This window comes from Microbacterium sp. (assembly GCF_048259935.1).
In the GTDB taxonomy this organism is placed as follows: domain Bacteria; phylum Actinomycetota; class Actinomycetes; order Actinomycetales; family Microbacteriaceae; genus Microbacterium.
In genome coordinates this window covers 339,578-394,889 of sequence record NZ_JBLXHF010000002.1, presented here as the reverse complement: position 1 = coordinate 394,889, position 55,312 = coordinate 339,578, and the positions used below count along the sequence as shown (strand labels likewise).

Sequence of the window (55,312 nt, the reverse complement as noted above, 5' to 3'; positions counted from 1 at the left end):
GCGCATCTGAGCTCTGATGCCCTCAGCGCGCTGAGCGGTCTGCGACGTGTGCTCGCCTCCGATATCGTTCCTGCGATGGCCGAAGCCTGGGAGACGGCGAGCATGCCGGATGTCGTTCTCGAGAAGCTCACCGCGCTGGAGGGCATGCGTCCGCCCGGTATGGATGCCGCAGAGGCCGACTCCACGCTGTTCAGCGGGTTCCGCAACTACGTCCTCGCCCAGGCCGACGTGTCGGTGGCAACCCTGTACAACGCGCAGTCCGGCCTGTTTCGGTCGAGCATCCTGCACGGTGGCTCTGCGGAGCAGGCCGCCGCGCTCGATCCTGACGTGCGCTCGTTCGCACTCTCCGGGGCGTTCGCACTCACGGAGCCGGACCACGGCTCCGACATCGCTGGAGGTCTGGCCACGACGGCCCGCCGTGATGGTGACGAATGGATCATCGACGGCGCGAAGCGCTGGATCGGCGGCGCGGCGGCCGCGGATGTGCTCGTCGTGTTCGCGAGAGATACCGCCGATGGTGAGGTCAAAGCCTTTCTGGTTTCCACTGACGCCCCTGGGGTGAGGTGTGACCCGATGAACGGGAAGATCGCGCTCCGACCGATGCAGAATGCGCACGTGACTTTGCAGGCCGTGCGTGTGCCGGAGAGTTTGCGACTGCAGCGGGTCGAATCGTGGCGAGACGTCGCGCGAATCCTGCGAGTCATGCGATCCGATGTCGCGTGGATCGCGACCGGGCTGCAGGCCGGTGCTCTGGACGCGGCCCTGCGCTACGTCACGCAGCGAGAGCAGTTCGGACGCCCGATCGGAGGCTTCCAACTCGTCCAGGAGAAACTGGCCCGGATGCTCGGCAATCTCACCGCCTCGCTCGGACTCGTCGTGCAGCTTTCCGCGCAGCAGGACGCCGGGCACTGGGCCGATGAGAATTCCGCTCTGGCGAAGATGCAGACGGCGCGGCTCGCACGTGAGACTGTGGCGCTCGCGCGCGAAGTGGCCGGAGGCAACGGCATCCTGCTCGAGCACGACATCGCGCGCTTCTTCGCTGACGCGGAAGCCGTGTATTCATACGAGGGCACCCACGAGATCACATCTCTCATCGTCGGCCGAGCGCTGACCGGCGAATCCGCATTCATTTAGACGCTGCGTCCCCTGCAGCACCCGAAAGGAAACACCATGACCACCACCGTCGCCTACTCCGACCTGGCAAGCGCCGCCGGCACCGATCTCGGCTATTCCGAATGGCTCGAGGTGACCCAGGACCGCATCAACCTGTTCGCTGATGCCGCTGACGACCACCAGTGGATCCACGTGGACCCTGAGCGTGCAGCGGAAGGCCCCTTCGGCGCGCCGATCGCCCATGGCTTCCTCACCCTGTCGCTCGCGACGAAGTTCTGGAGCGAGCTCTTCGAGCCCGAGGGCGTCACCACCCGGGTCAACTACGGTCTCGACAAGGTGCGCTTCGTCTCACCCGTCGCCGTCGGTTCGCGCGTGCGGATGAATGCGGTGATCGCCGAAGTGACTGAGGTGAAGGGCGGCTACCAGCTGGCCGTCGACCAGACCATCGAGATCGAGGGTGGCACGAAGCCCGCTGTCGTCGCTCGCGGAATCTATCGCTTCTACGCCTGATCCGAATCCGGACCGGCATCCAATCGCAAAGAGGCAGCGGATGAAGAATCAAGGACTGGGCACCTGGATCGCCCGACGTCGCGTGAAGTCCGAGGGCGACATCGCCGTGATCCAGGGCGAGCGCTCGTATCGTTACGAAGAACTCGCCGAGCGCATCGACAGGTTCGCCAGTGCTCTCGCGGAACGCGGCGTCGCCAAGGGCGACCGGGTGGCGTATCTGGGCAACAACCACCCCGACTTCCTGACCTCGTTCTTCGCGTGCGGACTGATCGGGGCGATCTTCGTGCCGCTGAACACGCGCCTCGCGCCGCGCGAGCTCGAGTACATGATCGAGGACTGCGGTGCGCGGCTGCTGATCACGCATCAGGAGCTCCGCGACGTCGCACGGGCTGCCGCATGGTCGAGCGCGATCGAACGGCGCATCATCGTCGACGGTCCTGCAGAGGTGCCGGCGGTGGAGAGCTTCGACGAGGTCGTCGCCGCGGCATCCGATCACCCGCCGATCGCTGCCGTCACGCTCGATGACCCGGCCATGATCCTTTACACCTCGGGGACGACAGGGCGTCCGAAGGGGGCCGTGCTCACGCACGGCAACTTCACCTGGAACTCGATGAACGTGCTCGTCGATTACGATCTCACGTCCGAGGAGCGCGCACTCCTCATCGCACCGATGTTCCATGTCGCATCGCTCGGTATGGGCGCGCTGCCGACCCTGCTCAAGGGCGGCACCCTGGTGCTGCAGGAGAAGGTCGATCCCGGCGCCGTGCTCGCGGCTGTGCAGCAGCACCGCATCACGAGCCTGTCGGGTGTGCCGACGACGTTCCAGATGCTCGCGGAGCATCCGGACTGGGACACCACTGATCTCTCGACGCTGCGCAAGCTCACCTGCGGTGGATCCAGCGTCCCCCTGCGGGTCATCGACGCCTACGAGAAGCGGGGTCTGAGCTTCTCGTCCGGGTACGGGATGACCGAGACATCCCCCGGAACGACATCCCTTCCGTACCGCAAGGCGCGCGAGCACGTCGGATCGGCCGGCATCGCGCACTTCTTCACCGACGTGCGCATCGTGTCATCCGACGGTGAGACGCTGTCTGCGGGCGAGGTCGGTGAGATCGAGATCAGCGGCCCGAATGTCATGAAGGAGTACTGGCTGCGCCCGGATGCCACCCGCGATGCGCACCGCGGCGAATGGCTGCGCTCGGGCGACATCGGTTTCCTCGATGAGCAGGGTTATCTCACCATCAGCGACCGGGTCAAGGACATGATCATCTCGGGCGGAGAGAACATCTACCCGGCTGAGATCGAACAGCTCATCATGGAGCGTCCGGAGATCGAATCCGTCGCGGTGATCGGGGTGCCGGACGAGCGCTGGGGCGAGGTGCCGTTCGCGGTCGCCGTCGCGCGCTCCGAGATCACCGCCGACGATGTGCTCGCGCATCTCTCGGGGCGCATCGCGAAGTACAAGATCCCGCGCGGGGTGCAGTTCGTCGACGAGCTGCCGCGCACCGCGAGCGGCAAGGTGCGAAAGACCGACCTGCGGGGGAAGTTCACGCTCTGAGTCGCCTCGAAGGCGCGCGGCGTGCGCTCGTCAGTGCGCGATGAGCTTGTCTCCGGCGACCAGCGCCGCGAACTCCGCCTCGGACTGAGCCTCGAGCTCGACGCGCGTCTGGCGGTAGAGCTCGAACGACCGCGGGGCCGGCCAGTGCGGACCCATGAACTCGGGCGGAAGCCGCGGGTCCGCCTGCAGCAACTCCAGCCAGTCCGCGACCAGCATCGTCCGCGTGACGATCGCGGGCGCGGCATCCGATCGGGCCCGCTGCGAACTCCACGTCTCGATGAACGACTGATGGGCCGCGCGGATCCCCTCGATGTCCCACGCCGCCTGCACGCTCGACGCGATCGGAAAACTGCCCAGCTCCTGCGCGTGGAAGGCCAGCACTGCGCCCTCGGGAAGGCTGGCGCGCAGCGGATCGATCTCGGCGGCCAGCGCAGGGCGCCCGGGAGCGAGCCACAGGCCGTCGCGCAACGGCGCGAAGCCGTTCCAGACGAGCGTCGATCGCAGTCGAGTCCGCAGCGTCCGCAGCTCCTCCGGGAGCGAGAACGTCACGAGCGTCCACCCGTCGCCGTTCGGATGGAACGGCGCCGGACCGCGCACTCGATCGGATGCCTCGGCGAGCACCGCGCGACCGACAGCTGTCAGTGAGAATTCGAGATGCCGACCGTGCCGTTCGCGGGTGAGCACCTCGTTACTAACCAGGCGGTCCAGCGTCGCGCGGGCGGCGGGAGCTGCGACATCCGCACCGCGCAGAACCTCGAGGAACACGCCGGTGCGCACCGGATGATCCGATCTGGGGGCGACGAACTCGCCGAGGAAGGACATCACCAGGCGCTTGGGGCGTCGGCTGCGTGCTCCGTCGCTCGGGCGAGGGTCCTCGCCGTTCGACTCGATCATGCCTTCGGGCGCACGGCTTCGCCGCGCTTGGCCCGCTGGATCTGCTCGTAGACGTGCGTGCGCAATTCAGTGAACCGGGGCAGGGCCCTGGTGGTGATCTGGTCGCGTTCGGCCGCGAGGTCGATGGCAAGGTCCTCCTGCACCCAGGTGGGGGATTTCGACAGCACGATGACGCGCTCGCCCAGGTACACGGACTCATCGATGTCGTGCGTGACGAACAGGATGGACATGCCGCGCTCGGCGTGGAGCGTGCGCACGAGGTCTTCGAGATCCGCTCTTGTCTGGGCATCGACGGCCGCGAAGGGCTCGTCCATGATCAGCACCTCCGGTTGGTAGGCGACGGCTCTGGCGATCGCGACTCGCTGCTGCATGCCGCCGGACAGCTGCCAGGGGTAGCTGCCGGCCGCATGGTCGAGTCCCACCGCGACCAGCGCGTCGTCGACGAGCCGTGCGCGCTCGGACTTCGTGAGCTTCTTGTGCTTGAGGGGCAGCTCGATGTTGCCCCGCACGGTCTTCCACGGGTAGAGGCTGCGCCCGTACTCCTGAAAGACCAGCGCCATGTTGTCCGGAGGCCCGGTGACCTTCTTGCCGTCGAGCACCACCTCGCCTGCGGATGGCCGCAGCAGCCCGGCGATGCACTTGAGCAGCGTCGTCTTGCCGCAGCCGGAGGGCCCGACGATGCAGACCAGCTCGCCGCGGTTCATGGTGAAGCTGATGTCGCCGATCGCCTCGACCCGGCCGGTGGCGGACTCGTACACCTTGTTGAGGCTGTCTACCTGCAGAAGCGTTTCAGGCACGCTCGACCTCCTTGATTCCGTGATACCAGCGCAGCACGCGACGTTCGACGAAGCCGAAGATCACTGCGAGCAGCACGCCGATAAGTCCTAGCAGTACGATGCCGCTCCACATGTCGGCGATGAGGTAGTTCTGTTGGAAGTACTTGATCTGGTAGCCGAGCCCGGATGATGAGTAGAACAGCTCCGAGATGACCATCATGATCAGGGCGACCGACAGGGTCTGCCGCACGCCGGTCATGATTCGAGGGCTCGCCGCCGGCAGCACGAGCTGGAACAGCCGCTGCCAGGGGGTGAGTGAATAGGAACGCGCCGTCTCGACCATCACCGAGTCAGTGGCGCGGACGCCATCGACCGTGTTCAGCAGCACCGGCCAGATCGCGCCGAACGCGATCACGATGATCTGCATGCTGTCGGTCACGCCGAGGAACGCGACGAAGACCGGGATCAGCACGGGTGGCGGGATCGCGCGGAAGAACTCCAGAAGAGGTTCGAGGAGCTCGCGGAGCCAGCGGGTGAGGCCGATGAGCGTGCCCATCACGATTCCGATGACGACGGCCACGACGATCGCCGCGGTCAGCCGGGCAAGGCTCGGCAGGACGTCCTGCAGGAAGGCGGGGCCGATCCAGGTGTCGACGAACGCGACTGCGATGGTCTGCGGCCCGGGGAAGAACTTCGCCGGCGCGATCGTCGCTGCCACGCCCCAGATGACCAGCAGCACCAGCGGCAGGCCGACGGCGTAGAGAGTGTTCTCGCCGACCTTCGACCAGATCTTCTTCTTGGGTGCGGGTGTGCGGAGGGTGCCCGTGTACAAAGTCATGATGCGTCGTCTCCTCGCACCGACTGATGCCACGACAGCGCGCGACGCTCGATCGCGCGGAAGCCGATGTTGATGATGAGGCCGAGCAGGCCTGTGACGATCACGATCGCGTAGACGGTCGTGATGTTCCCGATGCCGGATGCGACGGTCAGCTGCCGTCCGAGCCCGGGGTTACCGATCGTCATCTCTGCGGTGACCGCGAGGATCAGCGCGACGGCTGCGGCGAGCCGCAGACCGGTGATGAGGTACGGCAGGGCTGTGGGCAGGACGAGCTCGCGCAGCTGCGTGGACTTCGGCAGGCCGAAGCTCCTGGCGGTGTCGCGCGCGACAGTGTCGACGTCGGCCACCCCGTAGAGCACCTGCACGAACACCTGCCAGAAGCTGGCGTACACGATGATGATCAGCGCAGCGGGCATCTGGAGGCCGTAGATCAGGATGGCCAGAGGGATGAGTGCGACGGAGGGGATGGGGCGGAGGAACTCGACCATCGTGTGCGTCGCCCGCCGCAGGAACGGGGTCATCCCGATGAGGGCGCCGAGGGCCGTGCCGACGAGGGTGGCGAGGAGGAGGCCGAGGGCCCAGGCGGTCATGGTGCGGCCGATGTTGCGCCAGAACTCCATGTCGACCAGCAGCGTCTGAAGCTCGGCGAAAGTGTCGGCCGCGGAGGGCAGCTGCTCCGGGTTGAGGATTCTCAACACCGAGAGCAGCTGCCAGACTGCGAGGAAACCGACGATTCCAAGCGTGCCCAGCACGATGCGGCGCAGTGTGCCGATAGCCTGGCGGCGCTTGTAACGGGCAAGCGCCACCGCGGAAGTCGCAGTCGTCATACCGGCCTTAGTGCTGCTGGATCAGGCGATCGAAGTCGGGCAGCTGCTCGATGTACTCGTACTTCAGCGCCAGATCTGCGAGCGTCTTGATGCTGTCGACGTCCATCTCGAAGGTGAACTTCGGCAGCGTGATTCCCTTCGCAGCCTCGACGGGAATGTCGAGCCCGGTGGCGATGGCCGCGTACACGGCTTCGCTGTCTGAATCGGCGAACGCCAGCGCCTCGGTCATCGCCTCGGAGTAGGCGGCGACCAGGTCGGGGTCGTTGTCGATGAGGTCCTGCGTGGTGATGTTGGTCAGCACCGACAGCCCGGGAATGGTCGCCTGATACGGCGCCACGATGGAGACGCCGCCGCCACCGAGCACCATGGCGCGGAACGGGTCGGGTGCCCACGCGGCGTCGATCGTGCCGGCTTCGAGCTGCGCTTTGACGTCGGGGAAGGGGACCTCGACGAACTCGATCGTGGAGGAGTCGCCGCCGTCGGCGTCGACCGCGGCGCGGATGGTGAGGTCACCGGCAGCGCCGAGGCTGTTGACCGAGACCTTCTTGCCGGAGAGGTCCTTCGGTGTTGCGAGACCGGAGGTTCCCAGGGCCACGACGGCGTTGACGTCGTCGCCGTCGGCGAGGCTGTTCGCGTAGTCGCCGATGATGGCGATGCCGAGGTTCTGCAGGTCGGCGCGGATCGGCCCGAACGGCTGACCGATGGCGAACTGGATGTCGCCGCTGAGCAGTGCGGGGATGGCCTGCGCGCCACCCTGTGCCGGAACGACCTCGACCTCGAGTCCGTGATCGGCGAAGATCCCCTCGTCGATCGCGGCCCACAGGGCGCCGGTCTCGGCGATCGGGAGAGCGGCGACGCGGATCGTGGTGAGCTCATCGGTCGGCGCTGCGCCGGAGTCTTCGGGCGCGGGTGCAGGAGCTGCGGAGTCGGTACAGCCGGATAGTGCGAGTGCGGCGACGGCCAGCAGGCCGAGCGCGGCAAGACTCTTCTTCATGGTGGGCCTCTCGTGGGTAGTGTCGAGGCCCTGCCGTGATCCTCCTTGCGGGGAGCAACACGGAAGCACATCGACGTGCGGGTATGCCCATCGTGGGGGAGAAACGCACAACTGTCAAGAGTTTCACGACGGGCGTCATGAAACTCTTGAATAATGCGCACAGGGGCCTGCTATTCCAGTGACGTACGGTTGATTCGTCCCACGAACAAGGAGCACGATGTTCCGCACTCCCGCACACCTCTACCGTGTCCTCGCGATCGCCGAGGCGATCACGTGGACCCTGCTGATCGCAGCTCTCATCGCGCGCGCTGTCGGAGCGCCAGGAATCGTGGTGACCATCGCCGGCGGCATCCACGGCTTCGTGTTCCTCTCGTACGGCGCCACGGCGATCCTCGTCGCTTTCAATCAGCGATGGTCGATCGGTCTCGGCCTCCTGGCCGTCGCCAGTGCGATCATCCCGTTCGCGACGATTCCCATGGAGATCTGGCTGCACCGCAAGGGCCGGCTCGTGGGCGAGTGGAGACTCGACGAGAGCGAGCATCCGCAGGACCGCACCTGGTACGACAAGACGATGCGCTGGTTCCTGAACCACGCAGTGCTGCTCGTCGTGCTCATCGCAGTCGCGGTCGTGGCGCTCTACGTCGTGCTGCTGCTCGTCGGCCCTCCCGGCGGCAAGTGAGTCGGCGGCGTCAACCGCACGAGCACACCATCCCCCTCCCCGCCGATGGCGACCACCCACGCATCTCCCACCCATGCCGCAGCGTTCGGGCTGCACAGCAGTGATAGCGGCTCTTGCTCGTCGGCATAGGTCAGGTGCAGTGCGTCCTGCCGGTACAGCTTGTCGCACGACTGCCGCGCCTTGATCGCCTCGCGGGCTTCGGCTGATCCGCCGACGATGACCGACTCGGCTGTCGACGGTTCTGCGTCGCCGCCCCACCAGAGTGCGAGACCGTCTGGACGCACCGCGACGACAGGGCGAGTCGCCGCTTGGGGACTGCGCGACAGCTCTGCGCCGTCGGCCGCCAGCACGATGTGATTCGCCGGAGTGGCCACGTAGATACGACCCTCGGCGTCGATATCGAGATCGATCGGCGGCACTCCCGGAGCCGTCTGCGCCGACGCATCGAGCGGCAGCGGCTCTTCATGCAGCAGTGTCCGGTCGCCGGTGCCGAGGTCGATCCGAAGGATCTCGAAGTCGAGGTATGCCTGTGGCGTCGGCTGATATCGAATCACGTAAGCGTCGCCGTCGTGCGCGGCCAGCGCACCGAACATGAAGTCGCCGAAGTCGAAGCCGGCCGCATCCGGCTGGTCCTCCGGCAGCGGCATCACCGGCACGTCGGTGTACTCGAGTGTCTCCATGTCGACGATGGAGAGTCCTGCCACGGCATCCGGTTCATTCCGGGATCGCACCACGACCAGCTCGGTGGGGGACAGCGCCGCGACATCCCCGATCCCGTGCAGCGGATGCTCCACCTCGATGTTGAATCGGGCGAGTGTCTCGCCGTCGGCTCCGACGTGCAGCCAGGAGCCTGCGGAACCGCTCCAGAAGCCTCCGGCTCCGTCTGCGGCGACCGTGGACATGCCGAAGGCGACGTCCACGTCGCCGGCGGACTGCGTATCCCACGAGACGGGCTCCAGCTTCCAGTCCCCAGCGCTGACGGTCGGCGCGCAACCAGACAGCCCGCTGGACAGTGCCAGGAGCGCTACCGCCGCGGCCGCGGCGGGGACGACGCGCGACCGATGCATACGGAGATCCTAGGTCAGTGCAAAACTTGAGCCAGTTCATATCAAGTTCATTTGACAGCTTTTCCTGCGCGCGATACAGTTGAGCCATCGCGACTCAGGTTTCTGATTCGCCCCATATCTTCACTACGTACTTCAACCAGAAGGAGAATCGCATGGCACGTGCTGTAGGAATCGACCTCGGAACGACGAACTCCGTCGTCAGCGTCCTCGAGGGTGGCGAGCCGAAGGTCATCGCCAACGCTGAGGGCTTCCGCACGACCCCCTCGGTGGTCGCATACACGAAGGACGGCGAGGTGCTCGTCGGCGAGACCGCCAAGCGCCAGGCCGTCACGAACGTCGACCGCACCGTTGCATCCGTCAAGCGCCACATGGGCACTGACTGGGGCTTCGACGTCGACGGCAAGAAGTGGACGCCGCAGGAGATCTCCGCGCGCATCCTCATGAAGCTCAAGCGCGACGCCGAGTCGTACCTCGGCGACACCGTGACGGATGCCGTCATCACCGTTCCCGCATACTTCAACGACGCCGAGCGTCAGGCGACGAAGGAAGCCGGCGAGATCGCGGGCCTCAACGTCCTGCGCATCATCAACGAGCCGACCGCTGCAGCTCTTGCCTACGGCCTCGACCGCGGTAAGGAAGACGAGCTCATCCTCGTCTTCGACCTCGGTGGCGGAACGTTCGACGTCTCGCTGCTCGAAGTGGGCAAGGACGACGACTTCTCGACGATCCAGGTGCGCTCCACCTCCGGTGACAACCGGCTCGGCGGTGACGACTGGGACCAGCGTCTGGTCGACCACCTGATCAAGCAGTTCAAGGAGACCAGTGGCGTCGACGTCTCTGGCGACAAGATTGCCCTCCAGCGTCTGAAGGAAGCAGCCGAGCAGGCCAAGAAGGAGCTGTCGAGCTCGACCAGCACCTCCATCAACCTGCCCTACCTGTCGCTGACCGAGTCGGGCCCCGTCTCGCTGTCCGAGACGATCACCCGCGCGAAGTTCGAGGACCTCACCAAGGACCTCCTCAACCGCACGAAGAAGCCGTTCGAAGACGTCATCCGCGAGGCGAACGTCAAGGTCGCCGACATCGACCACGTCGTGCTCGTCGGCGGATCGACCCGCATGCCCGCAGTTGCTGAGCTCGTCAAGCGCGAGACCGGGAAGGAAGCGAACAAGGGCGTGAACCCTGATGAGGTCGTCGCCGTTGGCGCTGCCCTCCAGGCCGGTGTCCTCAAGGGTGAGCGCAAGGACGTTCTGCTCATCGACGTCACCCCCCTGAGCCTCGGAATCGAGACCAAGGGCGGCCGGATGACCAAGCTCATCGATCGCAACACCGCTATCCCGACCAAGCGCAGCGAGACCTTCACCACGGCAGACGACAACCAGCCGTCCGTCGCGATCCAGGTCTTCCAGGGCGAGCGCGAGTTCACTCGCGACAACAAGCCGCTGGGCACCTTCGAGCTCACCGGCATCGCCCCGGCTCCCCGCGGCATGCCGCAGGTCGAGGTCACGTTCGACATCGACGCGAACGGCATCGTGCACGTGTCCGCCAAGGACAAGGGCACCGGCAAGGAGCAGTCGATGACCATCACCGGCGGCTCGTCGCTGTCGAAGGACGACATCGAGCGCATGGTGCGCGAGGCCGAAGAGAACGCTGCGGAAGACAAGAAGCGCGCCGAGGCTCTCGAACAGCGCAACCAGGCCGAGACCCTGTCGTACTCGATCGAGAAGCTGATCAAGGAGAACGAGGACAAGCTCCCCGCCGAGGTCAAGGATGAGGTCCAGGCTGACGTCGACGCTCTGAAGGCGGCTCTGGCCGGCGAAGACGACGACGCGGTCAAGGCGGCACTCGACAAGCTGAACGAGTCGCAGAGCAAGCTCGGTGAGGCCATCTACGCACAGTCGCAGGCAGACGCTGCAGCTGGTGCATCCGCTGAGGGCGAGGCTCCGGCAGACGAAGCATCCGATGAGGATGTCGTCGACGCCGAGGTCATCGACGACGAGGACGAGAAGAAGTAACCATGGCAGACAAGAACTTCGAAGAAGTTCCTGAGGACGAGGGGTCGGATGCTACGGCATCCGGCCCCGCGCCGCAGGAGAACCCCGACGCCGCAGAGGCCGCAGCCGCGGAGGGTGCCGACGAGTCGCCCGCCGACGGTGCGGACTCGCTGACGGTCGACGACATCCTCGGTACCGAGCAGAGCGGCGAGGCCGCGGCAGAAGACGCCGTGCTCGCCGACCTCGAGAGCACCCTGCTCAACGACCTCAAGCGCCTGCAGGCCGAGTACGCCAACTACCGTCGGCGCACCGAAGAGCAGCGCCAGCTCGAGATCGCGCGGGCGAAGGGCGAGGCGGCCAAGGGCCTGCTCCCCGTGCTCGACGACCTCGACCGGGCCACCCAGCACGGCGATCTCGTCGAGGGCACGCCCTTCTTCGTGATCGGCGAGAAGATCCGCGCGGTCGTGGAGCGTCTCGGTGTTGTCGCGTACGGCGCAGCCGGAGAGGACTTCGACCCGCAGCACCACGAGGCGATCTTCCAGCAGCCGACTCCGGGAGCCGAGAAGTCCACGATCCTCGAGGTCGTGGAGGTCGGCTACCGACTCGGCGATGTCGAGCTCCGCCCGGCGAAGGTCGTCGTCGCTGTTCCCGCCGACCCTTCGACAGGCTCAGGGACCGACTAAGAGCTTATGGCCAGCCAGGATTGGTTCGACAAGGACTTCTACAAGACGCTCGGCGTCTCGAAGGATGTCAGCGATGCGGATCTGAAGAAGACCTACCGCAAGCTGGCGCGCAAGTATCACCCTGACTCCAATCAGGGGGATGCTGCGGCCGAGGCGAAGTTCAAAGAGATCAGCGAGGCGTACTCGGTGCTCTCTGACGCCGAGCAGCGCAAGGAGTATGACGAGATCCGGGCCATGGGCTCGGGTGCGCGGTTCACTTCGGGCGGTGCGGGCGCTGCTGGCGGTTTCGAAGACGTCTTCAGCCGGTTCGGGCAGGGTGGTCGTGGCCAGAGCGCCGACTTCGAGGACATCTTCGCGATGTTCAACCAGGGCCAGGGCGGCGGGAGCTTCGGCTCCGGCCGCTTCGGCCAGACGAGCGGCGGATACCGCGGCTTCGGCGGCCCGCAGAAGGGCGCTGACGTCACGGCGCGCACGACGCTCGACTTCGTCACCGCTGTGCAGGGTGAGACGATCACGCTGCAGGGTGAAGACGGCAAGCCGTTCAAGGTGAAGATCCCGGCCGGTGTCGCAGACGGACAGAAGATCCGTCTGCGCGGCCGTGGGCGCCCGTCGCCCGATGGCGGAGAGAGCGGCGACATCGTCGTGCAGATCAAGGTGCGTCCGCACCCGGTCTTCACGCGAGATGGTCTGAACCTGCGCCTCACGGTGCCGGTGACGTTCACCGAGGCAGCTCTCGGCGCCACGATCGAGGTCCCCACTCTCGCCGGCGACGTGGTCAAGCTGCGCGTCGCACCCGGTACGCCCTCGGGGCGGATCCTGCGGGTGAAGGGTCGAGGCGTGAAGACCTCGAAGGGCACCGGTGACCTGCTTGCTGAACTGCAGGTGGCTGTGCCATCGCACCTCGACGATGCGGCGCGCGAAGCCCTGCTCGCCTTCCAGGCGGCAGAGCCCAAAGAGAACCCGCGCGGCGAGATGATGGCGAAAGCGCAGGCCTGATGATGTACGCGAGGCTCGGAGGTGATGGCAATGGTCGAAGATGAGGATGCTCCGGTCTTCGCCATCGCCATCGCCGCCGAGCTCGCGGGCATGCACCCGCAGACGCTGCGTCAATACGATCGCATCGGTCTCGTCGTGCCCGGCCGCACACGCGGAGGCTCGCGCCGCTACTCGGCGCGCAATATCGAGCAGCTCCGCGAGGTCGCCCGCATGAGCGCCGAGGGCATGAGCCTGCCGGCGATCGCTCGGCTGCTCGACCTCGAGGACGAGGTGCGGATGCTGCGCCGCCGCGTCCTCGATCTTGAAGGCGCGCTGCGCGCCGAACGACAGAACCGTCCCGGTGTGCGTGTCTTCGCCGCCGGTGCCACAGGAGTCATCCCGGTGACCGGTGGACGACGCATCCGCCGTTCGACCGAAGTCGTGCTGTGGCGCCCTGGCGGGCGCGGCGACGCGGAGTAGGCTCCGCGCGATCAGGTCCGCTCAGACGAAGCGGACCCAGTTCGCGCCCCGGCCGGTCTCGGCGTGCTGCAGCAGTTCGAGTGCGTCATCATGCACCGCGTACAGCGAGACCTGCGTCGACCTCTCGCCGGCAGCGACCAGGTGGGCACCGTCCGCGCTGAGTGCGAATCCGCGCGGCTGCAGCTCGGTGACCGTGAAGCGTTCCGGCGCCGACACTGACCCGTCGGCCGCGACGGACACCGCTCCCAGTGTGCTCTCGGTGCGCTCTGTGGCCCACAGCCGGGTGCCGTTCGCGCCGAAGTGCAGGTCGGCTCCCCAGATGTAGTGATGCTCGAGCGGGTCTGCTCCGAACACGCTGTGGCCGAGGTTCTTCGTGGTGTCATACGCCGTCGTGGAGCCCTGCAGCGCGAGCGCACCCGTGGAGGTGTCGCGGCGGTAGTGGAGGACTTCTCCGGAGAACTCGGTGAGCACGTACACCGCATCCTGCGCCTCGTTCAGGACGAGGTGTCGCGGTCCGCTTCCCTCGGGAGCGGCGACCGTCTCGGGATCCAGCGGCGTAACGCGAAGATCATCGTCGAGTGCGTACTGCGCAACGAGGTCGGCGCCCAGCGACACGAAGTACGCGAACCGGCCGTCGGCGCTCGGCAGCACGGAGTGCAGGTTGGGGAACGTGATCGTCGAAACCGGCTCGCTCACAACGCCGCCGGTGACCGTGCAGCTGATTCCGAAGCCGCCCGAGTACGAGACGCCGAGCAGTCCCGTTCCGCCCCGGGTCAGTGCGATGTAGTTCATTCCCCCATCGGGGAGGTCGAGTCGTGACTGCGGCGTGAGTCGCCCGCTTTCGCGGTCGAGGCTGAGCGTGAGGATGCCCGTGGGTCCCTTCACACCCGCATAGACGAGGTCGCGCTCTGAGTCGACGGCGAAGGTCGAGCATCCGTCGAGGCCTTCGTTGACGGCCAGACGCTCCAGCTGCCCGTTCTCGAGGCGGAACGTGCTGATGGAGCCTTCCCCAGCGTTGGCGACCAGAACGAGTGCGGAATCAGTCATGCCTCGATCGTAGCGGCGGCCCGCGCGCCGTCACGCGTGAACGCGACGCACCGAGAATTGCCCTGCCGCATGAGACGGGCGTTGCCAGCGCAAGTCTCGTGCGGCAAAGCAATTCTCGCGACCAGCGCGACCACCGCCCGACCCGCACGGGCAGAGCGGGTAGTCTGACGCGGGTGAGGATGTCGCGTCGTGAGCTGCTGATCGGCGCCGGGGCTGGCGCCCTCGGAGTGCTGCTCGTGTCGTGTGCGCCGGAGCCCGCGCCCACCCCCACGCCGACCCGCAGCCTGACGCCACTGCCGGTCACTGAGGTTCCTGCTCCTGCCGCTAGCATCCGCAGCACCTGGGCCACCGATCCCTACTCGCACGGCGCGGTCAGCTTCACCCGGATCGGCGTGCAGTCGTCCACACGAGCGACGCTCGCAGAACCGATCGCGGACCGCGTCTTCTTCGCGGGGGAGGCGACGGATGTCGACAACCCCGCCACGATCCGCGGTGCCATCCACTCGGGCGAGAGCGCCGCGATGCGCCTGCGCGCGATGGCCGCGAGCGGAGAGCGGGTCGCCGTGATCGGCGCCGGTCTTGCTGGAGCCACTGTCGCAGCGAACCTCGCCGAGACCGACCTCTCCGTCACCGTGTTCGAAGCCCGTGACAGAGTCGGCGGACGCACGCTCTCGCAGATCGATGACGACTGGGCGCTGCCCGTTCAGCTCGGCGGATGGCTGCTGCCCGCGCTCGCCGAAGGCGAGGACATCGACCGTGACGAGCTCGGTCTGCCGCAGGCGACGGAACTCGCGTCTGCGCTGTGGCGCACGCCGGACGGCGACATCGAACCGGTCACGAACGCACCACTGGATGCGGCGATCAGCGCCGCGCAGTCTCTTCCGACCGACGTCTCGCTCTCCGAAGCGCTGACCCTGACCGGTGCAAACCCTGAAGACCCGGATCTTGCGGCGCTCCTGGCCTATCTCGCGACCACGTCGGGGGCGGATGCCGAAGCCGTCTCGTCGTGGTTCCCCCCGGCACTGCCATCCGCTGCCCGCCGGGCCATCACCGGCGATTTCGACGCGCACATCACCGAGCTGCTCGCGAACGCCCAGCTCACTCTGTCATCGCCTGTCACCCGCATCGCCTATGACGACTCCGGGGTCAGCCTGCGCCTGGGCACCGGCGAATCCACCTCCTTCGATCGGGTCGTGGTCACCGTGCCGCTCGGCGTTCTGCAGAACGAGCGGATCGAGTTCTCGCCACCGCTGCCGTTCTCGCACCGCGGTGCGATCAACGCGCTCGGCATGGGCCACATCGAGACGATCTGGCTGCGCTACGACGAACCCTTCTGGGAGACGGATGCCGCGATCTGGCACACCGTCGGCGGCGATCAGACTGTGCGCACGTGGATCAACCTGCTGCCGGTCACCGGCGATGCGATCCTCGTCGGCATCGTCGGCGGCACCGCGGCAGTGGACTTCGCCGGGCTCGAAGAGCAGGAGGCACTGCTCGAGGCGCTCAGGTCGCTCGTGCCGTTCCTGCCCGCGCAGCAGAGCGACTGACCCTTTTCCGCCGCGAGGGACTCACCCGGCTGATGACCGCCAGAACCGTGGCCACGAGCGCGAAGATCGCCAGCGCCAGAGCACTCGTCACGGCGAACTCGCCGAAGCCGCTCACCTGGCGCAGGTCCAAGAAGTAGTACGGATACCAGCCGATCATCGGCCCCCGCCACATCGTCACCCCACCCCACACGAGGGGGAAGGCGAGCGAGCAGGGGATGATCCACCACGGCACTGAGCGGTGTCCGGGAGTGAGCGTCCACGCGATTGCGGTGAACGCCGGCAACCAGAAGTGCAGCACCTGATCGGACCAGGGCACATCGACGCGGATGCCGCGGAGCCCCGCCTGCCAGACGATCAGCGCGAATGCGAGCCCCGCGGTGATCGTCCAGGTGAGCACGAGCGAGAGGGCGATGCTGAACCAGCGCGGATCCTCCGCGCTGCGGAAGGCGAGAACTCCGCCGATGATGAGCAGCACGACCAGTGCGCAGTTGGATTCCACCGTGAGATACGCGAAGAAGTTCCGACCGGCGATGGTCTGCGAGCTCAGACCCCAGAACAGCCGATGCACGAGTGCGGTCAGGCAGACCGCTGCGGTGGCGAGCCGAAGCGCGCCGAACGTGGTCCGTGCTCTCACGCTCAGATCCCCAGGATCGCCTTGGCGACGAGGAAGTAGATGACAAGGCCAGTGGCGTCGACGAACGTCGTGATGAATGGGTTGGAGAACACGGCGGGATCGACCTTGATCATTCGCGCGACAATCGGCATGATCCCCCCGATGGTCGCAGCCACCGTGCAGATGGCGAGCAGCGTGCATCCGATCACGAGTCCGATGTGCCAGTCGAAGACCACCCAGGTGATGACGAATCCCAGAAGCCCCAGCAGCACACCGAGCGATACGCCCACGCGCAGCTCGCGCGAGAGCACTTTGAGCAGATCGCGCGGGCGCACTTCGCCCAGCGCGAGTGCACGGGTGACCGTCGTCGCTGCCTGGTTTCCGGTGTTCCCTCCGGTGCCGATCAGCAGCGGCACGAACAGGGCCAGCACCGTCATCTGCGCCAGCGTCGCCTCGAACACCGACAGGACCTGGACGGTGAGTGTGGCGCCGATCGCGAGCACGAACAGCCACACGATGCGCGAGCGCACGAGCTTGCGCACCGGGGTCGAGAGGTAGGGGCGGCCGAGCGGTTCGACACCACCCTGGCGGGCGGCATCCTCGCTCTCTTCACGCTTGAGGATGCGCGCCGCGTCGTCGATCGTGAAGATGCCGACCAGGCGTTCCTCGCTGTCGACGACGGGGACGGCGAGCAGCCCGAGGTCGGTGCATTCCCGTGCCGCGGTTTCGGCATCGGCGTCGGCGACGACCGTGTGGGCGTCGTTCATGAGTGCATCGATGGTGTCTGCGTCATCGGCGGTGAGCAGGTCGCGCAGGCTGACGACCCCGATGACCGTCCGCGCGGCATCGGTCACCGGCAGCGTGTAGATGGTCTCAGCCTCGTCGATGCGCGAGCGGAGCCTGGTCATGGTCTCGGCCACCGTGAGCTGCGGGTGGGTGGCGATGTACTCGGGGCTCATGCGGCGGCCGATCGAGTCCTGGGGATATCCGAGGACCGCTGCGGTGAGTTCGCGCTCACGGGCCGGGAGCCCCCGCAGCAGCTGCGGGGCGACAGAGGCCGGAAGCTCATCGAGCAGCCACACCCGGTCATCCGGGTCCATCTCGGCGAAGAGCGTCGCCACCTCGGCATCCTGAAGTCCGCGCACGAGCTCACCCTGCAGCTCGGGTTCGAGAGCCTCGAAGACCTCGAGCGCGCGCTGCTTGGGGAGCAGCCGATAGACGATCGCGCACTGTCGCGGGCTCAACCGATCGAGAACCCGCACGATCTGGTGATCGGGCATCGGAACGAGCGCCGCGGATGCTGCGGCGAGATCGCGCTGCGACAGCTTCAGCTCGATCGTGTCGATCAGCCCGGTGTCGGATGCGGGAGTGCGCTCCATGGCGAGCTCCTTCCGGGGCGGCGTGTGGTCAATCTAACCCATTGAGGGCGGGATCAGGGAGGATTCAGGCAGGGTCGAGGCGCAGCAGATCCGGCGATTCGCCGCCGGTCAGATCGTCAGAGATCCGGATGCCGCGGGCCAGGTCATCGAGCGCAGGGATGAGTGTGCCGAATCGTTCGCGGTCGCGGCTGAGCGCTTGGAGGGTGATCAGGTGCGTACCGGTGTCCCAGGTGTAGGTGGCGAAGGGGGCGGCCTCGGGCGTGGGGGCGTGATCATCACGAGTTTCTCGCCAGCACCGAGTGCGCTCGTGAACGTCTCGGTGTCGTCGTACTCGATGGGGCGATTGGCGCGCGCGATCCGCAGCGGCGGGGTGAGCTCCTGCACGGTGGCAAGGGCCGCCACGAGGTCGGGCTCGGCCTTCCAGGTCCAGGCGAGCACACGGCCTTCGAAGCGGCGCATGAGCAGGGGAGCGGCCTGGCTCATCGCCCAGGCGCCCATCCGGGAGCCTTCCTTCTCGCCGCGGCCGAGCATCTGATTGGCCTGGCCCAGCAGCATCCGCAGTGCCGCCTTGCGGTGGCGGCGCCCCTTCCAGCCGAGCGAATCGGTGACGGGGATCCAGAGGCTCTGATCGGCGGAGGCGGTGATGCGCATGCCTTCACGCTACCCGCGGCGCACGCGGCGGGGGAGCGGAGATCGTGCAGGGCGCTCGGGTAAAGTGGCGTGCGCCCACACCCGGGCTCTCCGCGTATCCCTAAGGTTGCCACTTCGTGACTTCACCTGACGCTCCGCTGAAGATCCTCATCGGCTGCGACACCTTCTCCCCTGACATCAACGGGGCCGCACGATTCGCTGAGCGCCTCGCCGCAGGACTGGTGCAGCGCGGTCACGATGTGCACGTCGTCGCCCCGAACCGCAAGTACCGTCGCGCGGCTCCCGCCACCGAGGTCATCGAGGGCGAACCGATGACGCTGCACCGGCTGCCGTCCGTGCGCTGGGCGCCGCATGACTGGCTTCGATTCGTCTGGCCGTGGCGCGCGAAGCACTACGCGCGCAAGGTGATCGACCGGGTGCAGCCCGATGTCGTGCACATCCAGTCGCACATCGTGATCGGCCGCGGTCTGTCGCGGATCGCCGCAGAGCGCGGCATCCCGATCATCGCTACCAACCACGTGATGGCCGAGAACATCCTCGATCACACCACGATGCCGAAGTTCATCGACGACATCGTGCTGAAGTTCGCTTGGAATGACGCCAAGCGCACGTTCGATCTCACCCGCGCCATCACCACCCCAACCCGTCGCGCGGCGGACTTCCTCGAACGCACGGTCGAAGTGCAGAACGTGATCCCCGTCAGCTGCGGCATTGATCGCACGCAGTACGACCCGGTGATCGCACCGCGCGAGAAGAACCGGATCGTCTTCGTCGGCCGCCTGACGGCTGAGAAGCAGGTCGAGGTGATCCTCGAGGCGATGACGAAGCTCGACCCTGCACTGGATGTGACCTTCGACATCGTCGGCGGCGGCGACCAGCGCAAGAGCCTCGAGCGGCTCGCGAGCGAGCTCGGCATCGCTGATCGCGTCACCTTCCATGGGCGCACCACCGACGAAGAGCTGCGCGCGATCCTCTCGCGCGCGAGCCTGTTCGTGATCGCCTCGATCGCAGAGCTGCAGTCCATCGCCACGATGGAGGCGATGGCGTCGGCCCTACCGATCGTCGCTGCGGATGCTGTCGCGCTCCCGCATCTCGTCCACGACGGCGAGAACGGGTACCTGTTCGAGCCCGGCGACGTCACCGAGCTGGCAGCCCGCCTGACCGATGTGCTCACGGCCGACCCCGCAGAGTACGAGCGGATGCAGCGCGCGTCCCTCGACGGTGTCGCCGTCCACGACATCAACCGCACCCTCGACACCTTCGAGGCGCTGTACCGCGACCAGCCGCTCCCGGAGTGACGGAGCGCGCCATGCACATCGTCTTCTTCGGCGATCAGCACCTTGCATCGCTCGGCGGCGCGCAGGTGTCGATGCGGCTGCAGAAGCAGTACCTGGAGCGCGCCGGTCACACCGTGACGGTGGTCGCTCCGAAGATGCACAGCGCCAGGATCTTCGGGTGGCCGAACCCCTTCGACCTGCCCTCGATCCCGATCACGCTCGATCGCGAATACTCGATGTCGTGGCCTGGCCAGCGCACCGACCGGTTCCTCGACCGTGCCTTCGCGACGCAGCCACCGGTGGATATCGTGCACGTGCAGGCCGACTTCTGGGGTGCGTTCATCGGTCACCGCTTCGCTCATCGCCACGGCATCCCGGTCGTCCACACGATGCACAACCGGGTCGACGTCGGAATGGCAGCCGTCACCCCGCTGCATCGCCCTGCCCTCGCCGTGCTCAACATGTGGCGGCGCAGTGCGATGCGCGGCATCGGGCAGACCGTTGCCGGCAGTGACGGATGGGCGTTCCTGCGCGGGCTCGCGCAGGGGGCGAGCGCTGTCACCGCGCCGTCGGGGCACTTCGCCCGCAGGCTCGAGCAGAACAGCGTGTTCGATCGGGTGGACGTGGTGTGGAACGGCATCGACGACGAGCTGCTCGCGCCGATTCTCGCCACGCGCCATGAGCGCGAGCCGGGGCGTCCGCGCTTCGTCTGGCTCGGACGCATGAGTCCCGAGAAACGACTGCTGCCCTTCCTCGAGGCGGTCGTCGCCTCTCAGGTGGATGCGGACGTCGAGGTCATCGGAGGCGGAGGACAGCTGCGCGCCGCGCAGAAGATCGCGCGCGGGCACAGCGGCATCCGCTTTGCCGGACGCCTGCCGTACGCCGAAACGCTCGCGCGGATCGCCGAGTCCGACGCCGTCGTGCAGACCTCCATCGGATTCGAGACGCAGGGCATGACCCCGTTCGAGGCGGCAGCGCTCGGGACGCCGACGATCGTCAGCGACCCCGATATCGCCGATGAGCTGCGCGGTGGTCTGTGGACGGTTCCGGATGCTTCGGTGCCTGCCCTTGCCGATACGCTCACGCGCGCCGCATCCGACATCAGAGCCGGCGAGGCGCCGTCTCCGCTCGCCGAGGTCGGCGAGGAGTTCCGGCAGTCGTCGCGCACCGCGGCGATGATCGAGATCTACGAACGGGTGCTCGCTGACCGCCACGGTGCGGCCGATACGCTGACCACATGACCAGCTCTTCGCCCGCGAGGTGGTGGGTCCGATCGCACTGGCGATCGTCATCGTTGTCATCTGCGAACCGGTGCGGATGCCGCTGATGCGGCGCGGCCTGCCGTCATGGCTCGGATCCATGATCGTGATCCTTCTCGCCTACGTGATCCTCCTCGCGATGGGGGCGCTGCTCTGGTTCGCCGGCAACCAGTTCACACGCCTGGTCATGGATCTCGCCGCGGACGGCGGAGTCACCCGTCAGCTCGATCTGTTCGTCAGCTGGCTTACCGACCTCGGCCTCGGTCAGGAGGCGTCGGATGCGGTCACGTCACTGCTGGCGCCGGCGAGCCTGCTGAAGATGGTGCAGAGCATCGGCGGGACCGTGCTGGCCGTCGCGACCGCACTCTTCTTCGTGTTCGCGTACATCATCTTCATGGCTGTCGATGCGGCACGCTACCGGCACGCACCCGCTGTCTTCGGCGCCACGCGCAGCCACGTCATCGGGCGGATCTCGTTCCTCAACCGCGGCATCCGTCGGTATTACATCGTCAACGCGAGCTTCGGCGCGATCGTGGCGATCATCGATGGCCTCGCACTGTGGTGGATGGGCGTGCCCGCTCCCGTCGTCTGGGCGATCCTCGCCTTTGTGACGAACTTCATTCCGAACATCGGTTTCATCCTCGGGCTGGTGCCCCCGGCTGTGCTCGCGTTCGCGATCGGCGGGTGGCCGCTGCTGCTGGGTGTGATCGCGGTGTACAGCGTCGTCAACGTCGTACTGCAGGTGCTCGTGCAGCCGAAGTTCGTCAGCGACGCGGTGGACCTCAGCCTGACGCTGAGCTTCTTCTCGGTGATCTTCTGGACGTTCGTGATCGGACCTCTCGGCGCGATCCTCTCGATCCCGCTGACGCTGCTGAGTCGGGCGCTCATCCTCGAGGGCAACCCGGATGCGCTGTGGCTGCGCTGGGTGAGCGGCGACCGCACGGCGGTGCCGCCCCCGCCTGAACCCGAGCTCGTGCTCGTGCGTCGTCGTCGTCGCCGGTGGATCTGGCAGCGCTGACCGGAGTCGCCTGAGGCCCGGCGCGCTCAGCCCCAATGGCCCGGGGCGCTCAGGTTCGACTCGTCGATCGTGACGCCGTGGTGGCCGATATCGGCCACGCAGTAAAGCAGGGACTGCGTCGGATACCCGTGCGGACGGTTGTCGCGGATGATCGCGGCGTCATCGGTCGGGTCGAGCTCTGCGGATGCCGCAAGCAGATCCACCCACGACTGCTCCCAGTCGTCCGTCCGCGCGGGACGGGCCTGGAACTCCGGCAGCCAGCGTGCGATGCGCGCGGTGGCGGGGTCGTCCAGACCATCGTGCGCGATCATGTGCACGCCGTGCGGCACAGGAGTCTCGGTGAGGGTCTCGCCGTCCCAGGACAGCACGCGCGCAGCATCCGGGGTGACCTCGAGAAGGTTGAAGCCGTGCATGGCGAGCGGCGCTTCGGGTGACCGCCCTGCCACGGACTCGAGTGCGAGCGTTCCGCGAGTGCGCACCTGATCTTCGGGAAGGTCGAGCACGTCCGCGCGGTTGAGCAGCACAGCGAGCCGGTGAGCCTCGGTGTCGACGGCGAGCCAGGCGCCGCCCGCGCGGCGATCACGGATGCCGGACACTGCGGGGTACTGCTGCGGCCACCACGGGCCCAGCGAGTCCCACGCGCGGTCTGGATCCTCATCTCGGACAGCGAGGAGTCTCGAACCGCCAGGTTCTGCGACATCGATGACGACGGTGCACACGCGGCCAGCTTAGCCAGGCAGAATCAAGGCATGAACATCGTCGTGGGAGTCACAGGCGGCATCGCCGCGTACAAGACGGTGCAGCTCGTGCGGCTGCTCATCAAGGGCGGACACGACGTCACGGTCATCCCCACCGCAGACGCGCTGCGGTTTGTCGGCACTCCGACCTGGGAGGCGATCAGTCGCAATACGGTCACCACCAGCGTGCACGACGATGTCGCCCGTGTGCGCCACGTCGCGCTCGGCCAGGCCGCCGACCTCGTGGTCATCGCCCCGGCCACTGCCAACACCATCGCGAAGATGACCGCGGGCCTTGCCGAGGACCTGCTCGGAACCACCCTTCTCGCCACTACCGCTCCGGTCGCGATCGCGCCGGCGATGCACACCGAGATGTGGCGGCATCCGGCCACGCAGGCGAATATCGCCACCCTCCGCGAACGCGGAGTGCGCATTCTCGGCCCCGCAGACGGCGAACTCACCGGCGGAGATTCAGGGCCGGGTCGGATGCTGGAGCCTGAAGAGATCCACACCGCAGCCCTTGCCCTGCTCGCCCCGCAGGATCTCGCAGGCCGCACGGTCGTGATCTCCGCCGGCGGCACCCGCGAACCCATCGACCCGGTGCGCTTCCTCGGCAATCGCTCCAGCGGTCGGCAGGGTGCCGCGCTCGCCGCAGAAGCGGCCGCTCGCGGCGCGCAGGTCACCCTCGTCGCCGCGAACGTCGCCGCCGACGTGCTGGCCGCGGCGAAGCATCCGCTCGTCGACATCCGCGCCGTGGGAACTGCCGCAGAGCTGGGTAAGGCGATGGCGGATGCCGCGGCATCCGCCGACATCATCGTGATGGCGGCTGCGGTCGCCGACTACCGGCCGGCCGCCTCGGCGGATCAGAAGCTGACCAAGGAGGATGGCGTCCTCGACCGGATCGACCTGGTCCTGAACGAGGACATCGTCGCGGGGCTTGCGGCCTCTCGCCGTGAGGGGCAGAAGATCGTCGCCTTCGCCGCCGAGACACTGACGGACGCTGACGAGCGCCGCGCGCGTGCCGCGCGCAAGCGTGAACGCAAAGGCGTCGACCTGCTCGTCGTCAACCTCGCCGACGCCGAGCACGGATTCGAGAAGCCCGACAATGCGGTCGAGGTTCTCGGAGCAGGCGGGGCGGTCGTGGCATCTGCGGAGGGGTCGAAGCGCGAGGTCGCCGGTGCGATCTGGGATGCCGTGGCCGCCGATCAGGGCTGAAGCGCGGTCGCGCGGTGCGCGGTCGCGCGGTGTCTGGTGACCGCGCCGAGTGTGGCCTCGATCGAATCCACCGCGGACTGGATCGACGCATCCGCCGATGCGATCGCGGCGCGCATCGCTTCTTGAGCGGGGGAGCTGGTCGGGGCTTTCTCGGCCTCGAGCACGGCATCCCGCGCCTCGTCGAGCAGAAGGGCGAGTTCGGCGATGTGGTCCATGAGCTCCTGCACGTCGGCGCTGGCGGCGAGGAAGCCTGCCCAGCGTGCCAGGGCGTGAGTGATGGCGCGGCGCTCGTTGTGGATCGCGACGAGCACGGAGTCGTGATCTCCGGCGTCCTTGATGGACCGAGCCACGATCTGTCCGCGGCTGAACTCGCTGCGCTCCTCATCGCTGAGTGCATGCAGCAGATCAGTGAGAGCGAGGTGGGTGACGGGGAGCCAGCGCTTGTGCGCAGAGCGCGCCATCCACTGCTCGAAGAAGAGGGCGGTGAGCAAGAAGGTGAGCAGCCCCGCGGCGATGCCGGCGAGGATCACGGCCTGCTGCCAGAGTTGCGTGGTCATATCGATCCACAGGGCGGCGGCGAACAGGACCGCGATCGCGACCAGGCCGAATACCTGCAGAGCTCTGCGTCGTCTGCGCGACTGCTGATTCGACATGATGCCCCTTTTCTCTTGGCCACACCAGCTCTCTTGGCCACACCATAGCCAAGATTCGGATGCGCGGCCTCTTGCTCCCAGACGCCAGCCTTGATAAACTTGAGTCAAGATCACTCAACTTTGCGAGGAGTCCTTCAGGAGGAAGCAGATGACCACGCCCGCCCAAGATGAACAGCAGTCCGCGCTCGAGCAGTTCGGCATCAACCTGACCGACCGCGCTCGCCAGGGCAAGCTCGATCCCGTGATCGGGCGCGACAGCGAGATCCGGCGCGTCAGCCAGGTGCTCACTCGCCGCACGAAGAACAACCCCGTGCTCATCGGCGAGCCGGGCGTCGGCAAGACCGCCGTCGTCGAGGGGCTCGCGCAGCGGATCGTCGCCGGCGATGTCGCCGAATCCCTCAAGGACAAAGACCTCATCACGCTCGACATCTCTGCTCTGGTCGCCGGCGCCATGTACCGCGGCCAGTTCGAAGAGCGCCTGAAGCAGGTCCTCAAAGAGATCACCGAGTCCGACGGGCAGATCATCACGTTCATCGACGAACTGCACACGCTCATGGGGGCGGGCGGCGGAGAGGGTTCTGTTGCGGCATCCAACATGCTCAAGCCCATGCTCGCCCGCGGCGAGCTGCGGCTGATCGGCGCGACCACGCTGAACGAGTACCGCGAGTTCATCGAGAAAGACGCGGCTCTTGAGCGCCGCTTCCAGCAGGTGTACGTCGGCGAGCCGACGGTCGAAGACAGCATCGCGATCCTTCGTGGTCTCAAGGGCCGCTACGAGGCGCACCACGGAGTCACGATCGCCGACAGTGCGCTCGTCGCGGCGGCTGCGCTGTCGAACCGGTACCTGCCGAGTCGTCAGCTGCCCGACAAAGCCATCGACCTGATGGATGAAGCCATGTCGCGCCTGAAGATGGAGATCGATTCGTCTCCGGTCGAGATTGATCAGCTGAAGCGCCAGGTCGATCGGATGAAGCTCGAAGAGCTCGCGCTCAAGCGCGAGAAGGATGCCGCCTCGAAGGAGCGCCTGGCCGCACTGCGCGAGCAGCTGGTCGAGCTGGAGCGCGAACTCGCGGGGCTCGAAGAGCGCTGGGATCGTGAGCGCCAGGGGCTGAATCGCGTGGGCGAGCTCAAGAAGCAGCTCGACGACGCGATCACGCAGCGTGACCTCGCGATGCGCAACGCCGACTACACGAAGGCGTCCAAGCTCGAGTACGAGACGATCAAGCGCCTGGAGCGCGAGATCGCCGAGGCGGAGCAGGCCGAGGCCGCATCAGCTGGCGAAGACCGCATGGTCAATGAGCAGGTCACCGCTGAAGACATCGCCGCGGTCATCGCCGCGTGGACGGGCATCCCCGTCGGCCGACTGCTGCAGGGCGAGAGCGAGAAACTGCTGCACCTCGAGAGCGAGCTCGGCAAGCGTCTGATCGGGCAGAAAGAGGCTGTCGGTGCCGTGTCCGACGCCGTGCGGCGCTCGCGCGCGGGCATCAGCGACCCCGGTCGCCCGACCGGATCGTTTTTGTTCCTCGGGCCCACCGGTGTCGGAAAGACCGAGTTGGCGAAGGCTCTCGCGGAGTTCCTCTTCGATGATGAGCACGCGATGGTGCGCATCGACATGTCGGAGTACGGCGAGAAGCACTCTGTGTCGCGGCTCGTCGGCGCCCCTCCGGGGTACGTCGGCTACGAGCAGGGTGGTCAGCTCACCGAGGCCGTGCGGCGTAGGCCGTACAGCGTCGTGCTGCTCGATGAGGTCGAGAAGGCGCACCCCGAGGTCTTCGATGTGCTGCTGCAAGTGCTCGACGACGGACGGCTCACCGACGGGCAGGGTCGCACTGTCGACTTCTCCAACGTGATCCTCATCCTCACCTCGAACATCGGCTCGCCGATCCTGATCGATCCGGTGATGTCGATCGACGACAAGCGGGATGCCGTGATGGCACTGGTGCGGCAGTCGTTCCGGCCCGAGTTCCTGAACCGCTTGGATGACATCGTGATGTTCCAGGCTCTCAGCGAAGACGACCTCGCACAGATCGTCGAGCTCACCGTCGACCAGCTGCAGCAGCGGCTGCGCGACCGCAGGCTCACGCTCGCGGTCACTCCCGACGCCAGGTCGTGGCTGGCCGAGCGCGGATACGACCCGGTGTACGGTGCGCGTCCGCTGCGCAGGCTCATCACCACCGAAGTGCAGAACAAGCTCGCCACCGCGCTGCTCTCGGGCGGCGTGCGTGACGGCGACACCGTCAGGGTGGATCTTGCGGCCGACGGTTCAGGGCTGGTGCTGACCTCGGCGTGATCCGTCGGGCGGTCTCGCCCGCGACACACGTCAGTCCGGATCGCACTTGCATGCCCGGATCAGCCATTTCAGGCTGACGGGCGTGATCCGGACTGACAGGCGTCCTGCCAGTCCGGCGCCGCGCCGCCGGCTGGGCGTCATCGTCTTCGCACTACGTCAAGAATCGAGCTTCTTTCGTGAGGATCGACCGAGATATTCGCTTGTGCTTCGGCCTGCCGTCGATAGAGTCTCGTCTCATGTGTGTCGTGATGGGCCATCGGGTCCATGCTGACGGGGGACGGGAGTTGTGAATGATGCGAATCGGCATCGTGCGAGAACAGGTCGGTGAGACGCGGGTCGCCGCGACACCGCAGACGGTCGGCGCTCTGCGCAAGATCGGCTACGACGTCGTGGTCGAGGCGGGTGCGGGCGCAGCATCCGCTTATCCGGATGCCGCGTACGCGGCATCCGGTGCCGAGATCGTCAGCGCCGATGAGGCGTGGGCGTCGCCGATCCTGCTGAAGGTGAACGCACCGACGGATGCCGAGATCGCTCGCATCATCGATGGCGCGACGCTGATCGCGCAGCTGAGCCCCAACCTGCGTCCCGAGTTGCGCCAGGCGCTCGCCACGCGGCGCATCACCGCGCTCGCACTCGACGCCGTGCCGCGCATCTCGCGCGCGCAGTCGATGGACGTGCTCAGCTCCATGTCGAACATCTCCGGCTACCGCGCGGTCGTCGAGGCCGCCAACGAGTTCGGCCGCTTCTTCACCGGTCAGGTCACCGCCGCCGGAAAGGTGCCGCCGGCGAAGGTGCTCGTCGCCGGTGCCGGTGTCGCGGGCCTCGCGGCCATCGGCGCAGCATCCAGCCTCGGCGCCATCGTGCGCGCGACCGACCCGCGTCCTGAGGTCGCCGACCAGGTGAAGTCCATCGGCGGCACCTACCTCGAAGTGATCGTTCCCGAAGAGCAGAAGGAGGTCTCGTCCGACGGCTATGCCAAGGCGACGAGCGAGGCGTACGATCGGCGCGCCGCCGAGCTCTACTCTGAGCAGGCCGCCGACGTCGACATCATCATCACCACTGCGCTCATCCCCGGCCGCGCAGCTCCGATCCTGATCACCGCGGCAGATGTGGCGAGCATGAAGCCGGGCAGCGTCATCGTCGATATGGCAGCAGCCCTCGGCGGCAACGTCGAAGGATCGGTCGCCGGCGAGCGAGTCGTGACCGAGAACGGCGTGATCCTCCTCGGATACACCGACCTCGCAGGGCGCCTCCCCACCCAGGCCTCGCAGCTGTACGGCACGAACCTCGTGAACCTGCTGAAGCTGCTGACTCCTGACAAGGACGGCCAGCTCGTCATCGACTTCGACGACGTCGTGCAGCGGGCCGTGACGGTTGTGCGCGACGGCGAAGAGACCTGGCCACCACCGCCGGTGCAGGTATCGGCCGCGCCGGTCGCGAAGGCCGCTTCTTCGATCGCTGACCCTTCGACAGGCTCAGGGGTCGAAATGTCGAAGAAGAAGGGCCTGTCGGCTGGGGCGAAGGCCGGGCTGATCGCCGCCGGCATCGCCGCGCTCTTCCTCGTCAACGCGTTCGCCCCTGCGCCGCTGCCGCAGCACTTCACCGTGCTGATGCTCTCGGTCGTGATCGGCTTCTACGTCATCGGCAAGGTGTCGCATGCGCTGCACACCCCGCTCATGAGCGTCACCAACGCCATCTCGGGCATCATCATCGTCGGCGCGATCGTGCAGATCGCGACCCCGAACATCGTGGTGCAGATCCTGTCTGCGGTCGCCGTGCTCGTGGCATCCATCAACATCTTCGGAGGCTTCGCGGTCACGAGGCGAATGCTGAAGATGTTCTCGAAGGGAGCCGGCAAGTGAGCGCGCTCGAGATCGCCGCATCCGTCGCGGGCGCCGCGTACATCGTCGCCGCCCTGCTGTTCATCATGAGCCTCGCCGGCCTCAGCCGCCACGAGTCCTCGCGCTCTGGTGTCGCGTACGGCATGGTCGGCATGGCCATCGCTCTGGTCGCCACGATCTGGGTCACGTTCCAGGGCGCCTGGGGTCAGCCGCAGGCCGTCATCGGTCTCGTGATGCTGCTGGTCGCGATGCTCGTCGGCGCCGTCATCGGACTCTGGCGCGCTCGCAGCGTCGAGATGACCGGGATGCCGGAACTCATCGCGCTGCTGCACAGCTTCGTGGGTCTCGCCGCTGTGCTCGTCGGCTGGAACGGACACCTGCACAGCCCGGGACTCACCGGTGCGCTCGCCGACATCCACCATGCAGAGGTCTTCATCGGCATCTTCATCGGTGGCGTGACTTTCACCGGTTCCATCGTCGCGTTCCTGAAGCTGTCGGGACGTATGTCGTCGAAGCCGCTCATGCTGCCCGGCAAGAACGTGCTGAACCTCGGTGCGATCGTCGTGTTCATCGGGCTGACGGTCTGGTACGTCATCACCCCCTCTCTCGTGCTGCTGATCGTGGTGACCGTGCTGGCGCTCGCGCTCGGCTGGCACCTGGTCGCCTCGATCGGCGGCGGCGACATGCCCGTGGTCGTCTCGATGCTCAACAGCTACTCGGGATGGGCCGCGGCCGCGGCCGGCTTCCTGCTGAACAACGACCTGCTGATCGTGACCGGTGCGCTGGTCGGATCCTCGGGTGCGTACCTGTCGTACATCATGTGCAAGGCGATGAACCGGTCGTTCATCTCGGTGATCGCCGGTGGTTTCGGCATTGCCGCGGCCGCCTCGGATGACGTCGATCACGGCGAGCACCGCGAGATCGATGCCGAGACCGTCGCCGATATGCTGACGAACGCCTCGAGCGTCGTGATCACGCCGGGCTATGGCATGGCCGTCGCGCAGGCGCAGTACCCGGTCGCCGAGCTCACGCAGAAGCTGCGCGATCGCGGAGTGGATGTGCGCTTCGGCATCCATCCGGTGGCAGGTCGCCTTCCCGGACACATGAACGTGCTGCTGGCTGAGGCGAAGGTGCCGTACGACATCGTGCTCGAGATGGATGAGATCAACGACGATCTGGCGTCGACGTCCGTCGTGCTCGTGATCGGCGCGAACGACACCGTGAACCCCGCCGCCGCCGAGGATCCGTCGAGCCCCATCGCCGGGATGCCGGTACTGCGGGTGTGGGAAGCGGAGAACGTCATCGTGTTCAAGCGCTCCATGGCAGCGGGGTATGCGGGCGTGCAGAACCCGCTGTTCTTCCGCGAGAATGCGCAGATGCTGTTCGGCGACGCCAAGGAGCGCGTCGATGACATCCTGCGAGCGCTGTAGCCCGACCTGAAGTTAGTCTCGGAACCATGAAACTCTCCGGCATCCGGTTCGTGCGCATCTTTCAGTGGATCGCGCCGGTGCTGCTGCCGCTGCTCGTGCTGTTCGGGCGATGGATCCTCGGTGCGCCGATGGGATGGATGACCTTCATCGGGATCTTCGTGGCCCCATTCATGGTCATCTTGATGTTCATCCCGCCGCTCATCGTCGTCTTCGACCGAGACGCGAAGGCGGCTCGCAGCACCCGACTCTTCTACGACATCGCGAGCTGGGTGTTGTGGGGAGCGCTGTTGCTGATGATGTTCACGCTCGTCGATGGGGGAGACACGCCGCCGTTCGGCTCTGCGGTCTCGACCTGGGGGTGGATGGACAGCGCGACATCATCGACGGTCTCCGGCATCGCCTTCCTCGTCGCGGTCATCAGCTGGGTCGGGGCGCTCATCACGGCCATCATCGGCGCGTCCCGCCGCGGCAGAACCCCGCTCAATACTCCGCTCAGCGCCCCGTGAAATCGGGCTTCCGCTTCGCCTGGAACGCCGCGAACCCCTCGCGGTAATCGGCGGTGTCGCGCAGGCTCTCCTGGTTGAGGTTCTCGGCGGCCACGGCATCCCATAATGCGAGGCGATCGTCGCGCAACCGGGCGACGAGGCGTTTGCTCGCGAGGAACGCCTGCGTCGCGCCGTGCGCGGCGCGGGATGCTGCGCTCTCTGTCGCTTGCCGCACCTCGTCTGCCGGGAAAACCTGTGAGAACAGTCCGGACTGCACGGCTTCAGCGCCGCTCATGAGTCGGCCCGTGTAGATGAGGTCGAGCGTCTTGTGAGCGCCGAGGCGCTCGTAGAACAGTGCGTGCCCGCCGGAGTCGAGCGCCGCGCCGAGCGCCGCGAATGGCGAGCCGATCTTGGCGCTGTCGGCGACGTAGACGACGTCGGTGGCGATCAGCAGCCCGAGACCAACGCCGAGGCAGGCGCCGTGAGCGGCGGCGAAAGTGGGTGCGGGGAACGCCGACATCTTCTTCAGAAGCGGGGTGACGAGGCCATCGAGGTATCCGGAGACGTCGTCGGTCGCAGGGTCGACTCCGGCGATATCGCGGCCCGCGCAGAAGCCGGCGCCCTCACCGCGCAGCACGAGGGCGCGGACGCCTGCGGCTTCGGCATCGTCGTACGCCGTGCCGAGTTCGCGCAGCGCAGATGGGTCGAGCGCATTGCGCTTCTCTGGAGCGTTCAGCACGACGTGGGCGACGTCATCGGCGATGGTCAGGTCGATCATGATCGCTCCGTTCATTGGGCGAGTTCATTGGGCGAGTTCATTGGGCGAGGTTCAGCGGGCGAGGTCAGGCGTCGTAGTCGACGACGACCCTCTCGGTGGTGGGGTGGGACTGGCAGGTCAGCACGTAGCCGCGCTCGAGCTCTTCCGGCTCCAAGGCGTAGTTCTCGGTCATCCGCACCTCGCCCGAGGTGAGGCGGGCGCGGCACGTGCCGCATACTCCTCCCGCGCATGCGAACGGCACGTCGCCGCGCACTCTCAGCGCAGCATCCAGAATCGCTTCGTTCGCGGCGACCGGAGACTCGACCATCGACGACAGCCCGTCGAGCGTGAATTCGATCGTGCGAACCTCGGCGCCCCTGTCGATGACGACGGGGCGGCCGCGGTCGACGCGCGGGCCGTCGGCGTCGCTCGTGAAGAGTTCGAAACGGATGCTGCCCGCGGGCACGCCGCGCCGCTCGAGGGTCTCGCGGCAGAGGGCGACGAGGTCGAAGGGTCCGCAGAGGAACCACTCGGTCACGGTCTGGGGAGGGAGGAGCCCATCGAGGATGGCGTCGAGCTTCTGGGCATCGATGCGCCCAGAGAGCAGGGGAGCGGTGCGCTGTTCGCGCGAGAGCACGTGGTGCAGCGCGAGGCGCGAGGGGTAGCGATCTTTGAGGTCGGCGAGGTCGTCGAGGAACATGACGTCCTGCGTGGAGCGGTTCGTGTAGACGAGGCTGAACTGGGCCGTCGGCGATGATGCCAGCACGTGCGCGGCCAGCGCCATCATCGGGGTCACCCCCGACCCGGCTGCGATGCCAGCGATATGGGCGTGGTCGAGGTCGGGCAGGCGGGTGGTGAACGTGCCTTCCGGGCTCATGACTTCGATGCGGTCGCCGGGTTTCAGGTTCTCGTGGGCCCAGACCGAGAAGAGCCCACCGAGGTCGCGCTTGATGCCGACGCTGATGCGGTCAAGGATCGGGGTCCGGCAGATCGAATAGCTGCGCCTGATCTCGCGACCGTCGACGTGCGCGCGCAATGCGACGTACTGTCCTGGCAGGTACTGGTAATCATCGCGCAGCTCGGGCGGGATGGCGAACGTCACCTCGATGCTCTCGGAGGTCAGCGGGCGAACCTCGCTGATCTCGAGCTCATGAAAGCGGCCGCGCCGACGCGTGGGAGTGGTCATATCGCTTTGAAGTGGTCGAAGGGTTCGAGGCAGGCGCGGCACTCGTACAGCGCTTTGCAGGAGGTCGAGCCGAAGCGGGTGACTTCGCGAGTGTCGATCGATTCGCAGCGCGGGCACTTCACCGCGAGGCGCAGTTTCACCGTGCCCGGAGCCTCTCGGACGGGACCCTGTCCGAGCGCCGCGCGGCCGGTCGGGGGAGCGATGCCGAAGTCGCGAAGCTTCTGCTTTCCGGCATCCGACATCCAGTCCGTCGTCCAGGCGGGCGAGAGCGTCGTGCGCACGTCGACGTCGGCGAAGCCGGCGGCAGTGAGCGCGAGGATCACGTCGTCGCGCATCGCGTCGATGGCGGGGCATCCGCTGTAGGTCGGCGTGAGCGTGACCCGCACGCGGTCACCATCTCGTGTTTCGGTGACTGCGACGTCGCGCAGGACGCCGAGGTCTTCGATCGTGAGGACGGGAATCTCGGGGTCCGTGACGGATGCCGCGACCCGCCATGCTTCTTGCTCGCGGGTGCGTGACTGCTCGCGGGTGCGTGTCACCATGTCGCCCCCGGATGCTGCCGCGCCAGCACCTGCATCTCAGCGAGGATGTGCCCGAGCGAGGAGAAGTGGATGCCGCGACGACCGCCGCCGGCGGACGCTTTCACCTGCGCGGGTTCCAGCTCGGCTTCTGCGAATACCGCCTCGATTGCGGCGTCGAACCCCGCGCGGAGCGCCGAGGGCCGCACCGCGATGCCCTCCAGCTCGTCGATCAGCGGCTCATCGCGGAACAGCTCGTCGACGTACGGCCAGATATCGGTCACCGCACGGATCGTCCGGCGACGGGATTCGTCGGTGCCGCCGGCGAGCCTCAGTATCCACTGCACGGCGTGGTCGCGGTGGTAGTCGACCTCCTTCACCGATTTCTCGGCGATGGCAGCGAGGGTCGGATCTTTCGAGGCCTGCAGCGCGGAGTACAGCTCGAAAAGATACGCGGATGCCACGAGCTGACGCACGATCGTCTGCGCGAAGTCGCCGTTCGGCTGCTCGAACAGCCAGGCACTGCGGAACTCGGGCTCATCGCGGAAGTACGCCAGGTCGTCTTCGCTGCGACCGTCGGCGGTGCCGGCGTAGCGCAGCAGCGAGCGGGCGTGGCCGAGCAGATCAAGGGCGATGTTCGCGAGTGCGACGTCCTCTTCGAGCTCGGGGGCGTGGGCGATCCACGCGCTGAGCTGCTGCGAGAGGATCAGTGCGTCGTCGCCGAGCCAGAGAGCGTATTCGGCGACCGCTGCGCTCGCCGTGGCATCCGCTTCGCCGGTGAGCTCTGCGGCGAGGTCGAGCTCGTCGACCGTGATGGCGCGATGGGCGTTGGGAGCTCCGGCCCGGGAGGTGTCGCGGTTGGTCGTGTCGGCGGCTTCTAGGCGACCATCTGCGACACCTGGTGTGCGTGGGCGTGGGCGCGGGTTCGGGGTCGGGTGCGGGTTCACAGGTGCGGCACCCCCTCGGAGGCGGTGTAGTACACCGCGTGACGGTAGTTCTTGCCGGCGGGGCTCTCGAAGAAGGAGCCCTTGGCGTCGGGATCGCTCGCGGTGATGGCATCTGATGGCACGACCCAGATCGAGGTGCCCTCACCTCGTCGCGTGTAGAGGTCGCGGGCGTTGCGGACGGCGAGCTCAGCATCCGGAGCGTGCAGCGATCCCGCGTGCACGTGACTCATGCCGCGGTTCGCGCGGACGAACACCTCCCACAGGGGCCAGGTTTCGCTCATGCCGCCACCTCTTCGGCGCGCACGGCCTGCTTGCGCGCGTACTCCGCCGCGGCCTCGCGCACCCACGCGCCGTCCTCGTGCGCTTCGCGCCTGGCGCGCACGCGTTCGGCGTTCATCGGTCCGTTGCCGCCCAGCACCTCGAAGAACTCCGTCCAGTCGATCTCGCCGCCGATATAGTTCTGGGTCTCTTCGTCGAAGTGCAGCTCGGGATCCGGCAGTGTGACGCCGAGGATCTCGGCCTGCGGCACGAGCATGTCGATGAAGCGCTGACGCAGCTCGTCGTTGGTGAAGCGCTTGATGTTCCACGCCATCGACTGCGCGGAGTTCGGGGAATCCCCATCGGGTGGCCCGAACATCATGAGCGACGGCCAGTACCAGCGGTTCACCGCATCCTGTGCCATCTCGCGCTGCGCGGGCGTGCCCTGCATGAGCGTCAGGAGGATCTCGAAACCCTGTCGCTGGTGGAACGATTCCTCTTTGCAGACGCGGATCATCGCGCGCCCGTACGGGCCATATGATGCGCGGCACAGCGGCACCTGGTTGACGATCGCGGCGCCGTCGACGAGCCATCCGATCGCGCCCATGTCGGCCCAGGTCGGGGTGGGGTAGTTGAAGATCGACGAGTACTTGGCCCTGCCGGCGATGAGCTGGTCGGTCATCTCGTCGCGGGTGATGCCGAGGGTCTGCGCTGCGGAGTAGAGGTAGAGGCCGTGACCGGCTTCATCCTGCACCTTCGCCATCAGGATCGCCTTGCGCTTCAGGCTTGGGGCACGGGTGATCCAGTTGCCCTCCGGCTGCATGCCGATGATCTCGGAGTGCGCGTGCTGCGAGATCTGTCTGATGAGGGTGCGGCGGTAGTCGTCGGGCATCCAGTCGCGCGGCTCGATGCGCGAGTCGGCGGCGATGAGGTCGTCGAAGCGCTGCTGTTCGGCGGTAATGTCGGTCATCCTGACTCCTTCGTCTTTACTGACCGTGCGTTCAGTAATTCTTTCATACCGGATGCCGGAATGCCACCCGCCCAGGCGTGTCTGCCGTCTGGGGCACCCGTGTCAGTGGTCTGGGGCAGAGTGGGGGGATGACACTCGACGCTACCGCCACCCATGAGCCGGCGCTCGCCGCGCTGCGCGAACTCGTCGGCCGGGACGACGCCTCGTTCCACGACGGGCAGTACGAGGCGATCGAGGCGCTCGTCACCGGGCGACGACGTGCGCTGGTCGTGCAGCGCACCGGGTGGGGCAAGTCTGCGGTCTACTTCGTCGCGACCTTGTTGCTGCGCCGGCAGGGGTCAGGTCCCACGGTGCTGGTCTCGCCGCTGCTGGCGCTGATGCGCGACCAGATCGCGGCGGCCGAGCGTGCGGGTGTCCGTGCGGTGGCGATCAACTCGACGAATGCGCATGAGTGGGATGACGTGCTCGCGCAGCTCGACCGCGATGAGGTCGACGTGCTGCTCGTATCGCCGGAGCGGCTGAATAATCCCGCGTTCCGCGAGCAGCGGCTTCCGGCGCTGGTGGAGCGCATCGGGATGCTCGTGGTCGATGAGGCGCACTGCATCAGCGACTGGGGTCACGACTTCCGCCCGGACTACCGGCGCCTGCGCGACCTGATCGCCCAGATGCCGGCCGAGGTGCCGGTGCTCGCGACGACGGCGACGGCGAACAGCCGGGTCGTGGCGGATGTCGAGGAGCAGCTGGGAGCGACCGGCGACGAGGGGGTTCCGGTGCTCACGATCCGCGGTCCGCTTGCGCGGACATCGCTGCGGCTCGGAGTGCTGCGACTGCCGGATGCCGCTCGCCGACTCGCCTGGCTGCTCAGCCATATCGACGAGCTGCCAGGGTCGGGAATCATCTACACGCTCACGGTCGCCGCGGCAGTCGACACTGCTCGGCTGCTGCGTGAGCGCGGTCACGAGGTGCGTGCGTACACGGGGCAGACCGATCCTGATGAGCGGGCCGAGTCCGAGGGGATGCTCAAGCGCAATGAGGTCAAAGCGCTTGCGGCGACGAGTGCGTTGGGGATGGGGTTTGACAAGCCCGACCTCGGGTTCGTGCTGCATCTGGGTGCACCGTCGTCTCCGGTCGCGTACTACCAGCAGGTCGGGCGCGCCGGGCGCGCGAGCGAGAGTGCGGATGTGCTGCTGCTGCCGGGGCCAGAGGACCGCGACATCTGGCACTATTTCGCGACGGCCTCGATGCCCGATCAGGAGCGCGCCGAGCGGGTGATCGCAGCCCTCGGCGACGCACCGATCTCGACTCCTGCGCTGGAGGCGATGGTCGATATCCGCCGCACACCGCTCGAACTGCTGCTGAAGGTGCTGGATGTCGATGGCGCGGTGCGCCGGGTGCAGGGCGGGTGGGTTGCGACTGGCCAGCCGTGGACGTACGACCGCGAGCGCTACGAGCGCATCGCGGCCGAGCGTCTCGCGGAGCAGCAGAGCATGATCGAGTACGAGCAGACCGACGGATGCCGCATGGAGTTCCTGCAGCGCTCGCTGGATGATGCCACGGCTGCGCCGTGCGGACGGTGCGACAACTGCGCGGGGGCGTGGTTCCCGACAGAGATCGGGGCGTCGGCGAGTGCCGCGGCATCCGAATCGCTCGATCGCGTGGGTGTCGCGGTCGAACCGCGACGCCAGTGGCCCACCGGGGCCGGCCGACTCGGCGTTGCGGTGAAGGGGCGCATTCCTGCGGGTGAGCAGGCGAGTGAGGGGCGGGCGCTCGCCCGCCTGACGGATCTCGGCTGGGGAGGCACGCTGCGCACGCTGTTCGCGGCAGGGGCAGCGGATGCTCCGGTGTCGGCGCAGGTGCTGTCGGCGTGCGTGCGAGTGCTGGCGGACTGGGGCTGGAGTGAGCGGCCGGTCGCGGTGGTCGCGATGCCGTCGCGTTCGCATCCGCAGCTCGTCGATTCGCTGGCGCGGGGGATCGCCGAGATCGGCAAGCTTCCCTATGTCGGCGCGCTCGCGATGGTGGATGGTGGGCCGACGGGGCAGCCGGGTGGGAACAGCGCCTTCCGGCTCGCGGGGGTGTGGGATCGATTCAGCGCGGACGGGATTGAGGTGCCGGCAGGGCCGGTGCTGCTCGTCGATGACCAGGCTGACAGTAGATGGACGCTCACTGTTGCCGCTCGGGCGCTGCGGCAGGCCGGTGCCGCAGAGGTGCTGCCGTTCGTGCTTGCGCTGCGCGGGTGATTCGCGTCAGCCGGCGCGCGGAGATCGACCCCAGCACGCTGTTGGCGCAGGTCGTCGCCGACATTATCCTGGTGCTGTGCGATGGTTGCTGCGTGGAAGGTCCGGCCCAATTGGAAAGAGACCCCGTCGACGCACCCGTAGGCGGAATTTATGGGTGGGCTGATCCGTGCAGACGGCACCCGATCCGCGTTTCCAGGATTGCTTTATGACTTGTGCCGTTGTCGGGGCCGTTGTCGGTGCCGGTCGCGGGGTCGAGGAGTGCCGGTGGGATGCCAGCGCCTGGTGCGGTCCCACCAGAGCGGGCCGCGGATCTCGGGGACTCCGCCGTTCATGCGGATTCGCCACTCTGACAGGTGCAGGTTGCGATGGTGCCACCAGCAGAGCAGCACGCCGTTGTCGGTATGAGTGGGACCGCCGTCGGCATGTTCTCGAACGTGGTGAATCTCGCACCAGCTTGCGGGAGTGGTGCAGCCGGGGATGATGCATCCGCCGTCGCGGAGCGTGATCGCGCGACGCTGCAGTGCGTTGAAGATGCGGGCGGAGGTTCCCAGCGACGCGATGCGGCCGTTGTCATCGAACAGGACCCGTTGGATGCCGCCCGCGCACCCGGTCTGCTCGGCAACCCGTGACGGAATGAGGTCTCCGGTGTTCACGACGGTTGCCCATCCGGAGCCGGTGGCGTAGTCGTCGGCCCTGACGCTCACGACGAGGGTCGGGGTTGCGCCGCCGATCTGGGGGAAGCCTCCGTCACGAGCGGCGGTAGTGATGACCATCGCGAAGGCGTCGTGCATCTTCTGGGCGCGGGTGCGCTGGTCGATGAACATCGATTCGTTGTGCGGTGTTCCGTTCGGGGTGACACCGCCGTCGTCGACGGATCCGTGCGCGCTGCTGTCGCCTGTGCTGGCGTCTGTGTCGACATCTGCGCTGTCAGCGAAGCGGACGCCGCCGGTGGGGTCGTCGGGAGCATCCACCCGCGGGTTGAGCAGACTGTCGAGGAGCAGTCTCAGCTGGCCGGCGACCTCGGGCAGCAGGTTGCCGCGCACGCGGACTGCTCCATCGCGCTCACGGCCGATGATGAAGCCGCGAGTGCGTGCGCCGATCTCGTCGGAGGGTTCTGCGCCGTCGGGGTCGAGATAGGCCAGAAGAACCTTCGACAGGATTCGCAGGTCCTCCGGCACGGGGAGCGGGCCGCGGGAGTTCGCGTCTGCAGCATCCGCATTGGAATCGTCGGCATCGCGATCGTCGTTGATGCCGCAGGCAAGCATCGCGAGCTGCCGGTCGGCTTCGATCCGTGCGTCGTCGAGGATGCGCGCGCGGGACTGCTCGAGTGGCTCCATCGCCGCGAGGAGTCCCGCGACTCCGATCGCTCCGTCGACCATCGCTGAGCGCAGTTCGGGGTAGCGGGCAGGCAGGAATTCTCCGTTCGATATTCCGCGGGTGCGCGAGAGCAGCCGCGCGGTCTTGACGACGCGGTTCGCGTCTCGCGTGTCGGTGCGGGTCAGCACCCGAATCAGATCGACGGGACGCGCCCACCCGTACTTCTCGGTGATCTTGTCGTCACGCATCGGAGCCGAGCGCTCGAGAACCTGAACGGATGCCTCGACCTGAAGGCCTTCGATCCTCTTCTGGATGCGCCCTGTCGTCTCGAGCAGGGCGGCAATCTCAGCATCCGACAGGTCGGGGATCACCTCGTTCTCGAACGCCTCACCGCTCGCCTCAGCGAGAGACCGTTCCAGGTCTTCGAGGTGAGCGACGATGGTGTTCATACCCTCTATTCAAGTGAGGGCCACGGACATTCAGGCCCCATATTCGGGCTGATCAGAGAACTTTTTCAAAGCAGGTCATGCGAGATGATTTCGGTCGGTTCCCGACGCTCACAACGGGCGAAATCCATCTGGCATGCGCTCAGCGCAGCAGTTCGGCGACGCGGTCGTTGAACCACGCGGGGCGCTGCAGGGGGATGCCGTGCCCGCAGCCGTCGACGATCTCGAGCTCACTGCCGGGCAGCGCACCGTGGATTGCGTGGGCCGAGTCACGCATCAATCGCCGCTCGCGTTGGCCGACCATGATGAGTGCGCGACCCGGGAACGCGGGCCAGGCCTCGGGCAACGTGAATCGGAGATTAGCGCCCACGGCGGCGAGGAGCGTGGCCCTTGTGATGCCGGCGCTAGTGCTGATGTAGTTCTCCATCAAGTGCGCAGGGATGAAGAGTTCGCGTGCCTGCAGCTTCGCGAACCACCGCTTGCGGGCGAGAGGCGCGCTGGCGCCCAGCATTGCGAGGGTGAGGGCAGTGAGCGGAAGAGGTTCAGCCTGTGCGCTGACGACGATGACCTGGGCGACGAGGTCGGGGTGCGCGGCTGCGAGCTGGATGGTGAGTTGCGCACCGAGAGAGAACCCGACGACGGTGGCGCGGCGACCGCGGGCGGCATCGACCAGTACCCGCGCGAGCTCGTCGACTGTGGCTGCGTGGGAGACATACGGTTCGTCGGCGGAGCGGCCGTGCCCGGGGAGATCGGGGATGAGAACCGCGTAGTCGGCCTGCAGGTGCTCCTTCAGGGAATCCCACATCCATCCCGCAACACCGCCGCCATGCAGGAGGAGAACCGGGGGTGCGTCGTGCGGTCCGTGAGAGGCGAGGGACATGGTCCTCCGATCCTGTCAGACCTGTCTGGGGGGCACTCAGTCCTGCACGGCGGCGACTACTTCGATCTCTACGAGCTGGTCGTTGTAGCCGAGGACGGTGACGCCGAGGAGCGTGCTCGGCACATCGTGGCTGCCGAATGCGTCGCGCACGACGTTCCACGCGGCGACGAGGTCTGATTGGTGCGTCGAGGCGACGAGAACGCGAGTGCTGATGACGTCGTCGATGTCGGCGCCGGCCGCAGAGAGAGCGATTCTCATGTTCTCGATGCACTTGGCTGCTTGAGCGGCGAAGTCACCGATGCCGGCCGTCGACCCGTCTTCGTTCAGTGGGCACGAGCCAGCGAGGAAGATCAGCCGTGCATCGGCCGGGGCTGTCGCGGCGTACGCGTACTCTGCGGCGTCGGAGAGAGCGGACGAACGGATCAGGGTTACTGCTTTGGGCATGGGGTGCCTTCCGAGTGGGTGGTGGGCGGCCGGCGTTCGCATACGATCGTCCCGACGGGGCGCTGTCCGCGCGTTTCGCGCAGGTGGGTTTCCAGGGTGGAGAAGCCCGCGGCTTCCAGCCGGTCGACGAGCTCTTCCGCTGGCCAGCGGTACGCGCGCGTGACGACGTGGTCGAACGGCTCGATACTGGCCCCGCTGAAGAAGCCGAGCGCGAGTTGTGCACCAGGGCGCAGCACGCGCGCGAACTCAGAAAACGGTGTGACAATCGCGTGCGGTTCGTGATGGATCGTCGAGAACCACGAAAGGATGCCGCCGAGCGAGCCGTCGGCCGCATCGACGTGGTCGATGCTCCCGAGATCGAATCGGATGCCGGGGTAGCTCGACCGCGCGTGCTCAAGGAAAGACGGTACGAGGTCGATGCCGCGCGCATCGCAGCCGAGCTCGTTCAGGTGGTTCGTCCAGTGTCCTGGCCCGCAGCCCGCGTCGAGGATCTCTCCGTCGATCTGCGTCGCCCAGGTGTCCATGATCTGCCGGTCTGACGGATGCACCGACGACATGGAGCCGAGGAGCTCGACGTACTCCGCGGCGCGCGCCGAGTACGCGGTGGTTGTGGCGGACATCACGTCACGAGGGTATCGGGGTGGGGGAGGTGCGCCGCCTGGCAAGCTGGGGTGGTGACCGCGATCCTCTTCGACCTCGACTCCACCCTCATCGATCATGCGTCGGCTTCAGCGCCGGCCGTCCGCGACTGGGGCACAGAGCTGGGGTTGCCGACGGACGGCATCGCGGAGCGGTGGGAGACGCTCTCGTCTCGTCACTATGCCCGCTATCAAGCGCGGGAGATCTCGTTTCAGGGGCAGCGTCGCGAGCGTGTCCGCGACCTGCTCGGGCGAGACCTCAGCGATGGCGAGGCTGACGAGCTTTTCGCCGGATATCTTCGGCGTTACGAAGCAGGATGGACCATGTATGCCGACACCCTGCCGTGTCTGACTCCGCTCCACGACGCCGGGGTGACGCTCGGCATCCTCACCAATGGCGACCGCACTCAGCAGCTGCAGAAGATCGATCGGTTCGGCATTTCGAGCTTCTTCGATGCAATCGTGTGCTCCTCAGACCTCCCGTACGGAAAGCCGCACCCCGGTGCATTCGCAGCTGCGGCGAAAGCCCTTGGTCATCAGAGGGCCGATGTGCTCATGGTCGGTGACAGCATCGACAACGATGTGCGCGGCGCGCTCGACGCAGGTCTGCGAGCGATTCTGCTGGATCGAGACGGCCGATACGCGGGGGACGATGTGACCGCGATCGCGACGCTCGAAGAACTTGCGGGAACCTTCTCGTAGGGTCATTGCATGAAGCTCTCTCGCATGCTCGCCCTTGTGCTCCTCGCTGCCGGCTGACGGACGGGCGGCAGCTGTGAGCGGATGCCGCGCGGGATGGATCTCCGTTGCGAAAGGTGGCTGGGGGCCGCGAAATACACCCCGCGCGCCGGCTCGCGTTACGCGATCGGCCGATTTCGGTGGGTCTTGGCCGGTTCGCGCCGCGCGGGATGGATTTCCGTTGCGAAAGGTGGCTGGGGGCCGCGAAATACATCCCATGCGCCGCGGATGCCGTGCGGATGTCGCACGCCCCGCGCCCCGCGCACCGTCCCGCCCGCGCCTACTCCTTCTCGACGAGCGTCAGCACGTCGTACGTTGCGACGGTCTCGTCGTTCTGGTTGCGGATGAGCGCATCCCAGCGCACCTCGCCGTACTCGTCCGTCTCGCGCGGAGTGATCTGCTTGGCCGTCAGGTCGACGCGGATGCTGTCGCCCGGCGATACCGGAGTCACAAAGCGCAGGTTCTCGAGCCCGTAGTTCGCCAGCACTGGCCCGGGCTCCGGGTCGACGAAGAGCCCTGCCGCCCACGACACGAGCAGGTAGCCGTGCGCGACGCGTCCGGGGAAGAACGGGTTCGCCGATGCGGCCTCCTCATTCATGTGCGCGTAGAACGTGTCGCCGGTGAAGTGCGCGAATGTCTCGATGTCGTCGAGCGTGACTTCGCGAGACTCTGACGCGATCCGGTCGCCGATGCGCAGCTGTGCGAGCGACTTCCGGAACGGATGCACCCCGTCCGAGCGCGCTGCAGCCCCCGCATGCCACACGCCGGTGATCGCCGTGAGCATCTCGGGCGAACCCTGCACGGCCGTGCGCTGCATGTGGTGCAGCACCGCGCGGATGCCGCCGAGCTCCTCACCGCCGCCGGCCCGCCCCGGCCCGCCGTGCACCAGACCGGGCATCGGCGAGCCGTGACCGGTCGACGAACGGGCATCGTCCCGGTCGAGGAAGAGCACGCGCCCGTTCCAGGCGGCGACGCCTGTCATGATCTCGGTCGCGAACGAAGGATCGTGCGTCGCCACGCTCGTCACGAGCGACCCGCCGCCGCGGGCGACGATGTCGGATGCCTCTGCCACAGTGTCGTACGTGATCAGAGACGCCACCGGACCGAACGCCTCCACTTCGTGGACGGCGTCGGCGTGCGTGTCGTCGAAGCGCAGCAAGATGGGCGAGACGAACGCGCCATCAGAGTCGGATGCTTCGGCGCTACCGATCACGATCCGCCCACCGCCATCGGTGAGAGCCCGCACCTGGCGCAGCACTTCATCGCGCTGCGTGAGCGAGACGAGCGGTCCCATCGTGACGCCCTCATCCCGCGGATCGCCGACGGTGACCTTCTCGGCGAGGCGTGCCCGGACGGCGTCGATCACAGCATCCGCTTGACCGGCAGGAACGACGGCACGACGAATCGCGGTGCACTTCTGCCCGGCCTTCGTCGTCATCTCGGTGACGAGCTGGCGCACGTACGCGCTGAACTCGGGAGTGCCGACGAGAGCATCCGGCCCGAGCACTGATGCGTTGATCGAATCTGTCTCGGCGGTGAAACGCACGCCGGTGGGCGTCTGCGTGCGCAGCGCCGTCGCGGTCGATGCGCTGCCCGTGAAAGCGACGATGTCACCGACCTTCAACTGGGTGAACAGCGTGGGCACGCCGCCGCTGACGAGTTGCAGCGAGCCGGCAGGAAGGAGGCCTGATTCGACGAGAATCCGGACCATCGCCTCGGTGAGATAGCCGGTGGGAGTCGCGGGCTTGATGAGCGACGGCATGCCGGCAAGGAACGCGGGAGCGAACTTCTCGAGCGGACCCCACACCGCAAAGTTGAACGCGTTGATCTGCACGGCGACGCCGGGCAGTCGCGTGTAGATGTGCCGTCCGAGCAAGGTGCCGTCCTTCGACAGCGGCTCGACCGCGCCATCGACGTACACCTGGGAGTTCGGCATCTCGCGACGCCCCTTGCCCGAGTACGCGAACAGCACCCCGATGCCGCCGTCGATGTCGACCCACGAGTCAGCCTTGGTCGCACCGGTCTGCGCCGACAACGCATAGAGCTCGTCCTTGCGCTCGGTCAGAGCCAGCGCGAACTGCTTGAGCAGCAGGGCGCGTTGATGAAACGTCAGCGCGCCGAGCGACGTCTGGCCGATGGTGCGCGCGTAGGCGAGCGCACCGGTGAGGTCGAGGCCCTCCGTGCTGACGCGTGCGACCTCGTGGCCCGTCGACGCATCCCGCACGACTGCCGCCTCGCCGGGGGAGTCCGGCGCCCACCACGCGTCCTGCAGGTAGCTCGGCGTGATCGCGATCTCGGCAGTCATGGTGTCTCCCATTTGTAGAATCCTTCGCCGCTCTTGCGGCCGAGCTTCCCCTCGGCGACGAGCTGGCGCAGCAGTGCAGGCGGTGCGAAACGATCGCCGAGCGTCGCGTGCAGCTCCTCGGCGATATCGAGGCGCACGTCGAGCCCGACGATGTCGGTCGTGCGCAGCGGGCCCATCGGATGCCGGTATCCGAGCTCCATCGCCCGGTCGATGTCCTCGGCAGATGCGACTCCGGAATCCAGCATCCGGATCGCCTCGAGCGCCAGCGCGACCCCCAACCTGCTTGACGCGAACCCGGGGGAGTCGCGCACGACGATCGGGGTCTTGTCGATCGTCGTCACCCACTCGCGCGCCCGCTCGACGATGGCGGGGTCGGTCGCCGTGCCCGCCACGATCTCCACGATCGAAGAGGTCGGCACCGGGTTGAAGAAATGCAGCCCGAGGAACCGACCCGGCGCCGTCAGTGCGGCAGCCAGGTCAGTGATCGAGATCGACGATGTGTTCGAGGCGAGCACCGCGCCGCGAGCCGCGGCTTCGATTCGTGCGAGGGCTGCTGCCTTCAGCACGCGATTCTCGGGTACCGCTTCGGTCACCAGGTCGCAGCCTTCGAAGGCGGCGATGTCGTCTCCGACGTGGAGAGCGCGATGCAGCGCAGCAGCATCACGGATGGTGACACCACGTTCGATCGAGCGGGCAATACCCTGGCGGATGCGTTCTGCCGCGGCATCCGCCGTCTGCGCATCGCGCTCGACCACCACGACCTCGCAGCCGGCGAGCAGGAACGCGTGTGCGATTCCCGCTCCCATGCGACCACCGCCGAGAACTCCGATCTTCACGGGCGTCCCTTCCTCTCGAGGAAATCTGTCATGCGCCGCATCTTCTCGGCGCTCTCGAACAGTTCGGCCTGCAGCTCGCCATCGATCGCCGGGTGCGCATCGCGTGGAGCACGAAGCGCGGTTTTCGTATGCCGGATCGCAAGCGGATCCGCGGCGGCGATGCGGTCGACGATCGCGTGCGCGGCCGGCATCAGGTCCGCCGGCTCGCGGACGGCGGAGATGAGACCGGCGGACAGCGCTTCGTCCGCACTCAGGATGCGTCCGGTGAGCAGCATCTCGTTCGCCAGTCCCTCGCCGACGATCTCGCGCAGGCGCCAGGTCGCTCCCGCCGCGGCGATGATGCCGAGACTCGGCTCAGGGTTGCCGATCTTCAGCCGGGGAGTCGCGATGCGGATGTCGGCGGCATAGGCGAGTTCGGCGCCACCGCCGAGTGCGTAGCCGTCGAGTGCGGCGATCACGGGCATCGGCAGCTCGCGAATGCGGATGAACGCCATCGCGTTGATGCCGCGACGTGCATCGTCGGCCCGGCGTGCGCGGAGCTGGGCGATATCGGCGCCGGCAGCGAAATCATCTCCGCTGCCGGTGAGGATCAGGATGCGCGGATCGGCCTCGAGCTCGGCGCAGAGCACGTGCAGGGCATCGATCATCTCGCGGTCGATCGCATTGCGCTTCTCTGGCCGATTCAGGCGAGCGATCACGCGATCGGGACGTCGCTCGACGGCGAGTATGTCGTCCATCACTGCCCCTGACTGCATCGTCGTGTCGTCGTGCGCGCATAGCCAATTCCTGACCATTCGTTCAGTATTTAGTATGACAAGGAAGTCGCGGGTCGGCAATGATGCCAGACTGGACCGCGTGTCAGTGTCGAAACAACCCGCCAGCGAGAGCGGTGTGCGGCGAGGGCGGCCGGGCTACGACCAGGGGCAGGTCCTCGAGATCGCCGTGCAGGTCTTCATCGAACAGGGCTACGACGCCACCTCAGTGGCGACTCTCGCCACGCGGCTCGGGCTGTCGAAGTCGGCGCTGTACCACCACTTCGAATCCAAAGAGGCGCTGCTTGAGGTCGCACTGGACGAGGCGCTCAGTGGTCTCGAGGGTGCGCTGGCGGATGCCGGTGAGGGATCTGCCCGCGACCGCCTGGAGCACGTGCTGCGCGGCGCCGTGCTCGTGCTCGTCGACAGGCTCGCCTACGTCACGCTGCTGCTGAGGGTGCGGGGGAACAGCGACGTCGAACGGGCGGCGCTCGAGCGCCGACGCGCGTTCGACCGGGAGGTGACCGCGCTCGTGCGCGCGGCGCAGAGCGAGGGTTCGGTGCGCAGCGACATCGCGCCGCCAGTGGCGACCCGATTGCTGTTCGGCATGGTCAACTCGATCGTCGAGTGGTACCGACCGAGCGGTGAAGAGGGCGCGCAGGAACTGGCCCGCGATGTGCTGCGCGTGGTGTTCGACGGGCTCGGCACGCGGTAACGTCTCGCGCGAATGGGTCAGGCGCTGGCGATGACCGTCTCGTCGAGGGGGCGACGCACGCGCGGGGCGGCCTCGCGCTCCTGCAGCTTCTCAGACAGCGCTGATGCATCGCCGAGCATGCCGAGAGCGATCACCGAGGTCGGAGTGAACCGCTCCTCGACCCCGGGCAGGCGGCGCAGCGCGTCGCGATCGATGCCACCCATCTGGTGCACGTACAGCCCATCGGCGTGCGCCTGCACCGAGAGGTGCGCGGCAGCCTGGCCCAGGTCGTACTGCGCCCACGGGCGGGCTTGGCCCTCGGCATCCTGATCTTCAGAGAGCGCGACGATCAGCACCTGAGCGGCACCCGCCCACTCGCGGTTGAAGCCCATGAGCGCCTCGTCGATCTGCGTGTGCAGTTCGGTGCCGCGACGGGCGACGATGAAGCGCCACGGCTGGGTGTTGCTCGCCGAGGGCGACCAACGGGCGGCCTCGAGAGCTGCGGCGAGCTTGTTCTCGTCGATCGGCGTGCTGGCGTCGAATGCCCGAGGGCTCCAGCGCCCCGCCAGAACGTCGAGAACCGGAACGGAAGTCGGCGCGGTGCGCTCGAGAGTAGGAGTGCTCATGGTGCCTTTCGAGGTCAGAATTCTGCGCAGACCCCGTCGTCGGCTTTCACTTTCAGACTAATGCACTCTGCTGAATGGACTCTCGGCTCAGCGGCGCAGAGCGTCACGGAATTTCACCCGCGCGCCCATCTTCAGCAGCGTGTTCTCGTAGATCTTCGCGCCGAGGAGCACGACGATCGCGCAGGTGACGAGCGTGATGGCCAGCGACGCCAGCGGCTCCCACCACTCAGCCTCGTTGAAGAACAGCCGGATCGGCATGCCCACCGGCGCCGAGAACGGCACGTAGGAGAGCACGGTCATGACCACCGGGTTGTCTCCGAAGAAGATCACCAGGAAGTACGGAATCATCGTCAGATACATCACCGGCGTCACGGTCGCGCCGACGTCCTCCTGGCGTGAGACCATCGAGCCCGCTGCCGCGAACATCGCCGCGAGCAGGATGAATCCGAAGAGGAAGAAGATGGCGAACCAGGCCACGGGGCCGCCGAGGCCGGCAAGGACTTCTGTCTGTCCTGTGACGATGAGCCCGATGGTCCCGACGGCGACCAGCAGCAGGATCTGAGAGATCGCCAGGATCGTATTGCCGATCACCTTTCCGGCCAGAAGCACGCGTGCGGGCATGGCAGACAGCAGGATCTCGACGACACGGGTCTGCTTCTCTTCTACGACGCTCGTCGCGACGGGCATGCCGAACATCATCGCCGCCATCATGAACACGACGCCGAAGCCGATGCCGAGGATGTAACGCAGCGGCCCGTCATTCGCCGGGTCTGCGTTCAGCAGCTCGACTGTCGGCGCCTGCGAGAGCATCATCACCAGTGACTGCGGTGCTTCCGTGTCGGCGATGACGACGATGCCGGTCGGAGATGACGCATCGTCGATGAGCGCGGCGTCGACCGTGCCGTCCGTGACGAGCTCTTCGGCCGCGGCGCGATCGGCCACCTCGGTGACGTCGAAGCCGTCTGCGTCCTGGAGCACTGCAGAAGCCTCGCTCGTCGCCGCGATGGGCGTCGAACTGGGATTCGCCGACGAGACTCCCGCCCAGATGACACCGGCGAGGGCCATGAGAAGCAGGATCGCGGTCGAGATCAGATACGCCTTGCTGCGCAGCTTCGTCGAGAGTTCACGTTCGGCGACGAGCCAGACGCCCTGGGCAGAGGAGAGTGCGCGGGTAGAGGACAGCGCACGGGTGGAGGGTGCTGACGTGGTCACTGGATGACCTCCTTGAAGATCTGCGAGAGCGAGGGATGCTGAGGGGCGAAGTGGGCGACATCGCCGCCGTCGAGTGCGCGGCGCAGAACGCGCTGCGCGATGGCGGGGTCTTCGGCGTCGAAGATGGCGTTGCCGCCCTCGAAGTCGATGACGGTCACGCCCGGCTCGTCACGCAGCCAGCCGACATCGCCGCTGCTCTCCAGCTCCCAGCGCGGAGCGGAGTGCTCCTCGCGAAGCCGGTCGCGGGGGCCTGCGGCACGGATGGTGCCGGCGGCGATGATCACGAGGTCATCGCAGAGCCGCTCGACGACGTCGAGCTGGTGTGAGGAGAACAGCACCGAGACGCCGCGGGATGCGCGCTCCTGCAGCACGGCGGCGACGGTCTCGACAGCGAGTGGATCGAGGCCCGAGAAGGGCTCGTCGAGGATGAGCACTTCGGGATCATGCACGAGGGATGCTGCGATCTGAGCGCGCTGCTGGTTTCCGAGCGAGAGCGCCTCGAGGTTGTCGTTCAGACGCTCGCCGAGACCCAGTTCTGTGAGCAGTGCGGTCGCTTTCTCGACGGCATCCGCTTTGGTGAGCCCGTGCAGGCGAGCGAGGTAGACGACCTGCTCGAGCACTTTCATCTTCGGGTACAGCCCGCGCTCTTCGGGCATGTACCCGAACTGGCGGCGCGCGTCGGCGGTGAGCGGTGCGCCGCCGAGCGTAATCTCTCCGCCATCGGATGAGAGCAGACCGAGTACGATCCGCATCGTCGTGGTCTTGCCGGCGCCGTTGCCGCCGACGAAGCCGGTGAGGCGTCCGGCGGCGACCGAGAAGGAGACGTCATCGAGGACGCGACGGGCGCCGTAGTTCTTCGTGACGCCGGTGAGCTGCAGTGTTCCTGAAGGCATGAATCCACGCTATGGAGTGCGCGTGCGCTTCGGCATCCCCCACAGGGGGGATCTTCGGCATCCGCCTTGCGGTGATGCGCTCATCGCCGAGTCAGCACGGCGCGCACGAGGAGTCCTGCCACCAGCGCCCAGAACGCGGCGCTGATGCCGGCGATCGCCAGGCCGGATGCCGCGATGAGGAAGGTCACCACGGCCGCCATGCGCTCGCCGGGCTCGGCGACGGCCTGGTGGACGGCCGAGCCGAGTGCTGTGAACAGGGCGACGCCGGCGACGGCGGGGATGACCGCGGCGGGCGCCAGGATCACGAGGGCGGAGAAGGCTGCTGCGAGTCCGCCGAGCACGATGTAGAAGACACCGGTGGATGCTCCGGCCACCCAGCGCCGCTTCGAATCGGGGTCTGCTTCAGGAGACGCCGCGAGAGCCGCACTGATCGCGGCGAGGTTGATGCCGTGTCCGCCTGCGGGGGCGCCGAGCGCCGTGCCGATCCCGGTGACGAGCATCGCCGGTCGCCAGGGCACCTCGTATCCGAAGCTGCGCATGATCGCGACGCCGGGCACGTTCTGCGATGCCATCGTCACGATGAACAGCGGCAGGGCGACACCGACGAGGGCCCCGACGGTGAAGGTGGGCATGGTGAGTTCGATGCGGGGGACGAGTAAGCCGGCATCCAGCGGTGCACCGGTGCGGATGAGTTCGACGGTGATGACGACCGCTGCGGCGACGAAAGCGAGCGGGGTGGCCCAGCGGGGTGCGAGTCTCATGAAGATCAGCCAGGTGATGAGAACGGGCAGGACGCCCCAGGGGTTCTCGGCGAGACCGGTGATCGGCGCGAGACACAGGGGAAGCAGGACGCCTGCGAGCATCGCCTGCGCGATCGATGCCGGGATCCGAGCGATGAGCCGGCCGAACCCCGGCCAGAGCCCGGCGAGCAGGGTGAGGGCTGCGACGACCAGGAATGCGCCGGTCACCGCGGACCAGCCGCCGTCGACGGTGCCGGTGGCGGCGAGAAGCGCGGCTCCGGGCGTCGACCAGGCGACGGTGATCGGCATTCGATATCGCCAGGCGAGGATGATGCACGCGATCCCCATCGTGAGGCTCAGGATGATGAGTCCGCTCGTCGCCTGAGAGGCGGTGGCGCCCACTGCGTTCAGGCCAGTGAGCACGACGGCGAACGAGCTGGTGAAGCCGACGAGTGCCGTCACGATCCCCGCGGTGATGGGGCGCGACAGCGGGGAGGTCGCGTCGGTCATAGGGATGAGGCTAGCGGTTCCCACCAAATTCTTATATGCACGGGAATATAATTTCGTCTTCGGCAGTTGACACGATCAGACCGCAATCGGCTCGTCTGAGCCCGAACAGAAGGAACACCTGTGACCCGCACCATCGGCTACATCGTCGGCAGCATCTCGAGCACCTCCATCAACCGCCGCCTTGCGCGCGTTCTGGCCAATCTCGCCCCGGAGGGCACCGAGCTCGTCGAGATCCCGATCAAGGATCTGCCCTTCTACTCGCCCGACTTCGACGGCGATTTCCCGCAGGTCGCGCTCGACTACAAGAAGGCCATCGCCGACGTCGACGGCGTCATCATCGTCACCCCCGAGTACAGCCGCTCGATCCCCGGCGTGCTCAAGAACGCCCTCGACTGGTCGACTCGTCCGTACGGCAACATGTCGTTCTTCGGCAAGCCCGTCGCCGTCATCGGCACCTCGGGATCGGGTGTGGCCACCGCCGCAGCTCAGCAGCACCTGCGTGCGATCCTCGGTCACTTCAGCGCGATCACCATGGGCCAGCCCGAGGGCTTCATCCAGGACCGCCCCGGCCTCTTCACCGACGAGGGCCAGGTGACCGATGACTCGACCGCAGGCTTCCTCGTCGGCTACCTCGAGGCTTTCAACGCCCTCATCTCGCGCGTGCAGCACTCCGCGGACCTCGTCGGCGCCTGAGTATTTGTGAACGATCGGATGCCCCGGAGCCCTGCGCTCCGGGGCATCCGTCGTTCATCGGCTCCTACGCCAGCCCGTGGCGCAGCGTCAGCACGACGGCCTGCACGCGATCGCGAGCGCCGAGCTTCTGCAGGATGCGCGAGACGTGCGTCTTCACCGTCGCCTCGCCGATGAAGAGCGCGTTGGCGATCTCGGCGTTACTCATCGCTTCGGCCATGAGCGCGAGCACTTCTGCTTCGCGGTCGGTGAACGGCTCGGCAGGCGGGGACACCGGAGCGCTGACCTTTGCGGCTGTGTCAGAGAAGGCCGCATACCGCTGCATCACGCGTCGGGTCACCTCTGGTGCCAGCATCCCGTCGCCGGCGGCGAGCACGCGGACGGCCGACACGAGATCCTCGGGGCTGCTGTTCTTGAGGAGGAAGCCGCTCGCACCAGCATCCAGTGCGGCGAAGAGGTAGTCGTCGCGATCGAAGGTCGTCACGATCGCGATCGTGGCGTGCACCTCGGGATCGGCGACGATGCGCCCCGTCGCCTCGATACCGTCCATGTCGGGCATCTGCACATCCATGCAGATGACGTCGGGCTTGAGAGCGGATGCTTGCGACACAGCCTCTGCGCCCGTCGACGCTTCGCCGACCACGGTGATGTCGGGCTGGGCATCGAGGATCGTGCGGAAACCGGCGCGCAGCATCGCGTGGTCGTCGACGAGGAGCACGCGGATCGAGTCGGTCATGCGGATGCTCCGGTGAGGGATGCGGCATCGGTCAGCGGCACGCGCACGCGCACCCGCCACCCGCCCTGTTCGCGGGGCGCCGATTCGATCGTTCCGCCAGAGGCGAGGGCGCGCTCGCGCATCCCGAGCTGTCCCATGCCGGGGCGGGGCGTCAGCACCCGCCTGCCGGTGTTCACGACTTCGAGCTCGACGTCCGCGGTGGTGCGACGCAGGCGCACGTCTGCCGTGGCATCCGCTCCGGCATGGCGGCGCGCGTTCGTGAGCGACTCCTGCGCGATGCGGTAGAGATTCACCTGCACGACCGAGGGCACGTCGCGCTCCTCGCCGAGCGTGGTGAAGGTTGTCGGCATGCCTGCGGCGTTCGCGGCTTCCACCAACTGTGCGATGTCGCAGAGCTCGATCGTGGAGGCGTCTTCGACTTCGGCATCCGAGGAGCGCAGAGTCTCGAGCAGGTGCCGCAGCTCGCTGATCGCCGTGCGCGCGGACTCCTCGATTCCGGTGAGGATCTGCTTCGACGCGGCGGGGTCCTGGTCGATCACGATGCGGGCAGCTCCTGCCTGCACGCCCATGACCGAGACGTGGTGGGCGACGACATCGTGCAGCTCGCGCGCGATGCGCACCCGGTCGAGAGCCACGGCCTGAGCCGCGGTCACTTCACGCTCGCGTTCGAGGTCTGCCGTGCGCTGCTCGAGAGCGAGACGCTGCATCGCCGCCTTCCACGCGCGCTCGCCGAAGTAGTAGGCGCCGGCGAAGTACAGCACGTTCAGCAGAACCTGCAGCATCATGAACGCGACATAGGGCGACATGGCGCCGGCGATCACGTCTTCTTCCTGAGCGGTATTGATCACGTCGAAGTACATCGTGATCAGCAGCCAGAGGAACATGCCGATGATGATCGCCACCCGCACGAGCATCGCTGCGCGGCGGTTCTGCATCCAGGCGCCCACGGTGTACAGGGTGATGAACATCGCGATGTTCCCCGCGTACATCTCGGGGATGTGCAGTGTCACCGCCACGAAATATGCGGCGGCGACGACGACGGCCACGATGCCGGGGCGGATGCGACGCCAGGCCAGTGGGACAGCGATCACCACGAGGTAGATCAGCGCCTGCCAGAGCGGTGCCTGCAGGTCGCCATAGAGTTCGGAGACCGCAGAGAGCGCGGCACTGATCACGCCGGCGACGAAGACGACGACGGCGAGCAGCGCATCGGCCCGTCGCTGGCGCGGGGTCAGCGTGCGGGAGAAGTCAGACATGCCTCAACGGTACGGGGAAGCGGATGCCGCGGCATCCGCCCTGTGGGGGATTCTGCCGGCGGGAATCAGCGCGGAGTCACAGACGGAACCGCCGTTGCGAATCACGGACTGCTCGGCGGTGAGGTCGGTGAAAGCGACGCGGTAAGCCGGGCCCGATGTGCACCGGAGTGATGAGGGACTGACGCTGCGGATCGGTGATGATCGTCGCGGCGGATACGGGTATTCGGGGTGTCTCATAACTGACGTTGAGTACCTCGAAACCCGTGATCAGTTATGACACATAGTTATGAGACACGCATTAAATGGCGATTTGGCGAAATCATCTCTCATCTGCGGTTTCTCGGCGAGACGTCTCATAAGCGTAGCGTTGTGCGACACCTCAACGCACACGCACCGCCCAACGCTTTGGCGGAAATTAGCAACGGTTAGAGCACACCGAAAACGATCGTTTGGGTGACGTCCCCTGGAGTGGTGGAGATTCCGATCGGCTGGTCTGCGTCGTAGACGTGGGTGAGCCATCGTGCGATGGTCAGTGAGAACTGTCTAGGAATCTCAACGTAAGGACACAAAGCACGATGGCTCTTGACCAGTCTGCCCTCCTCGAGCTCCTCGGGGAACTGAAACTCACCGATGTCACTGACCGGATCCGGGTCGCGACCGAAGCGCTTTATCAGGAGCTGATCGACGCGGAAGCGGCCGCGTTCATCGGCGCCGCCCCGTTCGAACGCACCCCAGAACGAACAACGCAACGCAACGGCACCCGCCCGCGCACTCTCACCACGACCGCCGGCGAGCTGGAACTGCGGATCCCGAAGCTGCGGCAAGGGTCGTTCTTCCCGTCGCTGTTGGAGCGCCGCCGCCGCGTCGACCAGGCGCTGTTCGCGGTCGTGATGGAGGCCTATGTTCACGGCGTCTCAACCAGGAAGGTCGATGACCTCGTGAAAGCGCTGGGCGCGGACACCGGCATCTCCAAGTCCGAAGTCTCACGGATCTGCGCGAACCTGGACGAGGACGTTGCCGCGTTCCGCGACCGACCCCTCGCGGACACGACGTATCCGTATGTGTTCCTCGACGCGACCTATTGCAAAGCCCGCGTCGGCCGCCGAGTCGTCTCGCAGGCGGTCGTCGTCGCGATCGGCGTCGCCGCCGACGGCAGGCGTGAGGTCCTGGGCTTCGAGGTCGGGGAGACCGAATCGCAGCCGTTCTGGACGAGCTTCCTACGCAGTCTGAAAGCCCGCGGGCTCGGCGGGGTGAAGCTGGTGATCTCCGATGCGCACACCGGTCTGATCTCCGCGATCGAGACGGTCTTCGCTGGCTCGGCCTGGCAACGATGCAGGGTCCATTTCATGCGCAACGTGCTCTCGAACGTTCCGAAAGCGTCGGGCCCGATGGTCGCGTCGGTCATCCGCACGATCTTCGCGCAACCCGACACCGAGCACGTCTTCGCCCAGTTCCACGAGGTCGTGCGCATGCTGACCCGCTCGCACCCGAAGATCGCGGACATGCTCGAGAACGCGAAGAACGACATTCTCGCGTTCTGCGGATTCCCGCAACAGCACTGGCGACAGATCTGGTCCACGAACCCGCTCGAGCGGGTGAACAAGGAGATTAAATGCCGCACCGACGTCGTCGGCACCTTCCCCAACCCCGCCGCGCTCCTGCGCCTTGCCGGGCACGTCCTGATCGAGCAGCACGACGAATGGGACGGCGCAGACCGCCGCTACTTCAGCGAGCACTCCATGAAACTCCTCACCGCAACCGACGAGGAGGTGGCGATCCCGGAACTCAACGCGGCATAATCAAAGCACTGACCCGCACGGTGTCGAGAAACTCCACCATTCAGCGGGACGTCACCATCGTTCCATCGTTTGCGGCGCGGTGAGTGAAGGCACACCAGAT

General features: G+C 66.9%; 53 protein-coding genes (1 of these 53 only partly in view). 22 read left to right on the top strand and 31 right to left on the bottom strand.

The window, feature by feature from the left end; all coding sequences use genetic code 11:
* The 3 genes in view from ACN0RC_RS04745 to menE are tightly spaced (at most 40 nt apart) and all read left to right on the top strand, a layout consistent with a single transcriptional unit that may run on beyond the window.
* Positions 1 to 1,134 carry the 3' portion of an acyl-CoA dehydrogenase family protein gene (locus ACN0RC_RS04745; RefSeq protein ID WP_417509306.1) on the top strand. It extends 57 nt beyond the left edge of the window, so the window shows 1,134 of its 1,191 coding nt (coding positions 58-1,191); the start codon falls outside the window, past its left edge; it ends in the stop codon at positions 1,132 to 1,134.
* Between the two features lie 36 nt (positions 1,135 to 1,170).
* Complete coding sequence (locus tag ACN0RC_RS04740) at positions 1,171 to 1,623, top strand: MaoC family dehydratase (RefSeq protein WP_417509304.1); 453 nt, start codon at positions 1,171 to 1,173, stop codon at positions 1,621 to 1,623.
* Positions 1,624 to 1,663: 40 nt separating this feature from the next.
* Positions 1,664 to 3,181: an o-succinylbenzoate--CoA ligase gene (menE, locus tag ACN0RC_RS04735; protein WP_417509302.1), complete on the top strand. Its 1,518-nt coding sequence runs from the start codon at positions 1,664 to 1,666 to the stop codon at positions 3,179 to 3,181.
* Positions 3,182 to 3,211: 30 nt separating this feature from the next.
* On the opposite strand, the gene ACN0RC_RS04730 is transcribed toward menE, so the two are convergent.
* From ACN0RC_RS04730 to ACN0RC_RS04710, 5 genes are read right to left on the bottom strand one after another with little or no spacing between them, the layout of a single operon-like run.
* Positions 3,212 to 4,075, bottom strand: a complete 864-nt coding sequence (locus tag ACN0RC_RS04730; protein WP_417509301.1) for a PaaX family transcriptional regulator C-terminal domain-containing protein — start codon at positions 4,073 to 4,075, stop codon at positions 3,212 to 3,214.
* Positions 4,072 to 4,872 carry an ABC transporter ATP-binding protein gene (locus ACN0RC_RS04725; protein ID WP_417509299.1) on the bottom strand — a complete coding sequence of 267 codons (801 nt, stop codon included), beginning with the start codon at positions 4,870 to 4,872 and terminating at the stop codon, positions 4,072 to 4,074. The genes ACN0RC_RS04730 and ACN0RC_RS04725 overlap by 4 nt, the downstream gene beginning before the upstream one ends.
* Positions 4,865 to 5,689 (bottom strand): ABC transporter permease, encoded by an 825-nt coding sequence (locus tag ACN0RC_RS04720; RefSeq protein WP_417509297.1) that lies wholly within the window; start codon positions 5,687 to 5,689, stop codon positions 4,865 to 4,867. The genes ACN0RC_RS04725 and ACN0RC_RS04720 overlap by 8 nt, the downstream gene beginning before the upstream one ends.
* Positions 5,686 to 6,516 (bottom strand): ABC transporter permease, encoded by an 831-nt coding sequence (locus tag ACN0RC_RS04715; protein ID WP_417509295.1) that lies wholly within the window; start codon positions 6,514 to 6,516, stop codon positions 5,686 to 5,688. The genes ACN0RC_RS04720 and ACN0RC_RS04715 overlap by 4 nt, the downstream gene beginning before the upstream one ends.
* 7 nt (positions 6,517 to 6,523) lie before the next feature.
* Positions 6,524 to 7,510, bottom strand: a complete 987-nt coding sequence (locus ACN0RC_RS04710; protein WP_417509293.1) for an ABC transporter substrate-binding protein — start codon at positions 7,508 to 7,510, stop codon at positions 6,524 to 6,526.
* Between the two features lie 217 nt (positions 7,511 to 7,727).
* On the opposite strand from ACN0RC_RS04710, the gene ACN0RC_RS04705 reads away from it, so the two are divergent.
* Positions 7,728 to 8,189: a DUF3817 domain-containing protein gene (locus ACN0RC_RS04705; protein ID WP_417509291.1), complete on the top strand. Its 462-nt coding sequence runs from the start codon at positions 7,728 to 7,730 to the stop codon at positions 8,187 to 8,189.
* Here ACN0RC_RS04705 and ACN0RC_RS04700 read toward each other — a convergent pair.
* Positions 8,147 to 9,256: a hypothetical protein gene (locus ACN0RC_RS04700; RefSeq protein WP_417509289.1), complete on the bottom strand. Its 1,110-nt coding sequence runs from the start codon at positions 9,254 to 9,256 to the stop codon at positions 8,147 to 8,149. The genes ACN0RC_RS04705 and ACN0RC_RS04700 overlap by 43 nt on opposite strands.
* A 152-nt stretch (positions 9,257 to 9,408) precedes the next feature.
* Between ACN0RC_RS04700 and dnaK the strand changes: the two genes are divergently transcribed.
* The 4 genes from dnaK to ACN0RC_RS04680 are packed head-to-tail and all read left to right on the top strand — an operon-like array spanning position 9,409 to position 13,385.
* On the top strand, positions 9,409 to 11,268 hold the full coding sequence (gene dnaK, locus ACN0RC_RS04695) for a molecular chaperone DnaK (RefSeq protein WP_417509287.1): 1,860 nt from the start codon (positions 9,409 to 9,411) through the stop codon (positions 11,266 to 11,268).
* A gap of 2 nt (positions 11,269 to 11,270) precedes the next feature.
* The gene (locus ACN0RC_RS04690) at positions 11,271 to 11,930 is read left to right on the top strand and encodes a nucleotide exchange factor GrpE (protein ID WP_417509285.1); all 660 of its coding nucleotides are present in this window, start codon (positions 11,271 to 11,273) and stop codon (positions 11,928 to 11,930) included.
* 6 nt (positions 11,931 to 11,936) lie between these two features.
* Entirely contained in the window at positions 11,937 to 12,926 is a 990-nt protein-coding gene (locus ACN0RC_RS04685; protein WP_417509283.1) for a DnaJ C-terminal domain-containing protein, read from the top strand.
* Positions 12,927 to 12,950: 24 nt separating this feature from the next.
* Positions 12,951 to 13,385 carry a heat shock protein transcriptional repressor HspR gene (locus ACN0RC_RS04680; RefSeq protein ID WP_417509281.1) on the top strand — a complete coding sequence of 145 codons (435 nt, stop codon included), beginning with the start codon at positions 12,951 to 12,953 and terminating at the stop codon, positions 13,383 to 13,385.
* Between the two features lie 21 nt (positions 13,386 to 13,406).
* Here ACN0RC_RS04680 and ACN0RC_RS04675 read toward each other — a convergent pair whose 3' ends face one another.
* Positions 13,407 to 14,432 (bottom strand): lactonase family protein, encoded by a 1,026-nt coding sequence (locus ACN0RC_RS04675; RefSeq protein ID WP_417509279.1) that lies wholly within the window; start codon positions 14,430 to 14,432, stop codon positions 13,407 to 13,409.
* A gap of 179 nt (positions 14,433 to 14,611) precedes the next feature.
* Between ACN0RC_RS04675 and ACN0RC_RS04670 the strand changes: the two genes are divergently transcribed.
* The gene (locus tag ACN0RC_RS04670) at positions 14,612 to 15,979 is read left to right on the top strand and encodes an FAD-dependent oxidoreductase (RefSeq protein WP_417509649.1); all 1,368 of its coding nucleotides are present in this window, start codon (positions 14,612 to 14,614) and stop codon (positions 15,977 to 15,979) included.
* Here the strand turns inward: ACN0RC_RS04670 and ACN0RC_RS04665 are convergent.
* The 3 genes from ACN0RC_RS04665 to ACN0RC_RS04655 all read right to left on the bottom strand — a co-directional run bounded on the left by ACN0RC_RS04665 (position 15,936) and on the right by ACN0RC_RS04655 (position 18,622).
* A complete protein-coding gene (locus tag ACN0RC_RS04665) occupies positions 15,936 to 16,613 on the bottom strand; it encodes a Pr6Pr family membrane protein (RefSeq protein WP_417509277.1) in 678 nt (225 codons plus the stop codon). The genes ACN0RC_RS04670 and ACN0RC_RS04665 overlap by 44 nt on opposite strands.
* 2 nt (positions 16,614 to 16,615) lie before the next feature.
* Complete coding sequence (gene mgtE / locus ACN0RC_RS04660) at positions 16,616 to 17,971, bottom strand: magnesium transporter (RefSeq protein ID WP_417509275.1); 1,356 nt, start codon at positions 17,969 to 17,971, stop codon at positions 16,616 to 16,618.
* A 207-nt stretch (positions 17,972 to 18,178) separates the two neighbouring features.
* Complete coding sequence (locus ACN0RC_RS04655; protein WP_417509273.1) at positions 18,179 to 18,622, bottom strand: hypothetical protein; 444 nt, start codon at positions 18,620 to 18,622, stop codon at positions 18,179 to 18,181.
* A 116-nt stretch (positions 18,623 to 18,738) separates the two neighbouring features.
* Between ACN0RC_RS04655 and ACN0RC_RS04650 the strand changes: the two genes are divergently transcribed.
* Genes ACN0RC_RS04650 through ACN0RC_RS04640 form a run of 3 tightly spaced genes read left to right on the top strand, consistent with a single transcriptional unit; the run spans position 18,739 to position 22,176 of the window.
* Entirely contained in the window at positions 18,739 to 19,920 is a 1,182-nt protein-coding gene (locus tag ACN0RC_RS04650) for a glycosyltransferase (RefSeq protein WP_417509272.1), read from the top strand.
* Positions 19,921 to 19,931: 11 nt separating this feature from the next.
* Entirely contained in the window at positions 19,932 to 21,140 is a 1,209-nt protein-coding gene (locus ACN0RC_RS04645; protein ID WP_417509270.1) for a glycosyltransferase family 4 protein, read from the top strand.
* Between the two features lie 19 nt (positions 21,141 to 21,159).
* The gene (locus tag ACN0RC_RS04640; RefSeq protein WP_417509268.1) at positions 21,160 to 22,176 is read left to right on the top strand and encodes an AI-2E family transporter; all 1,017 of its coding nucleotides are present in this window, start codon (positions 21,160 to 21,162) and stop codon (positions 22,174 to 22,176) included.
* 26 nt (positions 22,177 to 22,202) lie between these two features.
* On the opposite strand, the gene ACN0RC_RS04635 is transcribed toward ACN0RC_RS04640, so the two are convergent.
* On the bottom strand, positions 22,203 to 22,895 hold the full coding sequence (locus ACN0RC_RS04635) for an NRDE family protein (RefSeq protein WP_417509266.1): 693 nt from the start codon (positions 22,893 to 22,895) through the stop codon (positions 22,203 to 22,205).
* Between the two features lie 30 nt (positions 22,896 to 22,925).
* Between ACN0RC_RS04635 and coaBC the strand changes: the two genes are divergently transcribed.
* A complete protein-coding gene (gene coaBC / locus ACN0RC_RS04630) occupies positions 22,926 to 24,128 on the top strand; it encodes a bifunctional phosphopantothenoylcysteine decarboxylase/phosphopantothenate--cysteine ligase CoaBC (protein ID WP_417509264.1) in 1,203 nt (400 codons plus the stop codon).
* Here the strand turns inward: coaBC and ACN0RC_RS04625 are convergent.
* Entirely contained in the window at positions 24,119 to 24,781 is a 663-nt protein-coding gene (locus ACN0RC_RS04625; RefSeq protein ID WP_417509262.1) for a hypothetical protein, read from the bottom strand. The two genes, coaBC and ACN0RC_RS04625, sit on opposite strands and share 10 nt — an antisense overlap.
* Before the next feature lie 148 nt (positions 24,782 to 24,929).
* Between ACN0RC_RS04625 and ACN0RC_RS04620 the strand changes: the two genes are divergently transcribed.
* The 4 genes from ACN0RC_RS04620 to ACN0RC_RS04605 all read left to right on the top strand — a co-directional run bounded on the left by ACN0RC_RS04620 (position 24,930) and on the right by ACN0RC_RS04605 (position 30,848).
* The gene (locus tag ACN0RC_RS04620; protein WP_417509260.1) at positions 24,930 to 27,071 is read left to right on the top strand and encodes an ATP-dependent Clp protease ATP-binding subunit; all 2,142 of its coding nucleotides are present in this window, start codon (positions 24,930 to 24,932) and stop codon (positions 27,069 to 27,071) included.
* A 290-nt stretch (positions 27,072 to 27,361) separates the two neighbouring features.
* Complete coding sequence (locus ACN0RC_RS04615; RefSeq protein WP_417509258.1) at positions 27,362 to 28,933, top strand: Re/Si-specific NAD(P)(+) transhydrogenase subunit alpha; 1,572 nt, start codon at positions 27,362 to 27,364, stop codon at positions 28,931 to 28,933.
* Positions 28,934 to 28,998: 65 nt separating this feature from the next.
* Positions 28,999 to 30,342: a Re/Si-specific NAD(P)(+) transhydrogenase subunit beta gene (gene pntB, locus ACN0RC_RS04610; protein WP_417509647.1), complete on the top strand. Its 1,344-nt coding sequence runs from the start codon at positions 28,999 to 29,001 to the stop codon at positions 30,340 to 30,342.
* Positions 30,343 to 30,368: 26 nt separating this feature from the next.
* Positions 30,369 to 30,848 carry a hypothetical protein gene (locus ACN0RC_RS04605; protein WP_417509256.1) on the top strand — a complete coding sequence of 160 codons (480 nt, stop codon included), beginning with the start codon at positions 30,369 to 30,371 and terminating at the stop codon, positions 30,846 to 30,848.
* Here the strand turns inward: ACN0RC_RS04605 and ACN0RC_RS04600 are convergent.
* The 6 genes from ACN0RC_RS04600 to paaA all read right to left on the bottom strand — a co-directional run bounded on the left by ACN0RC_RS04600 (position 30,835) and on the right by paaA (position 35,463).
* The gene (locus tag ACN0RC_RS04600) at positions 30,835 to 31,605 is read right to left on the bottom strand and encodes an enoyl-CoA hydratase/isomerase family protein (RefSeq protein ID WP_417509254.1); all 771 of its coding nucleotides are present in this window, start codon (positions 31,603 to 31,605) and stop codon (positions 30,835 to 30,837) included. The two genes, ACN0RC_RS04605 and ACN0RC_RS04600, sit on opposite strands and share 14 nt — an antisense overlap.
* A 64-nt stretch (positions 31,606 to 31,669) precedes the next feature.
* Positions 31,670 to 32,770, bottom strand: coding sequence for a 1,2-phenylacetyl-CoA epoxidase subunit PaaE (gene paaE / locus ACN0RC_RS04595; RefSeq protein ID WP_417509252.1), 1,101 nt, complete (start codon positions 32,768 to 32,770; stop codon positions 31,670 to 31,672).
* On the bottom strand, positions 32,767 to 33,312 hold the full coding sequence (paaD, locus tag ACN0RC_RS04590) for a 1,2-phenylacetyl-CoA epoxidase subunit PaaD (protein WP_417509250.1): 546 nt from the start codon (positions 33,310 to 33,312) through the stop codon (positions 32,767 to 32,769). Before paaD ends, paaE begins: the two co-directional genes overlap by 4 nt.
* Positions 33,306 to 34,103: a 1,2-phenylacetyl-CoA epoxidase subunit PaaC gene (gene paaC, locus ACN0RC_RS04585; RefSeq protein ID WP_417509646.1), complete on the bottom strand. Its 798-nt coding sequence runs from the start codon at positions 34,101 to 34,103 to the stop codon at positions 33,306 to 33,308. Before paaC ends, paaD begins: the two co-directional genes overlap by 7 nt.
* A gap of 128 nt (positions 34,104 to 34,231) precedes the next feature.
* Positions 34,232 to 34,516, bottom strand: coding sequence for a 1,2-phenylacetyl-CoA epoxidase subunit PaaB (gene paaB / locus ACN0RC_RS04580; RefSeq protein WP_417509248.1), 285 nt, complete (start codon positions 34,514 to 34,516; stop codon positions 34,232 to 34,234).
* On the bottom strand, positions 34,513 to 35,463 hold the full coding sequence (gene paaA, locus ACN0RC_RS04575) for a 1,2-phenylacetyl-CoA epoxidase subunit PaaA (RefSeq protein WP_417509246.1): 951 nt from the start codon (positions 35,461 to 35,463) through the stop codon (positions 34,513 to 34,515). Before paaA ends, paaB begins: the two co-directional genes overlap by 4 nt.
* A 128-nt stretch (positions 35,464 to 35,591) precedes the next feature.
* Here paaA and ACN0RC_RS04570 point away from each other — a divergent pair, with 128 nt between their 5' ends.
* On the top strand, positions 35,592 to 37,700 hold the full coding sequence (locus tag ACN0RC_RS04570) for a RecQ family ATP-dependent DNA helicase (RefSeq protein ID WP_417509244.1): 2,109 nt from the start codon (positions 35,592 to 35,594) through the stop codon (positions 37,698 to 37,700).
* A 203-nt stretch (positions 37,701 to 37,903) separates the two neighbouring features.
* Here the strand turns inward: ACN0RC_RS04570 and ACN0RC_RS04565 are convergent, their stop codons facing one another.
* From ACN0RC_RS04565 to ACN0RC_RS04550, 4 genes are all read right to left on the bottom strand, one after another.
* Complete coding sequence (locus ACN0RC_RS04565; protein WP_417509242.1) at positions 37,904 to 39,466, bottom strand: DUF222 domain-containing protein; 1,563 nt, start codon at positions 39,464 to 39,466, stop codon at positions 37,904 to 37,906.
* 139 nt (positions 39,467 to 39,605) lie between these two features.
* Positions 39,606 to 40,343: an alpha/beta fold hydrolase gene (locus ACN0RC_RS04560; protein ID WP_417509240.1), complete on the bottom strand. Its 738-nt coding sequence runs from the start codon at positions 40,341 to 40,343 to the stop codon at positions 39,606 to 39,608.
* 36 nt (positions 40,344 to 40,379) lie between these two features.
* On the bottom strand, positions 40,380 to 40,787 hold the full coding sequence (locus tag ACN0RC_RS04555) for a RidA family protein (protein ID WP_417509238.1): 408 nt from the start codon (positions 40,785 to 40,787) through the stop codon (positions 40,380 to 40,382).
* Entirely contained in the window at positions 40,772 to 41,407 is a 636-nt protein-coding gene (locus ACN0RC_RS04550; RefSeq protein WP_417509644.1) for a class I SAM-dependent methyltransferase, read from the bottom strand. Before ACN0RC_RS04550 ends, ACN0RC_RS04555 begins: the two co-directional genes overlap by 16 nt.
* Positions 41,408 to 41,461: 54 nt before the next feature.
* Here ACN0RC_RS04550 and ACN0RC_RS04545 point away from each other — a divergent pair, with 54 nt between their 5' ends.
* Positions 41,462 to 42,127 (top strand): HAD family hydrolase, encoded by a 666-nt coding sequence (locus ACN0RC_RS04545; protein ID WP_417509236.1) that lies wholly within the window; start codon positions 41,462 to 41,464, stop codon positions 42,125 to 42,127.
* Positions 42,128 to 42,443: 316 nt separating this feature from the next.
* Here ACN0RC_RS04545 and paaZ read toward each other — a convergent pair whose 3' ends face one another.
* From paaZ to ACN0RC_RS04530, 3 genes are read right to left on the bottom strand one after another with little or no spacing between them, the layout of a single operon-like run.
* Positions 42,444 to 44,480, bottom strand: a complete 2,037-nt coding sequence (paaZ, locus tag ACN0RC_RS04540; RefSeq protein ID WP_417509234.1) for a phenylacetic acid degradation bifunctional protein PaaZ — start codon at positions 44,478 to 44,480, stop codon at positions 42,444 to 42,446.
* Positions 44,465 to 45,274 carry a 3-hydroxyacyl-CoA dehydrogenase family protein gene (locus tag ACN0RC_RS04535; protein ID WP_417509642.1) on the bottom strand — a complete coding sequence of 270 codons (810 nt, stop codon included), beginning with the start codon at positions 45,272 to 45,274 and terminating at the stop codon, positions 44,465 to 44,467. Before ACN0RC_RS04535 ends, paaZ begins: the two co-directional genes overlap by 16 nt.
* 26 nt (positions 45,275 to 45,300) lie before the next feature.
* Entirely contained in the window at positions 45,301 to 46,041 is a 741-nt protein-coding gene (locus ACN0RC_RS04530; RefSeq protein WP_417509232.1) for an enoyl-CoA hydratase/isomerase family protein, read from the bottom strand.
* A 124-nt stretch (positions 46,042 to 46,165) separates the two neighbouring features.
* On the opposite strand from ACN0RC_RS04530, the gene ACN0RC_RS04525 reads away from it, so the two are divergent.
* A complete protein-coding gene (locus ACN0RC_RS04525; RefSeq protein ID WP_417509640.1) occupies positions 46,166 to 46,771 on the top strand; it encodes a TetR/AcrR family transcriptional regulator in 606 nt (201 codons plus the stop codon).
* 17 nt (positions 46,772 to 46,788) lie between these two features.
* Here the strand turns inward: ACN0RC_RS04525 and ACN0RC_RS04520 are convergent, their stop codons facing one another.
* The 4 genes from ACN0RC_RS04520 to ACN0RC_RS04505 form a co-directional block, all read right to left on the bottom strand.
* Positions 46,789 to 47,376, bottom strand: coding sequence for a nitroreductase family protein (locus ACN0RC_RS04520; protein ID WP_417509230.1), 588 nt, complete (start codon positions 47,374 to 47,376; stop codon positions 46,789 to 46,791).
* 87 nt (positions 47,377 to 47,463) lie between these two features.
* Positions 47,464 to 48,588, bottom strand: coding sequence for an ABC transporter permease (locus ACN0RC_RS04515; protein ID WP_417509228.1), 1,125 nt, complete (start codon positions 48,586 to 48,588; stop codon positions 47,464 to 47,466).
* Entirely contained in the window at positions 48,585 to 49,481 is an 897-nt protein-coding gene (locus tag ACN0RC_RS04510) for an ABC transporter ATP-binding protein (RefSeq protein ID WP_417509226.1), read from the bottom strand. Before ACN0RC_RS04510 ends, ACN0RC_RS04515 begins: the two co-directional genes overlap by 4 nt.
* An 80-nt stretch (positions 49,482 to 49,561) precedes the next feature.
* Positions 49,562 to 50,731, bottom strand: coding sequence for a benzoate/H(+) symporter BenE family transporter (locus ACN0RC_RS04505; protein ID WP_417509224.1), 1,170 nt, complete (start codon positions 50,729 to 50,731; stop codon positions 49,562 to 49,564).
* Between the two features lie 120 nt (positions 50,732 to 50,851).
* Here ACN0RC_RS04505 and ACN0RC_RS04500 point away from each other — a divergent pair, with 120 nt between their 5' ends.
* Positions 50,852 to 51,424, top strand: a complete 573-nt coding sequence (locus ACN0RC_RS04500) for an NADPH-dependent FMN reductase (RefSeq protein WP_417509222.1) — start codon at positions 50,852 to 50,854, stop codon at positions 51,422 to 51,424.
* A 64-nt stretch (positions 51,425 to 51,488) separates the two neighbouring features.
* Here ACN0RC_RS04500 and ACN0RC_RS04495 read toward each other — a convergent pair whose 3' ends face one another.
* Together ACN0RC_RS04495 and ACN0RC_RS04490 are read right to left on the bottom strand one after the other, a co-directional pair.
* The gene (locus tag ACN0RC_RS04495; RefSeq protein WP_417509220.1) at positions 51,489 to 52,157 is read right to left on the bottom strand and encodes a response regulator; all 669 of its coding nucleotides are present in this window, start codon (positions 52,155 to 52,157) and stop codon (positions 51,489 to 51,491) included.
* Positions 52,154 to 53,413 carry a sensor histidine kinase gene (locus ACN0RC_RS04490; RefSeq protein ID WP_417509218.1) on the bottom strand — a complete coding sequence of 420 codons (1,260 nt, stop codon included), beginning with the start codon at positions 53,411 to 53,413 and terminating at the stop codon, positions 52,154 to 52,156. Before ACN0RC_RS04490 ends, ACN0RC_RS04495 begins: the two co-directional genes overlap by 4 nt.
* 575 nt (positions 53,414 to 53,988) lie before the next feature.
* On the opposite strand from ACN0RC_RS04490, the gene ACN0RC_RS04485 reads away from it, so the two are divergent.
* Positions 53,989 to 55,212 carry an IS256 family transposase gene (locus ACN0RC_RS04485; protein ID WP_417509217.1) on the top strand — a complete coding sequence of 408 codons (1,224 nt, stop codon included), beginning with the start codon at positions 53,989 to 53,991 and terminating at the stop codon, positions 55,210 to 55,212.
* The last annotated feature ends 100 nt before the right edge of the window (positions 55,213 to 55,312 follow it).

Excerpts from the sequence above, each read along its gene's own strand:
- ACN0RC_RS04700 (WP_417509289.1), bottom strand. The coding sequence starts at position 9,256 with ATGCATCGGTCGCGCGTCGTCCCCGCCGCGGCCGCGGCGGTAGCGCTC.
- ACN0RC_RS04560 (WP_417509240.1), bottom strand. The coding sequence starts at position 40,343 with ATGTCCCTCGCCTCTCACGGACCGCACGACGCACCCCCGGTTCTCCTC.
- paaA (WP_417509246.1), bottom strand. The coding sequence starts at position 35,463 with ATGACCGACATTACCGCCGAACAGCAGCGCTTCGACGACCTCATCGCC.
- ACN0RC_RS04565 (WP_417509242.1), bottom strand. The coding sequence starts at position 39,466 with ATGAACACCATCGTCGCTCACCTCGAAGACCTGGAACGGTCTCTCGCT.
- ACN0RC_RS04675 (WP_417509279.1), bottom strand. The coding sequence starts at position 14,432 with ATGACTGATTCCGCACTCGTTCTGGTCGCCAACGCTGGGGAAGGCTCC.
- ACN0RC_RS04535 (WP_417509642.1), bottom strand. The coding sequence starts at position 45,274 with ATGGGAGCGGGAATCGCACACGCGTTCCTGCTCGCCGGCTGCGAGGTC.
- ACN0RC_RS04710 (WP_417509293.1), bottom strand. The coding sequence starts at position 7,510 with ATGAAGAAGAGTCTTGCCGCGCTCGGCCTGCTGGCCGTCGCCGCACTC.
- coaBC (WP_417509264.1), top strand. The coding sequence starts at position 22,926 with ATGAACATCGTCGTGGGAGTCACAGGCGGCATCGCCGCGTACAAGACG.
- ACN0RC_RS04555 (WP_417509238.1), bottom strand. The coding sequence starts at position 40,787 with ATGCCCAAAGCAGTAACCCTGATCCGTTCGTCCGCTCTCTCCGACGCC.
- ACN0RC_RS04685 (WP_417509283.1), top strand. The coding sequence starts at position 11,937 with ATGGCCAGCCAGGATTGGTTCGACAAGGACTTCTACAAGACGCTCGGC.
- ACN0RC_RS04620 (WP_417509260.1), top strand. The coding sequence starts at position 24,930 with ATGACCACGCCCGCCCAAGATGAACAGCAGTCCGCGCTCGAGCAGTTC.
- ACN0RC_RS04605 (WP_417509256.1), top strand. The coding sequence starts at position 30,369 with ATGAAACTCTCCGGCATCCGGTTCGTGCGCATCTTTCAGTGGATCGCG.
- ACN0RC_RS04550 (WP_417509644.1), bottom strand. The coding sequence starts at position 41,407 with ATGTCCGCCACAACCACCGCGTACTCGGCGCGCGCCGCGGAGTACGTC.
- ACN0RC_RS04600 (WP_417509254.1), bottom strand. The coding sequence starts at position 31,605 with ATGATCGACCTGACCATCGCCGATGACGTCGCCCACGTCGTGCTGAAC.
- ACN0RC_RS04645 (WP_417509270.1), top strand. The coding sequence starts at position 19,932 with ATGCACATCGTCTTCTTCGGCGATCAGCACCTTGCATCGCTCGGCGGC.
- menE (WP_417509302.1), top strand. The coding sequence starts at position 1,664 with ATGAAGAATCAAGGACTGGGCACCTGGATCGCCCGACGTCGCGTGAAG.
- ACN0RC_RS04510 (WP_417509226.1), bottom strand. The coding sequence starts at position 49,481 with ATGCCTTCAGGAACACTGCAGCTCACCGGCGTCACGAAGAACTACGGC.
- ACN0RC_RS04520 (WP_417509230.1), bottom strand. The coding sequence starts at position 47,376 with ATGAGCACTCCTACTCTCGAGCGCACCGCGCCGACTTCCGTTCCGGTT.
- ACN0RC_RS04505 (WP_417509224.1), bottom strand. The coding sequence starts at position 50,731 with ATGACCGACGCGACCTCCCCGCTGTCGCGCCCCATCACCGCGGGGATC.
- ACN0RC_RS04485 (WP_417509217.1), top strand. The coding sequence starts at position 53,989 with ATGGCTCTTGACCAGTCTGCCCTCCTCGAGCTCCTCGGGGAACTGAAA.
- ACN0RC_RS04720 (WP_417509297.1), bottom strand. The coding sequence starts at position 5,689 with ATGACTTTGTACACGGGCACCCTCCGCACACCCGCACCCAAGAAGAAG.
- ACN0RC_RS04615 (WP_417509258.1), top strand. The coding sequence starts at position 27,362 with ATGATGCGAATCGGCATCGTGCGAGAACAGGTCGGTGAGACGCGGGTC.
- mgtE (WP_417509275.1), bottom strand. The coding sequence starts at position 17,971 with ATGGAGCGCACTCCCGCATCCGACACCGGGCTGATCGACACGATCGAG.
- ACN0RC_RS04570 (WP_417509244.1), top strand. The coding sequence starts at position 35,592 with ATGACACTCGACGCTACCGCCACCCATGAGCCGGCGCTCGCCGCGCTG.
- ACN0RC_RS04730 (WP_417509301.1), bottom strand. The coding sequence starts at position 4,075 with ATGATCGAGTCGAACGGCGAGGACCCTCGCCCGAGCGACGGAGCACGC.
- ACN0RC_RS04625 (WP_417509262.1), bottom strand. The coding sequence starts at position 24,781 with ATGTCGAATCAGCAGTCGCGCAGACGACGCAGAGCTCTGCAGGTATTC.
- paaB (WP_417509248.1), bottom strand. The coding sequence starts at position 34,516 with ATGAGCGAAACCTGGCCCCTGTGGGAGGTGTTCGTCCGCGCGAACCGC.
- ACN0RC_RS04690 (WP_417509285.1), top strand. The coding sequence starts at position 11,271 with ATGGCAGACAAGAACTTCGAAGAAGTTCCTGAGGACGAGGGGTCGGAT.
- ACN0RC_RS04715 (WP_417509295.1), bottom strand. The coding sequence starts at position 6,516 with ATGACGACTGCGACTTCCGCGGTGGCGCTTGCCCGTTACAAGCGCCGC.
- paaD (WP_417509250.1), bottom strand. The coding sequence starts at position 33,312 with ATGGTGACACGCACCCGCGAGCAGTCACGCACCCGCGAGCAAGAAGCA.
- pntB (WP_417509647.1), top strand. The coding sequence starts at position 28,999 with ATGAGCCTCGCCGGCCTCAGCCGCCACGAGTCCTCGCGCTCTGGTGTC.
- ACN0RC_RS04495 (WP_417509220.1), bottom strand. The coding sequence starts at position 52,157 with ATGACCGACTCGATCCGCGTGCTCCTCGTCGACGACCACGCGATGCTG.
- dnaK (WP_417509287.1), top strand. The coding sequence starts at position 9,409 with ATGGCACGTGCTGTAGGAATCGACCTCGGAACGACGAACTCCGTCGTC.
- ACN0RC_RS04530 (WP_417509232.1), bottom strand. The coding sequence starts at position 46,041 with ATGGACGACATACTCGCCGTCGAGCGACGTCCCGATCGCGTGATCGCT.
- ACN0RC_RS04705 (WP_417509291.1), top strand. The coding sequence starts at position 7,728 with ATGTTCCGCACTCCCGCACACCTCTACCGTGTCCTCGCGATCGCCGAG.
- ACN0RC_RS04740 (WP_417509304.1), top strand. The coding sequence starts at position 1,171 with ATGACCACCACCGTCGCCTACTCCGACCTGGCAAGCGCCGCCGGCACC.
- paaE (WP_417509252.1), bottom strand. The coding sequence starts at position 32,770 with ATGACCACTCCCACGCGTCGGCGCGGCCGCTTTCATGAGCTCGAGATC.
- paaZ (WP_417509234.1), bottom strand. The coding sequence starts at position 44,480 with ATGGGAGACACCATGACTGCCGAGATCGCGATCACGCCGAGCTACCTG.
- ACN0RC_RS04670 (WP_417509649.1), top strand. The coding sequence starts at position 14,612 with ATGTCGCGTCGTGAGCTGCTGATCGGCGCCGGGGCTGGCGCCCTCGGA.
- ACN0RC_RS04490 (WP_417509218.1), bottom strand. The coding sequence starts at position 53,413 with ATGTCTGACTTCTCCCGCACGCTGACCCCGCGCCAGCGACGGGCCGAT.
- ACN0RC_RS04680 (WP_417509281.1), top strand. The coding sequence starts at position 12,951 with ATGGCAATGGTCGAAGATGAGGATGCTCCGGTCTTCGCCATCGCCATC.
- ACN0RC_RS04655 (WP_417509273.1), bottom strand. The coding sequence starts at position 18,622 with ATGCGCATCACCGCCTCCGCCGATCAGAGCCTCTGGATCCCCGTCACC.